The sequence below is a fragment of the Paraconexibacter sp. genome (assembly GCF_059438195.1).
Genome location: NZ_JBLKKY010000011.1, coordinates 1 through 55,089, shown reverse-complemented (window position 1 = coordinate 55,089; position 55,089 = coordinate 1). Strand labels below are relative to the sequence as shown.

Sequence of the window (55,089 nt, the reverse complement as noted above, 5' to 3'; positions counted from 1 at the left end):
ACGCAGGCCGAGGCTCCGCCGGAGGAGGCGCAGGCCGAGGCGACCGAGGCGGTCGCCGAGGACGTCGCGGCCCCCGAGGAGGCGGTCGCGGAGTCGACTGCAGACGAGGCGCCCGCCGCCGAGGCCGATGCGCCGGCCGAGGCGGAGGCCGAGGGCGACGCCCCGGCCGACGAGAAGGCGTGAGGGGCCGGGAGGCGAAGACCCCCGGGGGCTCGCTGGTCGAGACCCTCGTCATCGTCGCGATCGCGATCGGGCTCGCCCTCGCGATCCAGGCCTTCCTCATCAAGCCGTACCGGATCCCGTCGGAGTCGATGGTCCCGACGCTCACCGTCGGCCAGCGCGTCCTCGTCAACCGGATCGGCACCCACTTCGGGGACCCCGGTGTCGGCGACATCGTCGTCTTCCACCCGCCGGCCGGGTCGGAGACCAACACCTGCGGCAACCCGGACCAGCCGGAGGACGCAGCGTGCGACCGCCCGACCAGCGACAAGGCGGACGTCAACTTCATCAAGCGGGTCGTCGCGGTCGGCGGCGACCGCATCGCGATCCGCGACGGGCACGTCATCCGCAACGGCGAGCGCGTGCCGGACGGCTTCACCCGTCCGTGCGACGGCGGCTCCGGCTGCGATCTCCCGCGCGAGATCACCATTCCGGAAGACCACTACTTCATGATGGGCGACAACCGTGGGGAGTCCGACGACAGCCGCTTCTGGGGACCCGTTCCCGACGACTGGATCATCGGCGGAGCCTTCGCGACCTACTGGCCGCCGAAGCGCATCGGCACCCTCTAGGCGCACGGGGCGCAAGCTCTTCCAGCACGACCGCCGTCTCGGCGTCCGGTTCGTCGCCGGGGCCGACGAGGCGGGGCGCGGCTGCCTGGCGGGCCCGCTCGTCGCGGCCGCCGTGCTCATCGACCTCGAGCGGATCGGGCCGCGGGAGGTGCGGGCGCTCGGGTCGCTCAACGACTCCAAGCAGCACACCCACGAGGCGCGGGACGCGCTGTACCCGGTCGTGCTGAGGACCGTCGCGCGGGTCGCCGTCGTCTCCCGGTGCGTGCCGGCGCTCGACGAGCGCGGGCTGCACCGCACGAACCTCCTCGCGCTCCGCGACGCGCTGCTGCGCGTCGCCTGCCCGGGAGCCCTCTGCCTCGTCGACGGCTTCCGCGTCCCTGATCTCGGCCGGGAGCAGCGCGCGATCGTCGACGGCGACGCGCGTTCGGCCGCGATCGCCGCTGCGTCGATCGTCGCGAAGGTGAGCCGCGACCGCTTCATGGCGCGGGCGGACGAGCGCCATCCGGGATGGGCGTTCGCGACGCACATGGGCTACTCGACGCCGGAGCACCGCGACGCGATCGAGCGTAACGGCGTCTCGCCGCTGCACCGGCTGAGCTTCCGCTCCGCCGCCTACCAGCAGCTGACGCTCGGCGAGGAGGGGTCCGAGCCCCTCCCACCGGACGACCCGGGGACCTGAGCGCGCCGGGCCCCGGGGGCCTCGCGGGCGGGGCTCTCAGAAGGCGTCCTGCAGATGGTCGAGGCGGACGAGCCGTCCCCGCCCGTCGATGACGACGCCGATGGCGTCGCAGCGCAGCGCGGCGGCGCGCGGGCGGTCGGCGACGGTCGCCAGCCAGTCGCGCGCCATCCTGCGGACCTGAGCCCGCTTGCGCTCGCCGAGCATCTCCCACGGCCCCCATCCGCCGTCGCGCCGCGTCTTCACCTCGCAGAAGACGAGCGTCGTCCCGTCGAGCGCGACGAGATCGAGCTCGCCGTGGCGGGTGCGGTGGTTGCGCGCGAGGACGCGGTAGCCGAGGCGCTCGAGGTGCGCGGCGGCGAGGTCCTCGCCGAGCGCGCCGAGGCGGTGCCGTGGGTCGTTGCTCGTCACGTGACGCGACGCTAGGCGCCGCCGCGTGACGGATCAGCACCCGATCGCGGAGATCGACCGCAGGATCCGCGGCGGCGCGGCGGCGTGCCGGAGAATCTCCGCCGGGCCTCCGCAGGAGCGTGCTGAGACGTCACACGACGTCTCGTAGCGTCGGCGCCGTGCTCCGCCGCGTCACCACCTTCCACGTCGACGGCCTGCGGCCCCGCCGGGTCACCGTCGAGGCCGACGTCCGCAGCGGCCTGCCCGCGTTCACGATCGTCGGGCTGGGGGACAGGGCGGTCCGCGAGGCGCGGGAGCGGGTCCGCGCCGCCATCCAGAACGCCGGGTTCTCGTTCCCCGCCGCGCGCCTCACCGTCAACCTCGCGCCCGCCGCGCTGCACAAGCACGGACCCGGGTTCGATCTGGCGATCGCGTGCGCGATCCTCGCGGCCTCCGACCAGGTGCCCGGGGACCTCCTCGACCGCGTCGCCGTCTTCGGCGAGCTCTCGCTCGGTGGAGAGGTCCGGCCCGTCGCCGGCGTCCTCGCCGTCGCCGAGGGCTGCGTCGCCCACGGCGTCCCCGCCCTCGCTGTCGCCGCGGCGAACGCGGGCGAGGCCGCGCTCGTGGGAGACCTCGGCGTGCACCCCGTCGGCACGCTGCGCACCCTCGCCGGGGTCCTCGGGGCCGACGTGGGGGAGGCCGTCGAGGCCGGGCTGCCCGACGCCGCTCCCGCGCCGGAGGAGCCCCGGCCGGACCGTCTCCCCGACCTCGCGGACGTGCGCGGGCACGCCGGCGTCATCGAGGCGCTCGTCGTCGCGGCCGCCGGCGGCCACAACGCGCTCCTCTCCGGCCCGCCGGGGACGGGGAAGACGATGCTCGCGCGCCGCCTCCCCTCGATCCTGCCGCCGATGACCCGTCGCGAGGCCGTCGAGGTGACGCGGATCGCGAGCATCGCCGGGCTCGGGACGAGAGGGCTCGCGCGGGAGCGGCCGTTCCGCGCGCCCCACCACACGATCTCGGCGCCCGCGCTCGTCGGCGGCGGGTCGGTCCCGCGCCCCGGCGAGGTGACGCTCGCCCACCGCGGCGTCCTCTTCCTCGACGAGATGCCCGAGTTCCCTCGCTTCGTCCTCGACGCCCTGCGTCAGCCGCTCGAGGACGGTCGCGTCGCGGTCGTGCGGGGGCAGAGCTCCGCCGTGTTCCCCGCGCGCTTCATGCTCGTCGCGGCGATGAACCCCTGCCCGTGCGGCCATCGCGGCGACGGAGATCGCTGCCGCTGCGACGAGTCCGAGCTCGCGCGGCATCGTCGCCGGCTCAGCGGGCCGCTCCTCGACCGCATCGACCTCCTCCTCGGCGTCCCGCGCCCCGACCGGGCCGAGCTGCGCGGGGCAGCCCACACGACGAGCGAGCAGGCGCGCGAGCGGGTCCTCGAGGCACGCGCGCGCCAGGAGGCCCGCCGACCAAGGACGGGCGCGCTCTGCAACGCCGAGCTCGACGCCCGCGCGGTGCGGGACTGCGTGCGCCTCGACGCGGCGGCCGAGCAGCCGATCCGCGTCGCCTACGAGCGGGGGGCGATCAGCCCGCGTGGCGAGCAGCGCCTCCTCCGGCTCGCCCGGACGCTCGCCGATCTCGACGGCCGCGACGGCGTCGGGCGCGACGACGTGCTCGCGGCGCTCGCGCTGCGCCCCGCCGACGCGACGGAGCGGGCGGCGTGAGCGCCTGCCCGGAGTGCCTGCGCCGCGCGTACCTCCTCGGGGCGCTCGCGCTCCACCTCGAGCATGCGGCCCGGGACCGCAGCGCTCTCCGGGAGGTCCTCGCCCTCCCCGACGAGGACCTCATCGCCGCGCTCGCGGGGGCGCGCCGAGCGGAGATCACGCGGCGGCACGCGAGCTTCTCCGCCTCGGCGGCCGGGCGGGAGGTCGCGCGCGCCCGGCTCACGTCGACGTGCCCGCACGGCGAGGGTCATCCGCCGGCGCTCCGCGACGACCCGTCACGGCCGTCGGCGCTCTTCGTGGCCGGCGACGCCGCGCGGGCGCGAGAGCTCCTCGGCACCGGTCCCGCGGTCGCGGTCGTCGGCGCCCGCCGTGCGAGTCCCGAGGGCGTCGAGGCGGCCCGCGGGCTCGGCCGCTCGCTGTCGGCGGCGGGCGTCACCGTCGTGAGCGGGATGGCGCTCGGCATCGACTCGGCCGCCCACGCCGGGGCGCTCGAGGGCGGCGGGAGGACGGTCGCCGTCCTCGCGACCGGCGCGGACCGGGCCTACCCTCGGACGAAGGCCTCCCTGCACACCCGGCTCACCGCGGAGGCGGCCGTGGTCTCGGAGCTCCCGCCGGGAACCCCGCCCTACCGCTGGGCGTTCCCGGCGCGCAACCGTCTCATCGCCGCGCTCGGGGCGATCACCGTCGTCGTGGAGGCCGCCGAGCGCTCCGGCTCGCTCATCACCGCGGACCTCGCCACGCAGCTCGGCCGCGACGTCGCCGCGATGCCCGGCCCGGCGGGCAGCCCGCGGTGCCGGGGGAGCAACCTCCTGCTCCGCGACGGCGCGCTCGTCGTCCTCGCCGCCGGCGACGTCCTCGACGCCGTGGTCGGCGTCGGGACGGTCGACGAGGGCACCGCGTCACCCGCGCCGTCACGGCGCGCGGCCCCGCCGCTGCCAGAGCGTCTCGCCGACGTGCTCCGCGCGGTCGCCTCCGGGGCGACGACGCCCGCCGCCCTCGCGGCGACGATGGGCCCGGGCGGCCTCGCCGACGCGCTCAGCGCCCTCACCGAGCTCGAGCTGCTCGGCCGGGTGCGACGCGACGCCTCCGGCGACTACGTCGCGGTCGGCTCCTGAGGCTCCGGGGACCCTTCGAGGCCGGCGGCGGCGAGTGCGGCGGGATCGGGAGGCGCGGAGCCGTGCGGTCGCAGGAGCTCCGGGTAGATCGCGCGCAGTCCGCGCGCCCGTGCGATCGGCCCGAGCAGGCCGAACACGACGCGCTGGACCGGCGCCGGAGGCTTGGTGAAGCGGATGACGTCGGAGAACTCGGCGCCGATGAGAGCGAGCTGAAGCGCTCCCGGCATGCCCTTGGCGTCGGTGCGGCCCGTGTTCGCCAGGCCGAAGAGCGTGGCGATGAGCTGCTCGAACCTGGGCTCGGGCGGGGTGATCTCGACGATGACCTCCGCCACGTCGTCGCCCGCGTTCCACCAGTCGTGGCGGACGTTCGGTGCCACGGTGGCCTCCTCACCAGGGCCGAGGCGGCGCTCGACGCCGTCGAGCGTCGTGCCGAGGGTGCCCCGCACGACCTGGAAGCGCTCGGTCATCGCCGGGTGCACGTGCTCGCCGACGACCGCCCCGCCGGGCTGGACCGTGAGATGCACGAGGACGGACGCCCCGGCGCCGTCCGCGTCGCCGCGCAGGACGACCGCCCGCTCGCCGGTCACCTCGTTGACGTAGAGATCACCGCGCCGAGCCATGCCGCGAGACTCCCACGTCGGGCGTAAGTCCGCCAGGGGGCACGGCGCCGGGCCGCGCGCGTACCCTCCGCGACGTGACCGACGACGCTGGCATCCCGCCCTCCACGCAAGAGAAGGCGACGGGCGACCGGCCCCCGGTCTGCCTCACCATCGCCGGCTCCGACTCCGGCGGCGGGGCGGGGATCCAGGCCGACCTCAAGGCGTTCGCGCGGTGCGGCGTCCACGGCTGCAGCGCGCTCACCGCGCTCACGGCGCAGAACACGGTCGGGGTGACCGGCGTGCATCCCGTTCCCGGCGCCTTCGTCGTCGAGCAGGTCCGCGCGGTCGTCGAGGACATCGGCGTCGACGCGGTGAAGATCGGGATGCTCGGCAGCGCCGCGACGACGGAGGCCGTCGCCGAGGCGCTGAGCCTCGTCGGTGACGAGGTTCCCGTCGTCGTCGATCCCGTCATGGTCGCGGAGTCGGGGGCGCGGCTCCTCGACGAGGACGCCCATCAGGCGCTCGTCGAGCTCATCCTGCCGCGGGCGACGGTCGCGACGCCGAACCTGCCGGAGGCCCGCGCTCTGGCGCGTGACGCCGGGCTCGACGGCGAGGAGCTGGCGCGCGCGGTGCGGGCGCTCGGTCCCGCGGTCGTCGTCGTCACGGGCGGCCACCGCGACGAGGCGACGGACGTCGTCCTCGACGCCGAGGGCGCGACGTTCCTCCCGGGGGAGCGCCACCCCGACGGCGCCGCGCACGGGTCCGGCTGCACGCACGCATCGGCGCTCGCCGCGCACCTCGCGCACGGCTGGGGACCGGTCGCCGCGGCACGCGCGGCGAAGGCGATCGCCTCGGAGGCGATCGCGAACGGCCTGCGCGGGATCGGGGCGGGCGCCGGACCGGTCGACGTCCTCGACGTCCGCTCGCTCGACCCTGGCGCACCGGCGCGATGACGGCCGTCGACAGCGCCGACCCCCGTCGCCGGCGCTCGGACAGCCCGTCCGGCGTCAGAGCCTCGTTTGTCATAATCGCCGCGTGAAGTTCCTCCGCATGAAGCCGGGGCACGGAGAGGTCCTCCTCGCGGAGGGCGACGTCGACGTCGCCGAGGACGAGGAGCGCCTCGTCGAGGAGTTCCGCGCCCAGCTCGATGCGGGGATGTGGGCCGCCGTCCCGACCGTCGGCAGCGGCGGGCGCCGCGAGGCGCGCATGGTGCGCGACTTCCGCGACGTGCCGCGCGACGCGGACCGCGTCATCTTCTTCCCGCGCGCGGCCGGAGGCTGACCGGCGGCATGCTCCTCGCGATCGCCGCGATCACGATCGTCGTCCTCGCGCTCGCGTGGGAGATCACGCTCCCGCGCATCGACCGCTGGCTCGACGAGCGCCGCGCGCGCCGCGAGCGCACGGCTCTCGACGGCTACGACCCCGGTCGCGAGCGCCGGGCCGAGCAGCGCGCCCGGCAGCTCCTCAAGTCGTGCGTCGACGAGGAGGAGTGGGCGATGTACCGCGACCTCGGCTTCATCCGGGTCTGGGGCCGGCTCACGGACGGTCCCGGCGACGACCAGGTCGGCTCTCCGGCGCCGTACGCCTACCTCGTCTACCCGCACAAGCCGGTCGTCGCCTACCTCCCGCAGACGCGACGGCTCCTCGCCGAGTACTGCGTCGCGTTCCCGGACGAGACGCGGCCGTACGGCTCGCCGCGCCTCCCGGACTCCGACGACGTCCTCGCGAAGTGGATGGCGCTCACCGGCGACGAGCGCCGCCTCGTCGACAGCGCGAACATGCACCTGCCCGGCCGCCAGATCGACCCGAAGCAGGTCCGTCGGGATCTCTGGCGGCTCAGCGAGTGGGAGCGCGCCCGGCTCGCCCGGGCCAAGCGCGACGCCCGCGGCCTCCCGACCCCCTGAGCGCCGGGCCGCGCCCTCGGGCCGGCCGGTCGATGCCGCCCGGGCCGGGCGGCGGGTCGGGATAGGCTCGGGGCGTGACCCCGCTCGACCCCAAGCACCGCAGCCGGACCCTCACGGAGGGGCCGGCCCGCGCCCCCGCGAGGGCCTACCTCAAGGGCATCGGCTTCGACGACGAGGCGCTCGCGAAGCCCATCATCGGCGTCGCCTCCACGTGGATCGAGACGATGCCGTGCAACTTCCATCTCCGCGCCCTCGCCGCGAAGGTGAAGGAGGGGATCCGCGCGGCCGGCGGGACGCCGATGGAGCTCAACACGATCGCGATCAGCGACGGCATCACGATGGGCACGAGCGGCATGAAGACGTCGCTCGTGAGCCGCGAGGTGATCGCGGACTCGATCGAGCTCGTCGGACGCGGCCACTTCTTCGACGGGATGGTCGCCCTCGCCGCGTGCGACAAGACGATCCCCGGGGCGGTCATGGCCCTCGCGCGGCTCGACCTGCCGAGCGTCCTCCTCTACGGGGGCTCGATCCGCAAGGGCCGCTTCCACGGTCGCGACGTCACGATCCAGGACGTCTTCGAGGCGGTCGGCGCCCACGCGCGCGGCGCGATGACCGACGAGGACCTCGCCGAGCTCGAGTCCGTCGCGTCGCCCGGGGCCGGCGCCTGCGGCGGCCAGTTCACCGCGAACACGATGGCGATGGCGTTCGAGACGATGGGCATCAGCCCCATGGGGTCGTCCATGGTGCCCGCCGAGCACCGCAGCAAGGCCGACGTCGCCGTCGACGTCGGGCGCCTCGTCATGGACGTCCTCGCCCGGGGTCAGACCGCCCGCGACCTCATCACCCGACGCTCGATCGAGAACGCGATCGGCGTCGTCGCCGCGTCCGGCGGCTCGACGAACGCCGTCCTCCACCTCCTCGCGGTCGCGCGCGAGGCCGGGGTCGAGCTCGCGATCGACGACTTCGACCGCATCGCGACCGCGACGCCGACGATCTGCGATCTCAAGCCCGGCGGCGCCTACACGGCCGAGGACCTCTTCGACGCGGGCGGGATCTCCCTCGTCGTCCGCCGGCTCGTCGAGGCCGGGCTCCTCGACGGCGCAGCGCCGACGGTGACGGGGCGGACGCTCGGCGACGAGGCCGCCGGAGCGACCGAGACGCCCGGGCAGGAGGTCGTCCTCCCGGTGGAGCGGCCGCTCAAGCCGACCGGCGGCCTCGCGATCCTGCGCGGCAACCTCGCCCCCGACGGGTGCGTCGTCAAGCTCAGCGGTCACGAGCGCCGTCACCACTCGGGACCCGCGCGCGTCTTCGAAGGGGAGGAGGCGGCGATGGCGGCGGTCACCGACGGCACGATCCGCCGGGGCGACGTCGTCGTCATCCGCAACGAGGGCCCGGTGGGCGGCCCCGGGATGCGGGAGATGCTCGCGGTGACCGCGGCGATCAACGGCGCGGGACTCGGGGAGCACGTCGCGCTCCTGACGGACGGCCGCTTCTCGGGCGCGACCTACGGCTTCATGGCCGGGCACATCGCGCCCGAGGCGGTGCGCGGCGGCCCGATCGCCGCGGTCTCCGACGGCGACGAGGTGACGATCGACGTCGAGGCCCGCCGCATCGACGTCGCGCTGCCCGACGCGGAGATCGCCCGGCGCGTCGCGGCCTACGAGCCTCCGCCGAACCCCGACGCCGAGGGCGGGGGGGTGCTCGGCAAGTACGCGCGGCTCGTGGGCAGCGCGGCCGGCGGCGCCGTCACCGGCTGAGCCGCCCGGCGCCCCCACGGGGCGTGAGTGTGGATCTACCCGGCCATGCGCCGGGCAGATCCACACTCACCCGCTGCGGGGGCCTCGGCGGGCTCGCGGAGGAAGCCGCGGAGGTCCGTGAGGAACCGCTCCGGACGCTCGAGCATCGGGACGTGACCGGTGTCGGGGTAGACGACGAGTCGGCTGTCAGGGATGCGCTCCGCGAAGCGGTGGGCGTCGGCGAGCGGCACGAGGCGGTCGTCCTCGCCCCACACGACGAGCGTCGGGGCGGAGATGTCGGGGAGGCGATCGCGGATCGGGTACGTCGTGAGCGCCTCGATCGCGTCGAGGAAGCCGGGAGCGCCGGTGCCCTCGAGCTGCTCGCGGACGAGCGGGCCGGGCAGGCGCTCGGGGTGGGCCATCACCATCCGGAGCATCGCCCGGCGCAGCCGCCGGCGGCGGACGACGGCGTCGGAGCGGGAGGCGACGATGGTCCCGTAGAGCTCGACGAGCGCCTCGAGCCGCCGCAGCAGCGCCAGCCCGCGGTCGTTGCGCAGCTGCTCGACGCTGATGCCCGCGGCCGCGACGAGGACGAGCCGGTCGACGCGCTCGGGGTGCTGGATGGCGAGGTCCGCCGCGATGAACCCGCCCATCGAGTTGCCGACGAAGGTCGCCGGGCCGGCGTCGAGCGCGTCCATGAGGCTGCAGAGCAGCCGGGCGTACCCCGAGATCGAGATCGCCCGCGTCGGCATCGGGCTGCGTCCGAAGCCGGGCAGGTCGACCGCGACGACACGGTGGTCGCGGGCGATGTCGGGCAGCGTCTCGAGCCAGTTCTGCCACACCCCCGAGAGCCCGTGGACGAACACGACGGGCGGCCCCTCGCCGATCTCGACGACGTTGACCGGGGCTCCCTCGACCTCCACCCAGCGTTGATGGGCGCTCCAGTCGACGTCGAGCCACGCGGAGCGCCCCGTGGGTCCGTACGCGCCCGCATCGCGGACCGCGGGGTCGACTTCACCGTCGACGGCCATGGCCGACTACTGTACTGAGAGGTCATTCGACGACCGCAGGGGGCAGGACCCGCATGCGCATCGCCATCGACATCGACTCGACCCTCCACCACTACTGGGACGTCCTCTCGGACGCCGCCCGCCGGCGCTTCGGGATCGAGCTCCCCTACGAGGAGCAGCTCGACTGGGGCATCACGCGGCTGCGGCCCGAGCAGCTGCAGTGCTGCATCGAGGAGACGCACCGCGACGAGGTGATCCTCGCGGCGCGCCCGTACGAGGGCGCGGTCGAAGCGGTCGCGCGCTGGCACTCCGCGGGTCACTTCATCCACGTGACGAGCCACCGCGCGAACTCCTGTCACGGGGCGACCGCACGGTGGCTCGAGGAGATCGGGCTGCCCTACCACGACCTCCACTGCTCCGACGACAAGGTCGCGCGGTGCGTCGAGCTCGGGATCGACCTCCTCATCGACGACAGCCCGGTCAACCTCGAGCAGGCGATCGGGCACGGCATCACGCCCGCGACGATCCTCCACCCGTGGAACGAGGAGGTCGTCGAGGTCGAGCAGGTCATCCACGGCGAGGACTGGCCCACGCTCGCCGCGCGGCTCGAGAACGCGCTCGCGCCGCTGCGCCGCGTCGCCGCCTGAGCGCCCCGGCCACACCGGGGATTCACGCCGCGCCCGGTGCCGTGCGAGAATCGGGGCGTGTCCGAGCCGACGACCAAGACGAAGGATTCAGCGACACACGTCGCCGAAGAGCTCGCACCCGCCCCGGGGAAGGGCGGTGAGCTCGCGACCCGCCCCGCGGAGGAGGTCGACCTCCGCGACCTGCTGCCCGGCGTCGAGCCGGAGCGCACCGTCGACGACTGGGGCCGCTCGGAGCGCGTCGAGCGCGTGTTCGACAAGACGCTCGTCGACTTCTTCTACCACCTGTGGTTCCGCTGCACCGTCGAGGGGGTCGAGAACATCCCGTCCGACGGCGGCGCGCTCCTCGTCTCGAACCACTCGGGGGCCCTGCCTCCCGATGCCGTCATGATCGCGAAGGCGATCAAGGAGGAGCATCCGTCGCCGCGGGACCTCAACATCACCGTCGAGCACTTCTTCAAGGGCTATCCGGGGTTCAGCATGCTGCTCCCCAAGATCGGCGCCGTTCCCGCGCACCCCGCGAACGTCCACCGCCTCCTCCGCGACGAGCGGCGGCTCGTCCTCGTCTTCCCGGAGGGCCGGAAGGGCACCGAGAAGCTCTATCGCGACCGCTACCGGCTGCAGCGCTTCGGTCGCGGCGGCTTCGTCGAGGCGGCGATGCGCGCGAAGGCGCCCATCGTCCCCGTCGCCCTCGTGGGCGCGGAGGAGGCGCAGCCGATCTTCGCCCACCTCGGTCTGCTCCGGCGCCTCACGGGGCTCATCTACGTCCCGGTGACGCCGACCTTCCCGCATCTCGGGCCGCTCGGCATGCTCGGCTACCTGCCCGCGAAGTTCACGATCCGATTCCTCGAGCCGGTCCGCACCGACGAGATGGCGACGGCGTCTGATCCAGCGCCCTGGGAGGACAAGTCGCTCGTCCAGACCGTCGCCTCGGACATCCGCTCGACGATCCAGAAGGAGCTCCTCGACATGGTCGGCAAGCGTCGCTCGGTGTGGTTCGGATGACGAGCCGGCGCGTCCTCATCACCGGCCTCTCGACGTACTGGGGCGGCGCGCTCGCCCAGGCGATCGAGAGCGACCCGGAGGTCGAGACGGTCATCGGCGTCGATCGCAGCCCCCCGAAGGTCGCGCTCGATCGCACCGAGTTCGTCCGCGTCGTCGACCAGCACTCGCTCATCCGGCGCATCGTGCACGCCGCCGAGATCGACACGGTCGTCGACACGCGCCTCGTCGTCGACTCGATCGTCACGTCGCCGAAGCGCGCGCACGAGAACAACGTCATCGGGACGATGAACGTCCTCGCGGCCGCGGGCGGGCCCGGCTCGCCCGTCCGCAAGCTCGTCTTCAAGTCGAGCACCCACTACTACGGCTCCGAGCAGGACGACCCGGCCTTCTTCACGGAGGAGATGCGGCGCCCCCATCCGCCGCGTTCGCCGATCGAGCGCGACATCGTCGAGGCGGAGCGCCAGGTCGCGGACTTCAAGGTCCGCCACCCCGAGACGACGGTCACGTGCCTGCGGTTCGCCAACGGTCTCGGACCTCGCGTGCGCAGCTCGCACGGCGCCTACCTCGGGCTGCCCGTCGTCCCGACGATCCTCGGCTTCGACCCGCGCTGCCAGTTCCTCCACCACGACGACATGGCGGGCGCCCTGGAGCACGCGGTGCGCCACGACCTCGACGGCGTCTACAACTGCGGCGCGGACGGCGTCCTCGCGCTCAGCGAGGTGATCTCGCTCCTCGGGCGCACGAACGCGCCGGTCCTCCCGCCGGTCGGGACCGCGCTCGCCGCCTCCGCGCTGCGGCGAGCGGGGGTCCGCATCCCGCCGGAGATGCTCCAGCTGCTGCGCTTCGGCCGTGCGATCGACAACCGGAAGTTCAAGGCGACGGGCTTCCGCTACCGCTACACGACCCGCGAGGCGGTCATCAAGCTCGCCGAGCACCAGCGGATCGCCCCGCTCCTCGACGAGTCCTCGGACGGCTATCGGTACGAGGAGGAGGTCGAGAAGTTCCTCCGCCGCTCGCCGAGCGTGCGGGCGACGGCGACCGCGCCGCCGGGACCGACGAACGTCGCGCCCCGCGGGGAGCGCGGGGGAGAGGACGCCGCGGCGCCGCGCGTGCCGGTCCCGCCGCGCGCGGCGGCGGAGACCTACGACGCGCTCGGCGCCGACGAGGTCGTCGCGCTCCTCCCGTCGCTGCCCGAGGAGGATCTCGTCGCCCTGCGTGAGCACGAGGCCGCCCACGCGGCGCGCCCCGAGGTGCTCGCGGCGATCGACCGCATCTCCCGGCGCCACCGGGTCTGAGGGGCGGGCGGGGGCACGCCAAGCCGGGCGTCTTGGCGCGCCGGCGCTCCCGCCGGAACGGCATCCGGCGTTGCAGCTCTCGCGATCCGCTGGCGAGATGCCTACTCTGTGCGACAGCCGCGCAGGTCGCGCGGCCGGTTCCCGATGCGTTCTCGCACCGTCGTCATCCTCATCTCGTCGCTCGCCGCGCTCCTCCTCGCGGTCTCCGGCGCCGTCTACGCCTACGACGACAGCCGCCGGACGACGATCGCCGAGGGCGTCACGATCGGCGGCGTTCCCGTCGGAGGGCTCACCGCGAGCGAGGCGGTCGCGCGCGTCGAGCGCGACCTCGTCGCGATCTACCGCGAGCCGCTCCGCGTCGATCACGGCAGCAAGTACTGGACGCTCGGACCGCGTGAGGCGAGGCTCACGGTGGACGTCGCCGGCAGCGTCCGTGAGGCGCTCGACCGCAGCCGCGAGGGGAGCATCGTCACCCGCACGGTCCGCGCGCTCACCGGCGGTGAGATCGACCACTCGATCGAGCCGGAGATCGACTACTCGAAGGACGCGGTCGTCCGGCTCCTCGACAAGGTGCGCAAGGGCGTCGACCGGCCTGCGAAGGACGCGGAGATCGAGTACTCCGCGAGCGGCCTGAAGAAGGTCTCCGGACGCGAGGGCCTCGAGGTCCGCGCGAGCGAGCTCCACGAGCGGCTCCGCGCGGCGATCGTCTCCCCGACGGCCGACCGGCGGCTCGTCGCCGAGACCGACAAGGTCGAGCCGAAGGTGACGAAGGACGACCTCGCCGAGAAGCACCCGCTCATCCTCATCGCCGACCGGGCGAGCTTCAAGCTGCGCGTCTACAAGAACCTCGAGCATCACAAGACCTACGGGATCGCCGTCGGCAAGGTCGGCAACGAGACGCCGGCCGGGCTCTATGAGATCGCGAACAAGGCGGTGAACCCCGCCTGGCACGTTCCGAACTCCGACTGGGCGGGCGACCTCGCCGGCCAGGTCATCCCCGGCGGCGCGCCGAACAACCCGCTGAAGAGCCGCTGGCTCGGGATCTACAACGGGGTGGGGATCCACGGGACCTCCGAGCGCGGGTCGATCGGCACGAACGCGAGTCACGGCTGCCTGCGCATGCTCGTCGAGGACGTCGAGGAGCTCTACCCGCAGGTCCCCGTCGGCGCCCCGGTCTACATCGCCTGACCAGGCGCCGCGAGGACGCCCGGCCGCCTCGCCCTCAGAGCCCGCCGAGATCCGGGCGCGGCGTCTTCGTCGTCGTCGCCCCGTCGACCCCGATCGCGTCGACGGGAACTTCCTCCCAGCCGCGCTCGAGAAGCAGGGCATGGTGCGGGGTGTGGCGAAACACCAGCGTGCCGATGAAGATCCCCTTCTCCCTCCGCCGCATCGCCGCGTACCACATCGTCGTCGCGTCGATCGGAGCGTTGATCGGCCACCACGGACGCGGGGGATCCTCCTCCGGCGTCGCGATCCCCGCCTCGGTGAGCTGGCGCCCCGTGGCGATCTGACCGGAGTCCGTGTCGATGAAGAATCGTCCCATCGCATCCGAGGATAGAACCCCGCCGGCCCCGGACCCGCTCTGCGGCCCCGCCGACGCGCTCACGCCCGCATGGGAGGCGGCGCTGCTCCTCCTCGATCGGGACCTCCGGCGCCGAGGGTCCGCGGAGCGGACGCGGCGTGCCTACGCGATCGACGCCGCGCAGCTCGCGCGGTGGGCGCAGGCGCGCGGGGACTCCCCCGGCGACATCGACCACCGGTCGCTGCGGCACTTCGCGGCGGCGCTGAGCGAGAGCGGCGCGGCCGCGAGCACGGTCGCGCGCAAGCTCGCCGCTGTCCGCGCCCTCTATCGCTGCCTCCGCGAGCACGGCGAGGTCGCGTCGAACCCCGCGGACCTCGTGGCGAGCCCGAAGCGGCCCCGGACGCTGCCGCACGTCCTCAAGCCCGAGGAGATCGCGGCGCTCCTCGACCGCATCCCGGCCTCGACGCCTCTGGAGCTGCGCGACCGCGCGATGTTCGAGCTCGCCTACGCCAGCGGGCTGCGCGCCGAGGAGATCGTGGGGCTCGACGTCGCGAGCATCGACCACGACGCCGAGACCGTGCGGATCGAGGGCAAGGGCGGCAAGACGCGGTTCGTCCCCGCCGGCGAGCACGCGCTCGCCGCGGTCCGGCGGTACCTGGAGCGGGGGCGGCGCGCCCTCGTCGGGGCCGATCCGGCCGCCGAGGCGCTCTTCCTCTCGAAGTCGGGGCGTCGGCTGTCGACGAGCGACGTGCGACGGCGCCTGAGGGTCTGGGCGCGGCACGCCGCGGTGCAAGGCGGGGTGCATCCGCACGCGCTCCGACACTCCTTCGCGACGCACCTCCTGGACGGCGGAGCGGACCTCCGCGCGATCCAGGAGCTGCTCGGTCACGAGAGCATCAGCACGACGCAGATCTACACTCGGGTAGAGTCGGCACGGCTCAGGACGGCGTACGCCAACGCCCACCCGCGAGCCTGAGGGAATCCGTGGAGACGAACGTCAAGGCCATCGAGCTCAAGGATCTGTGGCGCCGCTACAAGCAGACGGGCGACGAGCGCGCCCGTGAGCGCCTCGTGGTCGCCTATTCGCCGCTCGTGAAGTACGTGAGCGGCCGCATGGCGTCCGGGCTGCCCGCGCACGTCGACGAGGCGGATCTCATCTCCTACGGCCTCGTCGGGCTCATCAGCGCGATCGAGCGCTTCCAGCCCGAGCGGGAGATCAAGTTCGAGACCTACGCGATCACGCGGATCAAGGGCGCGATCATCGACGAGCTCCGGACCCTCGACTGGGTCCCGCGGTCCGTCCGGGCGCGGGCACGCGAGATCGAGCGCGCGAACATGAAGCTCGAGAACCGGCTCCAGCGCGCCCCCACCGACGAGGAGATGGCCCAGGAGCTCGGGGTCTCGGTGAAGGAGTTCCAGGAGCACCTCCTCCAGATCTCGAACTCGACGATCGCCGCTCTCGACGAGCTGTGGACGGTGTCGGACGCGAGCGGCGACCAGGTCTCGCTCCTCGACACGCTGCAGGACCCCGACGCTCCCGACCCCGCGGCGGCGATGGACGCGACGGATCTCAAGGACCGCGTCGCCGACGCGATCGCGCGGCTCCCCGAGAGGGAGAAGCTCGTCATCGCGCTGTACTACTACGAGAACCTCACGCTCCGCGAGATCGGCGAGGTCCTCGGCGTCACCGAGTCGCGCGTGAGCCAGCTCCACACGAAGGCGGTCCTCCGCCTGCGGTCGCGCCTCACCGGCGAGCAGGTCGACTGACGCCGCGGCGCCGCGAGGCGTCGCCCTCCTCTCCAGCTGGACCCATGTGCGGTTTGCGACCGGGTCCGCCCTCGCATTAGTGTCGGCGGACAGTCCCGTCGAGGAGAGGAGCAGGCCATGCACCACGCTGCGGACCGCATCCGCAACGTCGCCCTTGTCGGCCACCGCGGGAGCGGCAAGACGTCGCTCACCGAGGCGCTGCTGTACGAGGCCGGCGTGACGAACCGCCTCGGCACCGTGACGGACGGGACGACGCTCTCCGACACCGACCCCGACGAGCAGGCGCGCGGGATGTCGATCAGCGCGTCCCTGCAGTCGTTCACCTGGCGGGACCGCAAGATCAACCTGCTCGACACCCCCGGCGAGCCGAGCTTCGTCGCCGACGCCCTCGGCGCGCTCCGCGTCTGCGAGTCCGCGATCTTCTGCGTCAACGGCGTCCTCGGGCCCGAGGTCTCGACCCGCCGGCTCTGGGAGCGTGCCGCCGAGCTCGATCTCGCGCGCATGCTGTGCGTGACGATGCTCGACCGCGAGCGCGCCGACTTCCTGCGCGTCCTCGAGCAGCTCAAGGAGTCCTTCGGCCCGCACGTCGTCGCGACCGAGATCCCGATCGGCGCCGAGCACGACGTCCGCGGCGTCATCGACCTCGTCGACATGAAGGCCTACGTCTACGAGGAGACCCAGCCCGGGGCGGCCTCCGAGATCCCGATCCCCGACGAGCTCGCCGATCTCGCGCAGGAGTACCGCGAGAAGCTCATGGACGAGGTCGCCGAGGTCTCCGACGTCCTCATGGAGCGCTACCTCGAGGGTGAGGAGATCGGACACGAGGAGATCGTCGCCGCCCTCAAGGAGGGGACGAACCACGGCGGCATCTTCCCCGTCGTCTGCTCGGTCGCGACCCGCAACCTCGGCTCGGACCGCCTCCTCGAGGCGATCGTCGAGGACCTCCCGTCGCCGATGAAGCACGGCGGCCTCGAGATCGACGCCGACGGCGAGCCGCTCGTCCTGCAGGCCGACGAGGAGGCCGAGCTCTTCGCGTACGTCTTCAAGACGAAGGCCGACCCGTTCGCCGGCCGCATGAACTTCCTCCGCGTCTACCAGGGGGTCCTCTCCCCGGACTCCCACGTCCTCAACACCCGCTCCCACCAGCGTGAGCGGGTCGGCCAGCTCCTCGTCTCCCGCGGCAAGGAGACCGATCACGTCGGGGAGTTCGGCCCGGGGGACATCGGCGCCGTCGCGAAGCTGAAGGACACGCGCGCGGGCGACTGGCTCGCGAGCCGCGACGAGCCGCTGCGGATGCCGAGCATCGCCCTTCCCTCGCCGGTGATGGCGTTCGCGATCTCCCCCTGCAGCAAGGGGGACGAGGAGAAGATGGCGAGCGCGATCCGCCGCCTGCAGGAGGAGGACCCGACCATCGACCTCCATCGCGACCCGCAGACGGGCGAGGAGATCGTCGCGGGCCTCACGCAGATCCACGTCGAGGTCATCGTCGACCGCCTCAAGGAGCGCTTCGGCGTCGAGGTCGCGCTCCAGCCTCCGCGCGTCCCGTACCAGGAGACGATCCGGCGGCCCGCGGCCGCGCACGGGCGCCACAAGAAGCAGACCGGCGGACGCGGGCAGTTCGGTGACTGCCACATCAAGGTCGAGCCGCTCGCCGAGAGCGAGCCCGGCTACCCGTTCGAGTTCGTCGACGAGATCAAGGGCGGCGTCATCCCCTCGGGATTCATCCCGGCGGTCGAGAAGGGGTGCCGCGACGCCCTCGCGCACGGCCCGGTCGCCGGCTTCCCCGTGAAGGGCGTGCGCGTCCGCCTCCACGACGGCAGCTACCACACGGTCGACTCCTCCGAGCAGGCGTTCCGGACCGCGGGCTCGATCGCGATGAAGGAGGCGCTCGCCGAGGCGAAGGCCGTCCTCCTCGAGCCTGTGATGGATGTCACGCTGTCCGTCCCCGACGACTCCGTCGGCGACGTCATCGGCGATCTCAACAGCCGGCGCGGCCGTCCCCAGGGGATGGAGCCGAAGGGCGGCATGACCGAGATCAAGGCCGAGGTGCCGATGGCCGAGATGCTCACGTACGCCCCGGATCTGCGGTCCCTCACCGGCGGGCAGGGCGAGTTCTCGATGGACTTCCTGCGCTACGAGGAGCTGCCGGCCCAGCTCGCCGGGCGAGTCATCGCGGGCCTCGAGGCCGAGGACGCGGCGATCCGCACCTAGTCGCCCGAGCGGCCGAGGACGGCGCTGCGCGGTGCTACCCTCGGTCGCCGCGTGACCAGGAAGTCGATCTCCACATCTCACGTCCCGGTCGCCTGCACGATCTGCGGGAGGACCCTGCTGCGCGGTGAGACCGCCGACGTGTTCCTCCACGGAGGGTCCCGCCGGTCCGTCTGCGAGCTGTGCGTCGGCCGCGCCGTCCACGAGGGCTGGATCCGCGAGGGGATCGACGGCGAGCTGAGCCGGCCCCCGCGGGAGGGCTCCGCCCGCGGGCTCCTCACGCGCCTGCGGACGCGGCGCGAGGGCCTCAACACGCGCCGGCCGCGCGAGGATCCGCCCATGGCTCCGCCGCCCGAGGTGGTCTTCCCCGAGGACGAGTGGGAGTACGAGCCCGCTCAGCCCGAGCCGGCCCCCGAGCCCGTCGCCGAACACGAGCCTGTCGCCGGGCACGAGCCGCCCCCGGCGCCGGAGCCCGTCGAGATCGTCCCTCCGCAGGCCGTCGTCGCCGCAGGCCCCGTCGCGGAGCCGGCCGACGCGTTCGCCGAGGCCTTCCAGCAGCAGACGCCCCGCAACGTCCACGCCGTCCCCACGAACGCGGGCCTCAAGGTGTCCCGCGCTCTCGAGGTCTTCAACGCCTCCCAGCATCCGCGCACGGTCGCGGGCGTCGCGCGCTCGCTCGGCGCCCCGATGGTGAGCGCGCTGCCGTCGCTCACCGAGGGCAGCATCGTGACGATCGTCGTCGCCTGGGAGCTGAGCTGGTACCGGTACGAGATCGACCTCGGCGACGAGGCCGCCGGTGTGCGCCTCATCGGCCAGGGCGCCGAGCTCGAGGAGCTCGAGGAACGAGAGCGCGAGGCCAACGCCGTCGCGGACGAGGCGGGGCGGTTGCATCCCGCCGCCGACGTCGCGTAGGGTCGCGTCGAAGATGGAGACCGCCGGATGATCTACTGCGTCGTTCCCGAGGCTCTGGCCGGGGAGCTGCTCGACAAGCTCGAGGCCTACTACGCCGACGATCCCGACGTCAAGGTGATCGTCGACCGGCGCAAGAGCGAGCGGCGTGCCCCGGGCAGCGAGCCGCCGGAGGGCGAGCAGAGGACGGTCCGCGACCGCCGACGCCCGCGCGTCCCCGGCGAGTTCCCGTCGGTCTGATCCTCTGAGCGCCGCCCGCAACCTCGTCAACCTCAAGGCCGTCGCGAAGTCCTACGGGGCCCGCTCGGTCCTCGACGACGTCACGCTCGGCATCGCGGCGGGCGATCGCATCGGCGTCGTCGGCCGCAACGGCGACGGCAAGTCGACGCTCGTGCGGCTCATCGCCGGCGCCGAGGAGCCCGACGCGGGCCAGGTGACGCGGACCGGCGGGGTCGAGCTCGCGCTCCTCGGCCAGTCGGACGACCTCGGCGAGGCGCGGTCGATCCGTGAGGTCCTCGTCGGCGGCCGGGCGGAGCACGAGTGGGCGGGGGACGCGCGGTTCCGCAGCGTCCTCGACGGGCTCCTCGGCGGCGTGACGCTCAGTCGCTTCCCCTCGGGGCTCGACACCCCCGTCGGACCCCTCTCGGGCGGTGAGCGGCGGCGCATCGCGCTCGCCCGCGCGCTCATCGACGACCCCGAGCTGCTCCTCCTCGACGAGCCGACGAACCACCTCGACGTCGAGGGCGTCGACTGGCTCGCGCGCTTCCTCGCCGGTCGCCGGGGGACGCTCGTCGTCATCACGCACGATCGCTGGTTCCTCGACGCGGTCTGCACCCACACGTGGGAGGTCGAGGCGGGCGGCGTCCACCAGTACGAGGGCGGGTACGCCGCGTACGTCCTCGCGCGCGCCGAGCGCGACCGTCAGGAGGCGGCCCGCGAGACGAGACGGCAGCAGCTCCTGCGCAAGGAGCTCGCGTGGCTGCGGCGCGGACCGCCTGCGCGGACGTCGAAGCCGAAGTTCCGCATCGAGGCCGCGACCGCGCTCATCGAGGGTGAGCCGGAGCCGCGCGATCGCGCCGAGCTCCTGCGGTTCTCCGCCGCGAGGCTCGGGAAGAAGGTCGTCGAGGCCGTCGACGTCTCCGTCGCCTACGGCCGCGAGGTCGTGCTCCGCGACGTCACATGGCGTCTCGGCCCCGGCGACCGGGTCGCGCTCGTCGGCGTCAACGGCGCGGGGAAGACGACGCTCGTGAAGCTCCTCGCGGGCGAGCTCGAGCCGACCGCGGGCCACGTCGAGCGCGGCGAGACCGTGAAGATCGCCCACCTCTCGCAGGACACGGCGGAGGTGCCCGCCCATCTCCGCGTGCTCGAGTCGCTCGAGGCCGTCGGCGGCCGCCAGACGCTCGCCGACGGCTCGGAGCTCACGCCGGGCGTCCTCTGCGAGCGGTTCGGCTTCCGCGGCGAGCGCGCGCGCACGCTCGTCGGCGACCTCTCGGGCGGCGAGCGCCGTCGCCTGCAGCTCATGCGCCTCCTCATGGAGGGGCCGAACGTCCTCTTCCTCGACGAGCCGACCAACGACCTCGACACGGACACGCTCACGGCGCTCGAGGATCTCCTCGACGCCTGGCCCGGAACGCTCGTCGTCGTCAGCCACGACCGCTACTTCGTCGAGCGCGTGTGCGACGACGTGTGGGCGGTGCTCGGCACGGGCGGCATCCGCCATCTCCCCGGTGGGATCGAGGAGTACGTCCGGCGGCGCCGCGAGGCGGCCGACGCCGCTCCGAGCACCCGGGGCACGTCGAGCGGCCGCTCCGAGCCGGCTGCCGGCCCTCCGCCTGGTGCCGTCCTCAAGGCGGCGCGCAAGGAGGTGCAGCGGACCGAGCGGGAGCTCGCGAAGCTGGAGGACAGGGAGGCCGCGCTGCACGAGGCGATGGCCGCCGCCGCGACGGACCACGAGCGCCTGCGCGAGCTCGAGGGCGAGCTCGGAGCCCTGCGGTCGCTCCGCGAGGACCTCGAGGCGGCCTGGCTCGAGGCCTCCGAGGCCCTGGAGGGGTGATCCGCGGCCCCCGACTCCTCCTTCGGGGGGGCCGTACCCCTCCGAAGCGGGACGCGCCCGCCCGCCCGCCTCGATACAACTCCGGCCCGTGAGCGCCACCACGATCGAGACGACGACGCCGGCGGGAGACGCTCCGAGCGCGTCCTGGACGCCCGTCCGCTTCTTCCTCAGCACCGAGCGCGACCATGCGGAGCGCTTCGCCGACCGCCTGCGCGCCAAGGAGGACGCCTGCGTGCGCGTCGTGCCGTGCGCCGGTCGCGGGCTCCGGGTCGAGGTCGGCGAGGACGAGCGCCGGGCCTCCCGCCCCGTCGAGCGCGAGCGGCGTCAGGCCGCCTGAGGCGGGCTGGGCCGCGTCGGGCGCGAGGATCGCGCCCCACGTCTGGACGAGTGGCCGATCGCCGTCGGCCACCCGTCATCGACCCGTGGCGGGACGCCGATGCGGAGAACGTGCCCTTCCGGCCGGTCCGCTTCTTCCGACCCACCGAGCGCGACTACGCGGAGCGCTTCGCGCAGCGCCTGCGGTCGGCCGGCTCCTCGCCGGTCCGCATCATCCGCTGCGCGGGCCGCGGGCTGCGCATCGACGTCGGCGAGGACGAGCGTCGCGCCGACGTCCCGGTCCCGCGCGACCGCCGGGCCTCCCGGCCGGGCCCCTCGCGGGACACGCATCCCGACGGCCCGGCCTGAGCGGCGGCGGCCGCGTCCGCCGGCCGGCGTGCGTTCGCCGGGCCGTCGGCGCCGGCGGTGAGGCTGCGGGTCAGCCGCAGGCGGCTGCGGTCCGATCCCGACGACGCCGCGTCGCCGGAAGGCCAAAGTGCGGCCCGTGCATCGGATCAGCGCCGCCACGGTCATCACCGGGGCGATCATCGCCGCGTTCGCCGGCTGCTCGGACGGCCCCGGTGGGACGGCCGGCGCCTCGTCGTCGGACCGGATCGCCTTCACCCGCCTCGCGAGCTCGAGCAGCGCGGTCGCGACGATCGATCCTGCGACGGGCCGCGTGCGGACCCTCGCCGGCGGCGCCGGCCGCTTCGACGGCGAGCCCGCGTGGTCGCCCGACGCCCGGCGGATCGCGTTCGCGCGGTCGACGGACGGACGCCGGCACCTGCGGATCCACGTCATGCGCTCCGACGGAAGCGGCGTGCGCCGCATCACCGCCGGCCGCTTCGACGACCGACCGGCGTGGTCGCCCGACGGCCGCTGGATCGCCTTCCAGTCCACGGCGGGCATCCGGCTCGTGCGCCCCGACGGGACGGGAGGCCGCCGGCTCCCCGGCAGCGGGGAGGGGGACGCCCGCCCCGCGTGGGCCCCCGACGGCCGGATCTCGTACACGACGGGCGGCGAGACCACCCAGCGCGTCGTCGTGCAGCGGGTCGACGGCAGCGCCCGCCGGATCCTCGCGCGGGGGTGGTCCTCCGACTGGTCCCCCGACGGGCGCACGATCGCGTTGACCGGACCCGATGGCGGCGTCTTCACGGTGCCCGCGAGCGGAGGCACGCCGCGTCGGCTCGCACGTGGCTACGAGCCGTCCTGGTCGCCCGACGGAGGTCGGCTCGCGTACACCCGCTGGGGCTCCGGCGACCGCATGGAGCTCTGGACCATCCGCCGCGACGGCACCGGAGCGCGGCGCCTGCGCCGCGACGCGGAAGCGCCGGACTGGCGGCCGCGCTGAGGCGGAGCGTCGCCGCCCGAGCGTCTCGCCCCGGCGGGCGCCCCGTCGCTCCTCGCGAGCGGCTGGGCGTCGGTCAGCTCGGGGTGACGGCGACCTCGAGACGGTCGTCGAGATCGACCTCGACGACGGCGCTCCCGTCGGCGTCGGCGACGACGTCGCCGACGGTCGCGCCCCGCACCGCGTAGCTGCCGCGCGGACGGAGGCCTTCGAGCCCGAGACGCCTTCGTCCCGGCTCCTCGCCGGGGCGCAGGACGAGGCGCAGGTCCCGCCCGTCGCTCGTGGCCTGCGCGACGAGGACGTCCGGGTAGGGAGCGTCGGCGAGGACCGGCGTCGCCGCGGGCGCCGCCTCCGAGCGGACGAGATCGTGGAAGGCGCCGGGGGCGGAGAACCGCGCCATCGCCATGGTGAGGTTGTGCTTCACCGAGCAGGCATGGGCGACCTCGCCGCCCTCCCGCCGGAGCGGGACGCGCGCCTCCATCGATGCCAGCGCCGCACGGGCGACCTCGAGGTCGCCCATCTCCGTCGCGGCGAGCATGACGCCCGCGAGGCCGCCGGCCGGCGAGCGCGTGTAGTTGCCGTCGTCGATGCCGTCGTAGGGTCCGCCCGAGAGCTCGAGGAGCCCGTCGCGGACGTCGATGACCTCGTGGCGGAGGATCGCCCACGAGCGCTCCGCGACGTCCGGAGCGACGCCGTGGGCGAAGTAGGCGGTGGCGGCGTCGAGGAACGTGAGCATGAGCGTGGGGATGCGGAACCCGGCGAGGCCGTTGCGGATCGGCACGAGCCGCCCGTCCGGCGCCGTGAACTCCTCGTCGAGCGTGCGCAGCCAGCGCTCCCGGTGGGCCTCCTCCAGCTCGGTGCCGTGGACGCGATCGGCGAGCGTGAGGGTGGTCATCCCCATCGTGTTGCAGACGCTGAAGTTCCAGTGCGGCTCGCACGGGAAGAACCCGAGGCGCTGCGAGGAGAAGTTGCGCGCGACCGTCTCGGCGAGCGAACGGTGGTCGTAGACGTACTCGCGTCGCTCGTCCCACCGGAAGCGCAGCGAGCCGGGCTGGTCGTGCACGAGGTCCCCCGAGACGCGTGCGTACATCCCGAGCATGACGCCGAGGAACCCCGAGAACATGATGTTGTCGCGGCGGACGGGGTCGGGGCACGAGTCGAGGTTGCCGAGCAGGTTCTCGAGCCTCCAGTACTCCCAGACGCGCCGGTCCTGCATCTTCGCGATGGCGAGGCGCTGCCCCTCGGAGACGTAGCCGCGGAACGCCGGCGTCCGCGTCCTCTGCGGATGTGGTCCTCGCGCAGGAGGAGCACCTCGATCGCGAGGTTCGGATGGGTCACGAGCGCCGGGAACGCGACGAGCTCGTGGAACACCTCGACGACCGTGCCGCGCTTCGGGGAGCGCCGGGCGCCGATCACCTCGCCGTGACCGTCGACGCGGACGATGCGCCGCTCGGCCGCGACCGGGTGCACGACGCGGACGCGGTGCTCGTCGAGCAGCGCGTCGAGCTTGGGGCCGAGAGCGCCGAACCCGCGCGTCTGGATCTCGAGGAGCTCGCCGTCGGCGCGGACGAGGTCGACGACGAACCTCCCGACGGGCACCTCGAGACGGTCGCCCGGCCTCGCGAGCGTCGTCTTGAGCGCGGCGTGGAGCGGGCCCTCCCGCAGGACGCCGATCGGGCTCAGCGACCCTCCTGCAAGCGGACGAGGAGGAGCACGGCGGGAGGGCGGCTGTCCACGTCCGGGATCCTGCCAGGCCGCGGGGTCGGGTCGCCGTCGGAGCGCCCCGCCGCGCGTCGGGCGGCACCGATTCCCGCTCGGCGCGCCCTCCACCCTCGCTGCTGCGCCGACCTTCGGCGACGGGGCTCGCACCTGTCGGCGCCGTGGCGCGCGTGCATTCGCGCCTCCGGCCGCGCGCGGGCGGACGGTACGATCACCGCATGACCACGCCGCACGCGACCGTCGCCGAGGAGGAGTACCTCCAGACCCTGTTCTGGCTCCACGAGGTCGGGCTCCCGATGACCGGCGCCAACGTCGCCCGGGCGATGCAGCTCTCCGCCCCGACCGTGCACGAGATGGTCGGCCGCCTCGAGCGCGACGGGTACATCGAGCGCGGCCCCGACAAGGTGATCCACTTCACCGACACCGGTCGCGAGCACGCCGAGGGCATCGTCTCGCGCCACCGCCTCATCGAGCGCTACCTCACGGACGTCGTCGGCGTGCCGTGGGACGACGTCCACGAGGAGGCCGAGCGCCTCGAGCACGCGATGAGCCCGCGGTTCGAGGCGTACATGCGACGGGCCATCGGTGACGCGACGACGTGTCCCCACGGGCACCCGATCGAGGTCGGCTCGCGCGTCGACGCCGTCCCGCTCTCCGACGTCGAGATCGGCGCGATCGTCGAGGTCGTCCGCTTCGAGAACGAGGCCGAGGACCTCCTCCACTACCTCAAGGGCTCGGGGCTCGAGCCCGGCCTCAAGGGCGTCCTCGCCGACCGCGACGACGAGATGGTCCTCGTCGAGGCCGAGGACGGGAAGCGCTGCGTCGTCACCCCGTCCGTCGCCGAGACGGTGAGCGTCGTCGCGAAGCCGAGCCCGCCGCCGCGCACCGCCCTCCCCGACCAGCTCGTCCTCGCGAAGGACCGCTGGGGGATGTGACGCCGCCCCACGCCCGCGGCCGAACCGGATTCCTGCGGCGCCATGGCGCCGCAGGAATCCGGTTCGGCGCAGCGGTGCGGGGTCAGAGGCTGCGGTAGGCCTCGGCGAGGCGGCGGATGCCCTCGTCGATCTGGTCCGCCGTCACGCCCGAGTAGGCGAGCCGCAGGGTGTTCTCGCCGCCCTCCATGAGGAAGTCCGTCCCGCGGACGAAGGTCACCCCGCGATCCTGCGCGGCGGCGAAGAGCGCGGCGACGTCGGTGCCGTCGGGCAGCTCGACCCACATGAAGTACCCGCCGTCCGGGGGCACGTAGGAGGCCTCGGGAAGCTCCCGCTTGAGCGCCGCGTCGAGGAGGTCGACCCGCTCGGCGAGCGCCTTCTTCACGGTCTCGATCGAGCGGTCGAGCCCGCCGTTGACGCAGAACTTGTGGACGATCGACTGCGCGACCTGGTTCGGCGCGATGTACGTGTTCGTCGCGCGCTTCGCGATCCGGGCGATGATCTCCGCGGGACCGACGAGGTAGCCCGTGCGGATCCCGGGGCAGACGGTCTTCGAGAACGACGAGGCGTAGACGACGTGCGTCGCCTCGGCGTTGCCGTCGAGCTCGAGCATCGTCGGGAGCTGCTCGCCGCGGAACCGGATCGCGACGTACGGGTCGTCCTCGAAGACCGTGAACGAGTGCTCGTCGGCGAGCTCGAGCAGCCGGCGGCGCTTGTCGAGCGAGAGCGTGTACCCGGCGGGGTTCTGGAAGTTCGGGATGATGTGGGCGAGCGTCGGTCGCACGCCCGAGCCGAGCAGCTCGGCGAGCTCCTCCGTGTCGATCCCGTCGGCCTGCAGCGACACCATCTGCACGTCGGCGCCGCGGCCCTGCAGGGAGAGGAGCGTGCGGTCGTACGTCGGCTTCTCGACGACGACCGGCTTGCCGGACTCGACGAGCTCGTCGAAGAGGAACGCGTCGGCCTGCATCGACCCGTTCGTCACGAGGACGTTCTCGGGCTGCACGCCGTGACGCTCGGCGATCCACTCGCGGAGCGGGACGTAGCCGACCGACGTGCCGTACGCGGTCGTCCCGGCGGGGTCGTCGGTGAAGGCCTGCGCCGCGGCCTCCTTGAGGCCGTCGACGTCGACGATGTCGAGCGACGGGGCGCCGCGGGCGAACGAGATCATGTCGGCGGGAGGCATCCCGGGAAATCTACGCGGCCCGGCGCGCGGGCGGACGTCAGGTCCGCGTCGCCCTCACGCGGTCGCCGGAGGCGGGGCGGCCATGAGCTCGACCACGTGCCCGCAGGGCGACGTCGTCTTCGCGCGGCGCGCCCCCCAGAGGGCGCGTCGCTCGTCCACCGGCGCCCCGGCCGACTCCAGGGCGGCGCACGTCCCGGCGAAGTCCTCGACGACCACCGCGACGTGCCCCCGCGCCGGCGGCAGCGACGGGTCGTCCTCGGCGAGGAGGTGGATCTGCGTGCCGGAGCGCTCGACCCAGCGCGTCCGTGTCGCACCGACCGCCTCGGGGGGCGCGACCTCGGTGAACCCGAGGCGGCCCCAGAACGCGACCTCCGCGTCGAGCACCGCCGGTGAGACCTCGAGCGCGACGTGCTGGATCATGCGGCCTCCCCCTCGACGAGCGCCGCGTTGCGCGCGTGGATCTCCTTCTGCGCGGCGCCGCGCCGGGCGAGCGGGAGCGGCGCGTCGGCGCCGCGCTCGGCGAGCGCGGCGAGATAGGCGTCGTCCTCGCGGAGGATCGCGGCGGCCCGGCCGGGATCGAGGACCGCGCCGTGTCCGGGCACGACGTGCGCCGCGCGCTCGACGAGCGGGGCGAGCCGGGCGAGCGTCGCCCGGTACGCCGCGATGCCGCCGGCCCCCTCCCCGAGCATGGGGATCTCACAGGGCGAGAGGAAGTCCCCGCAGACGAGGACGCCGGTCCACGGCGCCCAGATCGCCATGCCGTCGACGACGTGCCCCTCGGTCGGGTGCAGCTCGGCCTCGTGGCCTCCGACGCCGAGGTGACCGGGCACGGGAAGCGCCTGGACGTCGCCGAGCTGGAGCGGCCGCGCGCGCTCGACGTAGTGCTCGTCGTCGAACTCGCGCAGCTCACGGGCCGCGGCGCCCGGCTCGGCGCGCAGCCGGGCCGCCGTCGTCTCGGCGCAGCCGACGGGGGCGCCGGGGAAGGCGAGCCGCCCGAGCAGGTGGTCCCAGTCCCCGTGGGTGACGAGGAGGCCCGTGAACGGGAAGCGCGCCTGCTCGAGGAGCGTCGGGAGCAGGTCGAGCTCCTGCGGGAAGACCGGGGAGTCGATGACGAACGCCTCGACGGGGCCGTCCGGGTCGGCGTCGTCGGCCGGCCCTCCGCGTAGGACGACGCAGTTCGTCTGCCACGCCGCCGAGGTCGCGACGAGGACGTCCTCGTGGAGGCTGACGACGCGCACGACGGGACGGCGGGGACGGCGCGGCGGACGCTCAGGCGCCGAGGAGCTTCGCGGCCTCGAGGAGCGTCTTCACCTCGGCCGTCGGCTTCTTCTGCCCGCTCTCGAGCTCCTCCTTGCTGCGGTTGACCCAGATGACCGGGATCTTCGCCTTCACGCAGGGCTCGACGTCGTGGTAGTGGCTCGAGGTGACGTGGACCCAGCCCTTCTTGCCCCCGATCCGGCGCGCGAACTCGGTGAAGTGCGCGGCGTCCGGCTTGTAGGAGCGGACCTGCTGGGCGGTGACGACGAGGTCGAAGTCGCCGGGGATGTGTCGGCGGGTCTGACCCAGGAGCTTGTCGTCGACGTTCGCGATGAGACCGGTCTGGAAGGTCTTGCGGAACTTGTTGATCTGCGCCGGGGTCTCCTTGAACGGCTTCCAGCGCTCGACGCTGTCCGGGAGGAAGCCCGCGCGGGAGGGCTCGAGCGGCCACCCGATGCGCTTCGCGATCTCGACGGCGGTCCGGCGCAGGACCTCCGCGTACAGCTCGTAGGAGCCGCCCTCGACCTCGCGCGAGACCTCGTGGAAGAGCGAGACGATCTCCTCCTGGGAGTCGATCGTGAAGCCGTCCCTCGCCGCTTCCTTGCGGAACGCGTCGTAGATCCCCTTCTCCCAGTCGATGAGGGTCCCGTAGACGTCGAAGGTGACCCACTGGACTTTGGAAGGCAGAGGCATAGGGGCGGCATTCTGCCATTTCAGGCCGTCATCACGCCGTCCCGCGGCGCCCCGCCCGACCGGTGGGACGTCACCCGCGCGGGCGGAGGTCCCCGCGCGAAGGCGGGTGGTAGCGTCCCCGCCCGCTATGGACCTCCTCGAATATCAGGGCAAGCAGCTCTTCGGTCGCCACGGGCTCGTCGTCTCGGACGGCAAGGCCGTGACGACCGTCGATGACGCTGTCGCCGCCGCGAACGAGATCGGCTATCCGGTCGTCGTGAAGGCGCAGGTGCTCATCGGCGGCCGCGGCAAGGCGGGCGGCGTGAAGCTCGCCGCCGACGAGGCCGAGGCGCGTGAGCACGCGACGAACATCCTCGGGCTCGACATCAAGGGCCACATCGTCCGCACGCTGTGGATCGAGCACGCCTCGGACATCGCCGACGAGTACTACGCGTCGGTCCTCCTCGACCGCTCGGCCAAGAAGCCGCTCGTGATGTTCAGCGTCGAGGGCGGCGTCGACATCGAGCAGGTCGCGGAGGAGACGCCCGAGAAGCTCGTCAAGCGCAACGTCGACCCCCTCGTCGGGCTCACGCGGGAGGAGGCGCTCGACATCGCGAAGGCCGGCGGGGCCGCCGACGACGTCGTCGAGGGCGTCGCCGACGCGCTCGTCGCCCTCTACGAGGTCTGGATCGAGGAGGACGCGAGCCTCACCGAGATCAACCCGCTCATCGTCACGCCCGACCGCGAGGTGAAGGCGCTCGACGCGAAGGTGACCCTCGACGGCAACGCGCTCTTCCGCCACCCGGAGAACGCCGACCTCGGCGACAGCGCGAACGCCGACCCGATCGAGCTGAAGGCGAAGGAGCAGGACGTCACCTACGTCAAGCTCGACGGCGACATCGGGATCATGGGCAACGGCGCCGGTCTCGTCATGTCGACGCTCGACGTCGTGAAGGGCGCCGGCGGCGAGCCCGCGAACTTCCTCGACGCGGGCGGCGGCTCGGACGCCGAGAAGGTGAAGCAGGCGATCGAGCTCATCCTCTCCAACGAGAACGTGAAGGCCGTCCTGCTCAACATCTTCGGCGGCATCACGCGCTGCGACGAGGTCGCGAAGGGCCTCGTCGCCGCGTTCGGCGACCTCCAGCCGAAAGTCCCGTTCGTCGTCCGCCTCGACGGCACGAACGACGTCGAGGGACGCAAGATCGTGGAGGAGGCGGCGCTGCCCAACGTGCACGCCGCGAAGACGATGGACGGGGCGGCCGAGCAGGTCGTCGCGCTCGCGAAGGAGAACGCCTGATGTCCATCCTGGTCGGGAACGACACGAAGCTCGCGGTCGCGGGCATCACGGGCCGCGAGGGCTCGTTCCACACGCTCAACAACCGCAACTACGGGACGAACGTCGTCGGCGGCGTCAACCCGAAGAAGGCGGGTGAGAACGTCGAGGGCATCCCGGTGTTCGCGAACTGGGAGGACACCGTCAAGGAGTCCGGGGCGAACACGGCGATGATCTTCGTCCCGCCGCCGTTCGCCGCCCAGTCGGCGCTCGAGGCGGCGCAGGCGGGCGTCGAGCTCGTCGTCATCATCACCGAGGGCATCCCCGCCCACGACGAGCTCAAGCTCTACAACACGGTCAAGCGCGACCACCCGAGCACCCGGGTCGTCGGCCCGAACTGCCCGGGCATCCTCTCGCCGGGCAAGGCCAACGTGGGCATCATCCCGGCCGCCTTCTTCAAGGAGGGCAACGTCGGCGTCGTCTCGCGCTCCGGCACGCTCACCTACCAGATCGGCAACGAGCTGGCCCAGGCCGGCTTCGGCAACTCCTCGATCGTCGGCATCGGCGGGGACCCCGTCCCCGGCTCCTCGTTCGTCGACATCATCGAGCTGTTCGAGAAGGACGACCAGACCGACCTCATCGTCATGTCCGGCGAGATCGGCGGGTCCGCCGAGGAGGAGGCCGCCGAGTACGTGAAGGAGAACGTCTCGAAGCCGGTCGTCGGCTACATCGCCGGCTTCACGGCGCCCCCGGGCAAGCAGATGGGCCACGCCGGCGCGATCGTGTCCGGCTCGGCCGGCACGGCGCAGGCGAAGGCCGAGGCGATGGAGGCCGTCGGCATCCGCGTCGGCCGCACGCCGACCCAGGTCGCGGAGATCGCGATCGAGATCCTGCGCGGCTAGCCGCCGTCGCCACGCCGCCTTCCGAGGGGCCGTCCCGCGTCGCGGGGCGGCCCTTCGTCGTGTCGGCGCCCGTGGCCACCCGGGACGGATGACGCAGACGCGGGTCGGCCGAACGGCCGACCGGAGGACTGCGACCGCTCTCGTTCGGCGAGCGCCCCTCCTTCCCCCGACCGGTCGGACATCGTGCGAACGGGATCCTCCGATCGCACGATGATCGGAATGCGCCTCCGCTCGCAGAATCGTCGCCGTGACTGCGCCAGGCCGGAAGGACGACGAGATGCACGGAGCCGACATCAGCGCGGCGCTCGCCGATCTCGAGCGCAAGCTCGACGAGCTCGAGCGCGAGATCGCGACGGCCGGCGACGAGCGGAGCCCCAGCGAGCCGCAGGAGACGGAGATCCCGGAGGCGGTGGCGCCGGCGCGGGCGCAGACGGCGCCCGACGCGCGGCACGAGGCGGATCCCGGCGCCCCCGTGGACCTCGGGGAGCTCGAGGCGTTCCGCGACCGCATCGAGGACACGATGCTCGGCCTGCTCGCCGGCTACGACCGGATGCTGCGCGCGGTCCGCGCGACGGGCATCGCCCCGGCCGGGACGACCCCATCGTCGCGCCCGCCGGTCGCGGTCGACGTGGCGGCGGGCGGATCGCCGCTGCTCCGCGGATCCTCGCTCCCGCTCCCCCTCGGCGCCGGCGAGGACCCGGCGGTGCAGGGGACCGTCACGCTCGACGCGGGGCCGTTCCTCGACATCGCGTCCCTCGGCCGCTTCGAGCAGGCCCTCCGGAGCCTGCCCGACGTCAGCGACGTCGACGTGAAGGGGTTCGAGGGACACCGCGCCATCCTTGGCGTCGACCTCGCGGGTCCCGTCGCGATCGCCGGAGAGATGCGGCGCGTCGCCGGCCTCCCCGTCGCGGTGCGCCGCGAGGGTGCCGTCCTCGTCGTCGACGTCGAGGGGATCCCCGCTCATGTCGCCTGAGACGAGAACCCGCTCGCAGCCGCTCGCGGTCCTCGGGATCATCCTCATCGCGCTCGCCGGGTTCGCGGTGTTCTTCCTCTCGTTCCTCGTCGCGCCGCTCGCGGTCCTCGCGATCTTCACGATCGCCTTCGCGCTCTCCGACAAGTCGAAGGACCAGGGCGCGCCGCAGGCGCCGGGGTCGGTCGGCGACGCCCGTCCGCCGCACGAGGCGACGGGCATGAGCCGCGCGCGCCTCGACCGCGAGGCCGAGCACCGCCGCGCGGAGATCGCGCGCCAGGACGAGGATCGGGCCGCCGCGGTGCGTGCGGCCGCCAGGAGGGAGCAGTGATGCACCCCGCGGTCGGCATCGCGCTCGCGCACGACCTCCCGTACACCGGGCTGCGCGACTTCACCGTGGACCCGCGCCTCTGGCACTACGTGCCGGTCGGCCTCGCGCTGCGCGAGCGCATCGTCCCGCTCACGCTCATCGGGGACGAGCTGAAGATCGCGTGCGGGCGCCCGGACCCCGACCTCTCCGCCCTCGCGACCCACTTCCCGCGGCTGCGGATCGGGCTCGTCATCGCGCCTCAGGAGGAGGTCGAGGGTCTCCTCGCGGAGCTCGGCGACCGAGAGGAGACGTCATGAGCGCCCCTCAGCCCCCGAGCGGCGCGGGCCGCCGCTTCTACCGGCAGCTCGCGGCCCACGCCGGGCTCGGCTTCGTCACGCTCGACCCCGCCGACGCCGACTCGCCGGATCACCAGACCGTCAACCCGCTCGCCGCGAGGATGCTCTCCGAGCAGATCTGCCGGCACTTCACGATCCTGCCGGTGAGCTACACGTCGGGCGTCGTGACGCTCGCGACGGCGACGCCCGCCGACGACGTCGCCCGCGACGTCGCCCGATCGCTCACCGGGCGCGAGGTCCGCTTCGTCGTCGCCCCGGAGGAGGAGCTGCTCGACGCGATCGACGAGGTGTTCGCCGACTGGCCGGCGGGGTTCGGGCCCAGCACGGCGGAGACGGCCGGCTGGGCGGACCGAGGCAACGGCGGGCCGGAGGGCGAGACGACGAACGGCCGCGTCACCGACCCCGCGTTCCCGACCCGGCTCGGAGACTTCCTCGTCGCCCGCGGCATCGCGGAGGACGAGGAGATCGCGGCGGCGCTCGAGGAGCAGCGCCGGACCGGGAGCCGTCTCGGCGAGGTGCTCGTCCACAACGGGGTCGTGAGCGAGCAGGAGCTCGTCGCGCTCCTCTCGGAGCTCTTCCAGCTCCCGCTCGTCGACCTCTCCGACTACGAGCCCGACCCCGCCGCGCTCGAGATCATCCCCGAGCCCCTCGCGCGACATCTGCGCGCGGTGCCGATCGCCGTCGACGAGACGACGCTCTACCTCGCGATCTCCGACGTGCTCGACGACGACACCGTCGCGGCGCTGAGGGAGCACACGAACCTCCGGCTTCGCGGCTTCCTCGCCACGAGGAACTCGATCGACGAGCTGCTCCAGCGCATCAACGGCGAGGAGTACGTGACCGTCGCGCGGTCCGACCTCCAGGAGCGGTTCCCCGAGGAGTCCGCGGACCGGGTGTTCTCGGGCGGCCAGAAGGGCGTTCTCGCGCTCCTCGCCCTCGTCATCGTCGGCTTCCTGCTCGTCGACGCGGTGACGACGCTCATCGTCCTCATCGGCCTCGCGTCCCTGTTCTACCTCGCGACGTCGCTCTACAAGTTCGTCCTCACGTACAACGCGCTCGGTCACACCTACGAGATCGAGGTGACGCCCGAGGAGATCGCGGGTCTCGACGAGCGCGAGCTGCCGATCTACACGCTCCTCGTCCCCCTCTACCGCGAGGCGAACGTCCTCCCGCGCCTCGTCGCCGGCATCGAGGGGCTCGACTACCCGAAGACGAAGCTCGACGTCCGGCTCCTCTGCGAGGAGGACGACGAGGAGACGGTGGCGGCGATCCGCGAGATGCACCTCCCGCCGCACTACAAGCTCGTCGTGGTCCCGGACGCGCAGCCGAAGACGAAGCCGAAGGCGTGCAACTACGGCCTTCTCCAGGCCGACGGCGAGTACGTCGTCATCTACGACGCCGAGGACCGGCCGGACCCCGACCAGCTCAAGAAGATCGTCGTCGCGTTCTCGAAGGCCGACGCGAAGGTCACCTGCATCCAGGCGAAGCTCAACTACTTCAACGCGGACCAGAACATCCTCACGCGCTGGTTCACCACCGAGTACTCGATGTGGTTCGACCTCCTCCTCCCGGGACTCGACGCCCAGGACGTGCCGATCCCCCTCGGAGGCACCTCGAACCACTTCGTCACCGACCGGCTGATCGCGCTCGCCGCCTGGGACCCGTTCAACGTCACCGAGGACGCCGACCTCGGCATCCGGCTGCACAAGGCGGGCTACAAGACCGCGATCATCGACTCGACGACGTACGAGGAGGCGAACTCCGACCTCGCCAACTGGATCCGCCAGCGGTCCCGCTGGATCAAGGGCTACATCCAGACCTACCTCGTCCACATGCGGCATCCGGCCACGCTGATGCGCCAGGTCGGCCTCAAGAGCTTCATCAGCTTCCAGCTCGTCGTCGGCGGGACGTTCATCTTCCTGCTCAACCCGATCTTCTGGCTCCTCACGACCCTCTTCTTCTTCACCGAGGCGGGCTTCATCCAGGAGCTGTTCCCGAGCTTCGTCTTCTACGGCGCGGCGTTCATGCTCTTCGTCGGGAACTTCATCTTCATGTACCTGAACGTCGCCGGCTCGGTGCAGCGCGGGTACTTCGACCTCGCGAAGTGGGCGCTCCTCTCGCCGCTCTACTGGGGTCTCATGTCGATCGCCGGGTGGAAGGGATTCCTCCAGCTCTTCTACCGGCCCTTCTACTGGGAGAAGACCGTGCACGGCCTCGACAACGGGCATCCGGGGGCTCACGAGCTCCCGCGCGCCGCGGCGCCCTCGACCACCACCACGTCGGCCGCCGTCGCGCCGCCCGCGGAGACCGCGCCACCCACGGAACCCGCGCCGCCCGCGGGAGGAGTCCGCCGATGAGCACGGTCGTCGAACCGCCCCCTCCCCGGTCGACCGAGGCCGGCGGCCACCGCGTCGGCACCCGGCTCGACACCAACGGCGTCGGCGCCCACACGCCGATGCCGAGCCGGTTCGCCGCCGCCGCCCTGTTCGTCGTCCTCGCCGTCACGTACTTCGCGATCGGCTACCAGACCGTCATCGAGCAGCACGTCGTCGTCTTCGACGCGCTCGACCGGCTGACGCGGGCCTACCTCGTCTGGCACAACGATCCGCCGAAGCTCGCGGCGATCGGGTTCCTCTTCCCGCCGCTGACGACGATGGTCTACCTGCCGCTCGCGCTCGTGAAGCCGGTGGCGACATCGCTCGTGGCGCTGCCGCTCATGAGCGCGGCCTTCGCCGCCGCGACCGTCGTCGTCCTCGACCGCACGCTCGCGCGCTGCGAGATGAACGTCGGCCTGCGGCTCCCGCTCCTCGCCCTCTTCGCCTTCAACCCGTTCTGGGTCTTCTACGCGGGCAACGGGATGAGCGAGGCGGTCTACGCGTTCTTCCTCGCCCTCACCCTCTACTCCGTCGTCTCCTGGTACGTGACGACCGAGCCGCGATTCCTCATCGGGGCGGGCTTCGGGCTCGCCTTCCTCGTCCTCTCCCGGTACGCGTTCATCGGCTGGGCGCTGCTCATCGCGATCCTCGTCGGCGTCGCGCTCGCCCGCCGCCGCGCCTCCGGCGCGGAGATCGAGGGCTCGATCATCGCCTACGCCGCGCCGATCGTCTACGTGCTCTCCCTCTGGATCCTCTTCAACTGGCTCATCGTCGGCGAGCCGCTGGAGTGGCTCACCGACACGGCGACGTCGCAGCAGGCGGCGAACGCCAGCGGCGTCGAGACGGCGAGCGACCTCTCCTTCGGCGACGTGACGAGCCGGCTCCTCGAGCTCACCCTCGCGATCGCGCCGCTCGCGTTCGTCGTCGTGCCCGCGCTGGTGTTCGCCGCCGCGGCCCGCCGCAACGACATGGCGGTCTGGCTCGCGCTGTTCACCCTGCTCGGCGCCGCCACCCTCGGCGCCCATGCCCTCATCGAGGACGAGCCGGCGTTCCTCACCCTCCGCGACGGCATGCCGATCGTCATCACGGCCTTCGTCGGTGCGGCCTGGGTCTACCGCATGTTCGAGACGGGGCGGACGCTCATCTGGGCCGGGACGGCGCTCGTCCTGCTCATCGGCCTCTTCACGGCCTGGAACGGGATGAAGGACTACCCGTACCAGTCGCTCGAGCAGGCGTGGACCCGGGCGATCGAGAGCGGCGACGACCAGGAGGGGACGTCCTCGCGGGGCGGCTACACGGTCGGCATCGAGTCCGAGCTGCAGATGGCGAACTTCATCGACGAGAACGTCACCGAGCCGGGGAGCATCCTCACCGACAACGCGCAGACCTTCGCGGTCATCCTCCTCAACGGCAAGCCCGAGCTCTTCTTCGACCGCGTCGACGAGGGCGACTCGGCGTTCCTCGACGTCCGCGACGACCCGTGGGGCGAGGTCCGCTACTTCCTCACGACGGCGGGCGACAACCAGTCCGACCTCATCCGCGACGAGTACCCCGCCCTCGCGAGCGGGACGGTCCCCGGCTTCACGGTCGTCTCGCGGACCGACCGCTACGTCCTCTCGCGGGTCGCACCGCGAGAGCCCGCCGCAGCCGCCCCGACGCAGGAGGACGAGACGCCATGACGATGCCCGGCGACACCGGCGGGACGCGCGAAGACGGAGGCGAGATCGTGCTCGTCGTCCAGGAGCGCGTCGACGCGATCCTCCGCGAGGCCGAGGATCGCGCCTCGGCCCGCGCGGCCGAGATCGAGGACGACGCCGCGCGGCGGGCGACCGAGGTCGTCGCCGACGCGGAGGAGGAGGCCGCGAGGCTGCGCGCGGAGGCGACCGCGGAGGTCGAGGCCTATCTCGCGAAGAGCCGGGACCGCGTCGACGCGTTCGCACGCGCGAGGGTCGAGCGGCTCGAGCAGATCGCCGCGGCGATCACCGAGCACGCGGCGGACCTCGACGAGCGGCTCGCGCGCGCGATCTCGGTGAAGGACCAGCTCGACGAGCTCGTCGCGGCGCTCGGCGCCGCGGCCGAGGCGGCCGCCTCGGAAGGGGCCGCCCCGGCGATCGACATGCCGCGCCTCGGGCCGGCGCCCGAGGTGACCGGCGAGGAGTCGGCAGGCGACCGGGAGGAGGACCCGCTCGGCGTCCCCCCTTCGCTGCGGGGGCACGTCGCCGAGCCGCTGTCGCTGGAGCGGGACGCGGAGGGCGACGGATGAGGGCCCTGCGCATCGTCGCCGTCCTCGCGGCGCTCGGGCTGGCGCTGTTCGCCTGGGGCTGCGACGACGACTCCTCGGAGGAGACGGCCACGACGACCACGACGGAGACGGCGTCGGCGTCCGCGTCGGCGACGACGAGGACGCGGACGACGTCCCCTCACGACGCGGGAGGCCAGAAGCTCGCCTCCGGGCCGGGCTCGCCCACGGTCGCGTCGGGCCGGACCGCGGAGGACGGCGAGACCGTCGAGGGCGCGCCGGCCGGCGGAGCCGCCGCCGCGGGCGTCTCGTCCTCGGACGGCGTCTTCCGCCCCTTCGCGGCCGACTCTCCGTGGAACACGCTCGTGAGCGGCGACCCGGTCGACCGGCGGTCGGACCGCTGGATCGAGGAGGCGCAGATCCGGCGCGGCGTCGTCGAGGAGGCGGGCCGGGAGCCGCGCGTCGAGCCGCGGCGCATCACGGCCGGCCTCTACATCAACACCCGGAGCTGGACGGTCCCCGTCGTCGACGGGCGCGGCGGCGTGCGCACGCGCGTCGTCTGCCGGCAGCTCGCCCCGTACTGCGGCGACGGCGCGCGCGTCGACGAGCTCGTCGTCCCGCCGGATGCCCAGCCGGATCCCGGCTACGACGGCTGGCTCACCGTGCTCGACCGCGACGAGCGCGTCGCCTACGACCTCTGGCGCGCGCGCCGCGGGGGCGACCGCAACGTCATCAGCTACCAGTTCATGCGCCGCTGGTATCTCGACGGCCCCGGCTTCCAGGAGCCCGACAGCGTGTCCGCCCGCGGTTCCGGCCTCCCGCTCTTCGCCGGCCTCATCGGCCCCGAGGAGATCCGCGCGGGCCGCATCGAGCACGCGCTCGCGCTCTCGCTCCCGGGCCCGTCGCAGCGCAACTACGTCCAGCCCGCGTCCTCGACCGACGGCGTCGGCCGGCTCGTCTCCATCCCGGAGGGGGCGCGGGTCCGGCTCAAGGACTCGGTGACGTTCGACTCGCTGCAGCGCCGGCGCGACCCTCGCTGCGAGGACCCGGCCTACGGCGTCGTCTTCCTCGACGACGGCGAGATCGACCGCTCACGGCGCGACGACCTCTGCAAGACCTACCGCTACCCGCAGAGGACGAACGAGCGCGCGACGCGCGCGATCATCACCGCGCTGAAGCGCTACGGCGCGATCGTCGTCGACCGCGCGAGGGTCCCGACGCTCTACGCGCAGCAGAACGTCGACTGGTCGGCGCCGCTGCGCGGGGACGACGGCGAGCTCCTCGGCGCCGACAGCGAGCCGCTCACCCGCCAGGAGCGCGAAGCGACGGGCTTCGTCGCGACGCCGCTGCTGCGCGGCAACGAGGTCGAGGGCCTGCGGGTGTCCGACTTCGAGGTCGTGCAGGTTCGCGGCGAGATCCTCAAGTTCCCGTCGCTCGAGACCGTCGAGACCCGCCGGGCCGTCGTGGCCCGCAGCGCCTCGCCGACGACCGGAGGCGCCCGATGAAGCTCCGACCTCCCGCGGCCGCCGCCGCGCCCCTGGCCCTCCTCGTCGCCCTGCTGGCGACGGGGTGCGGGGTCGAGAAGAGCGAGGCCCCGCCTCCGAGCAGGACACCCGTTCCCGCCTCGAGCACAGCGGCCTCCGAGGACCCCGAGGCCGTCGCCGAGCGCATGGAGCTCCTCCAGGCGAGGCTCCCGACGCGGCCGGCCGACACGGTCGCGATCGACACGATCGGCGACGGCTCGCTCGTCCGCGGGAACACCGCGGGCCTTCGGACGGACGCCCGCGTGGAGCTCGTCTCCTCGACCGAGGAGCGGGCGTACGAGCGGCTCTGCCGCGGCCAGGTCGACGCGATCGAGGTGACGACCGTGCCCTCGCAGGAGGTCGTCGAGGCGTGCCGCAGCCGCGGTCTCGTCATCGTCGAGCCGCTTCAGCTCGCCTCGGACGCGATCGTCCTCGCGACGAAGAACGCCAGCGACGTCGGCGGGGACTGCATCACCGTCGCGCAGGCGAACGCCCTGTACCGGGCGGGCTCGAGCTTCACGAACTGGTCCCAGCTCGGCTTCGACGACCTGCCGATCCGGCCCGCCGGCCGCGAGGAGGGATCGGCGACCTTCGAGGCCTTCGGGCGGATCGTCCTCAACCGCGCGAACCCCACGCTCGCGGACGTCCGGTCCGACTACATCGCGCGGACGAGCGACCCGCGCCTGCGGCGCGAGGTGACGAACCGGACGCGCCGGGAAGAGGCCCTCGCCCGCGTGCGGCGGTACCGCGAGCGGCTCGTCGAGCGCACGCTCGCCGCACGCCGGCGCGCGATCAACGCCGCCGAGGCGCGTGCGGACCGGCGGGTGCTCGCGCTCATCGCGAAGGAGAACGCGCGCAACCGCAAGCTGCAGATCACCGTGGACGCCGCGGCGCTCGCCGAGCGCAACCGCCTTCGGGTCGAGCGCGCGAAGCGCCGCGCGCGCGACCGTGCGAACGCCGCGTACGACCGCCGGATCGACGCGCTCGTCCGGCGCTACCGCGCGGAGCAGCTCGAGAAGGCCGATCGGCCCGGAGCGGTCGGGACGTTCCGCTTCAGCTACTACGAGCTGTTCGAGGAGCAGCTCCGCCCGCTCGAGATCGACTTCGGCGTCCCGGCGACGCGCAGCGGGCAGCCCGTCCGCTTCGGCGATCTGCGGCCGGCCGACCAGCGGCGACTCGCCCGCGAGGTCCTCGCGAACAGCGAGCAGACACGGGAGGGCGAGGCGAGGGGAGCCGAGGCGGGGACGGTCTCCGGCATCGACCCGGAGACGCCGCTCACCGGCATCGAGAGCCTCCCGGCGACCGACGCCGAGGGCAACCGCATCTACTCCGGTCCGGGCTGCGTCTTCCCGGCGCAGACGACGATCACGACCGGCGTCTACCCGCTGACGCGGCGGTTCTTCGTCATCACGACCGATCGCGCGCTGCGTCGCGCCGCCGTCGTCGACGTCCTCGACCAGCTCCTCCAGGAGTCGCGGACGATCGCGACGGAGGGCCGGCTCGTCCCGATCACCGACCAGCAGCTGTCGGATGCGCTCACGACCATCCGCGGCGAGCGGCCCGAGGCCGACGAGGTCGTCGGCACCGAGCAGGAGAGCCTGCCGCCGACGACGACCGCCGAGGACGGGTCGGTCGAGGCCGAGATCGAGGCCGAGGAGCGCGAGGCGGAGGCGGACAGCGGAGTGCGCGAGACGCCGACGACGCCCACGACCCCGCCGCGCGTCGGCGAGGACTCCGGCATCCCGGGCGTGTCGGCGCGTGGCGACGGCTGAGCGCGGACCCGCGCGGGCTCAGTCGGCGCTGCGCATCGTGCGCTTGAGGCGCTCGATCCGCGCGACGAGCTCGTCGAGGGACGCCTCGACCTCGGGCGGCGCGGAAGCGTCCGCGGGCGGGGCCTCGGCGCTCGCGGCGGGCCCGGACGCGGTCGCGCGCGCGACGTCGGCGAGCGTGTCCCCGAGCCGCTCCTCGAGGGCGGCGATGCGCAGCGACGAGCGCTCGAGGTCGGCGGACAGGGCGTCGACGCGCGCCTCGAGCGTCCGCACGGCCCCGTCCCGCTCGGCCCGCTCCCTGTCCGCCTCGTCCCGCAGCCGCTCGAGAGCGGCGCGAGCCGCCGCGACCTCGTCGGCGAGGCGGGCGGGAGGGGCGCCGGCGTCCTCGGCGGAGGGAGCACGGCGCGCGAGCTCGTCGGCCCGCTCCTGGAGCGAGGCGAGACGCGCGAGCGACTCCTCGAGTGGCGGGACCTCGCCTGTGTCGTGCGGGCCGGACATCCGCGCCCGGAGATTATCGAGCCGGTCGCCGCGCCCCAAGCGCCTGAGGTCAGGCGTCGGGCCCGGCGTCGAGGTGGAGCCGGAGGTAGAGGTCCCGGCCTCCGGAGGAGTTGTCGGTCTCGCTGAACCCGAGCGAGTGGTAGAGGGCGAGCGCCGCGGCGTTGCGCTCGTTCGCGTCGAGCTCGACGCGGCGCGCCCCGCGTTCGCGCGCCCGCGCGATCGCCGCCTCCGTGAGGGCACGGCCGAGGCCCCGTCCGCGAGCCTCCTCGCGGACGAAGAGGTCCTCGAGGAGGCAGTCCGTCCCCGCCCGCCAGATCCCGTGCCGGTAGCGCAGGACGGCGACGGCCGCCGGAGGCCCGTCGGGGCCGGGGGAGGCGAGGAGGACGTCGGTGTCGCGCTCGCCGAGGAGCCGCTCGACGCCCGCGAGGAACGCGTTGTCCGACGGCCAGGAGAGGCCGAGGTGGTCGCGGAAGGCGACGAGGAGCGCCGCTGCGGACTCGGCGTCCCGCTCGTCCGCGAGGCGGATGCGGGGGTCGGTCACGCGGACGGCAGGCTCCTCGTCGGCGGGCGCTACTCCGCCGCGTCGGCGATCGTCGCGATCGGGGCGCCGGTGCTGATCGGGTCGCCCTCGTTGATGTGGAGCTCGGCGAGGATGCCCGACTTGTGGGCCACGATCTCGTTCTCCATCTTCATCGCCTCGATGATGCAGATGAGCTGGCCCTCCTCGACCGCCGCGCCCTTCTCGACGACGATCTTCCACATGTTCCCCTGCATCGGGGAGTCGAGACGGTCGCCGCCGCCTCCGCCGCCCGAGGACGCGCGGGCCTCGCGCTTCTTCTTCGGGGCGGCGCCGCCGGCCGCGCCGGCCGCGACGACGCCGGCGACCGGGGGCGGGCCGATGACGGTGACGTCGAAGCGCTTGCCGCTCACCTCGACGGCGTAGGAGTGCTCGACCTTCTCCTCGTCGTCGTCGGCGGGCGGGAGCGGCCCCGCGAGGCCGAGCTGGGTCTCCTGCGCGGTCGACTTCAGCCACTCCTTGTCTTCCATGAGCTCCTTGCAGGTGGAGCCCTTCGCCCACTCCTCGGTCTTGAGGAGGGCCTTGTGGAAGGGGATGAGGGTCGTGAGGCCCTCGATGAGGTACTCGTCGAGCGCGCGGAGCATGCGCGTCGTCGCCTGCTCGCGGTCGGCGTCCCACACGATGAGCTTCGCGACCATCGGGTCGTAGGTCGGGGACACCTCGCCGTAGGCGCCGACGCCCGAGTCGACGCGGACGCCCGGACCCGCCGGCTCCTTGTAGTCGCCGATCTTGCCCGGCGCCGGGGCGAAGTTCATCGCCGCGTTCTCGGCGTTGATGCGGCACTCGATCGCGTGGCCGCGGATCTCGACGTCCTCCTGCGCGTAGGAGAGCTTCTCGCCGGCGGCGGCGCGGATGCCCTCCTTCACGATGTCGATGCCGGTCACCATCTCGGTGACGCAGTGCTCGACCTGGACGCGGGTGTTCATCTCGAGGAAGAAGTACTCGTTCGTGTCCGACGAGAAGAGGCCCTCGACGGTCCCCGCGCCGACGTAGTCGACCGCCTTCGCGGCGTCGACGCCGATCTTGCCGATGCGCTCGCGGGTCTCCTCGTCGACGATCCACTCGGGGGCCGGGGCCTCCTCGATGACCTTCTGGTGCCGGCGCTGGATCGAGCAGTCGCGCTCGCCGAGGTGGATGACGTTGCCGTGGCGGTCGGCGATGATCTGGACCTCGACGTGCCGCGGGTTCGGCAGGTAGCGCTCGAGGTAGACGGTGGGGTCGCTGAAGAACTTCTCGCCCTCGCGGCTCGCGCCCTCGAAGGCGCCCTGGAGCTCGTCCTCGGTGAGGGCGACGCGGAAGCCCTTGCCGCCACCGCCGCCGGCGGCCTTGACGGCGACCGGGAAGCCGATCTGGTCCTTCGCGATCTTCATCGCGTCGTCGACGGTGTCGACCGGGTCGGTCGTGCCGGGGACGATCGGCACGCCCGCGTTCTGCATGAGCTCGCGGGCCTTCGTCTTCGAGCCCATCGCGTCGATCGCCGAGGCGGGCGGGCCGATGAAGACGATGTCGTTCTCGTCGCACGCGCGGGCGAACGGGGCGTTCTCGGCGAGGAAGCCGTAGCCGGGATGGACGGCCTCGGCGCCCGACTCCTTGCACACCTCGATGATCTTCTCGACCTTGAGGTAGCTCTCGGAGGCGACCGCGGGCCCGAGGAGGTACGCCTCGTCGGCGGCCTTCACGTGGAGGGCGTCCCGGTCGGCCTCGGAGTACACGGCGACGGACGCGATGCCCATCTCCTTGCAGGCGCGGATGACACGGAGGGCGATCTCGCCCCTGTTGGCGACCAGGATCTTGCTGAACATGAGGCGCGAAAGGCTACTCAACCCCCCGCGCGCGCGGCGGCCCGCCGAGGCATCGAACCGCACGAAAGCGGGGATGGGAAGAGGTGATGACGACGAGAGCCCGACGAGCAGTCCCCATCGCCCTCGCATCGGTCGCGCTCGCGGCCGGCCTCGCGGCGTGTGACGACGACGATCTCGCGTCGGTCCCCACGGTGTCCGGGCCGACCGTCGAGGACACCGTCGGGCCCGACGGGCCGACGGTCGACACGGGCGTGCGCGTGGGCGAGGAGGTCCGCCTCGCTCCCGAAGGTGAGCGGGAACGTGCCGTGGAGCGCGCGGTCCGCGAGGCGGGCGGCGGGCGCGTCGTCGCGATCGACTTCGACATGGACGACGACGGGCGCGTCGACGACGACGACGACGGCCTCACGAACGACCGCTGGACGATCATCGTCGAGGAGGACGGCGACCGCACCCGCGTCGTGCTCGATCGCAACCTCCAGGTCGTGTTCCTCGACGTCGTCTGAGCCCCGCCGCCGCCCCAGAGCCGCGGGCGGCCGCCACGAACGTCGATCTGCACCCCTGGCCGCAACGAACGTCGATCTGCGCGCCCTCCACGGGGTGGGGATCGACGTGCGACGGCTCAGGGGGTGCTGATCGACGTTCCAGGCGCTCGGGCGGCGCCGATCGGCGCCCGCCCGTGCACTCGGCGGACCACGTATCGAAGCGCGCCGGATGAGGCGGTAGGGTCGCGCCCGACCCCACTTCTACGGAGGACCCATGGACCTTCAGCAGCTCAGCACGCCGATGAAGATCGCAGGTGGTGCAGGCATCGTCCTGCTCATCTCGCTCTTCCTCCCGTGGTACTCGGTCTCGGCCGAGGGCCTCGGCATCGAGGTCTCCGAGAGCGCGAGCGCCTGGGAGGCGTTCGGCTTCATCGACATCCTCCTCTTCCTCGCCGCGGCGATCGCGATCGGCGTCACCGTCGCGACGGCGCAGAACCGCGCCGCCGCGCTGCCCGTGCCCGCGTGGCAGCTCCTCCTCGGCGCGGGCGGGCTCGCGACGCTCCTCGTCCTCTACCGACTGATCGACACGCCGGTGCCCGACCTCTCGGGAACCGGCGTCGACAGCGGCCGCTCGATCGGCGTCTTCATCGGGCTCATCGCCTCCGCGGGCATCGCCTACGCGGGCAAGACGCTCATGGACGAGACGACGACGACCGTGTCGACGGAGCCGCCGATCCGCTGAGCATAGGCGCCGCCTGAGCACCCGAGAACTCCGATCGTGCCCTCTTGGGTCACGATTTGAGTTCTCGCCGGTGCTGTGAGGGGACTCCGAGGCTGCTCACACCACCGGCCTCTCTGGAGGATTCTTCCCGAGGTCCTGGATGTAGGCGCCGATCGCGCTCCTCCAGCTGCTCATCACTGGCCCGAATCGCTCGGTGATCGAGTCGCTGATCTCCTGGAAGGTGTCGTACTCCGTCAGCTCGAATCCGCTCGTCTCGTAGTCACCGAGATCGCGCAGCAGAGAGATCGAGTCGGCGAGGTCGATCGCCGTCTCGATCGCGGTGAGCGCCTCGTCGAGGAGGGCGACGAGGTCCTGGTGCTCGGAGCGCACGCGTCGAGGCGCGATCGTTGAGAGCGCGACGAGTCGGCCGCGGATGTCCGCGCGCTCCGCGCGGCTGGCCTCCATCTCGGCGGCGAAGTCCACGATTCTCTCGTTGTTGTCCTTCGCCGCATCGATGTAGCGCTGCATGTCGTCGCGTGTCCCGTCATAACGGGTCAGCAGCGCCTCCACCTGGTCCCGGTACGACGCTGCCGCGTTCCGCGCCTCCGTCGTCTCGCGGCGGTAGCGCCGCCGGTCGGCGCGCCAGTCCTCGAGCGCCTCGTGCGCGTCACGGAGGTACCGCGCCGCTCCCAGCGTCGCTTCTCGAACCGCTTCGTGCGGGATGTCGACCGGCGCACGTTCGCTCGTCCGCGCGAGGGTGTCTACCTCGGCGGCCGCACCGTCACGCAGCGCGTTGCTCGCGGTGAGAATGCCGTCGGCCTCCTGAGTCCACGGCATGAGGTCCTTCTCGTCGAGCGTGGTGAGCTCCTTCCACCCCGTGACGATCCTCGTGATGTGGGTGTTCGCGCTGACGGCGATGCGCTGGACCCGCTCCTCCTCGAGGCCTTCGAGCTCCCGTCGGGACTCCCGGAGCGCCGGAAGCACCTCCGCGGCGGCCTCGCCGATGTCGACGAGGTCGTCGACACGCTCGGCGTCGCCGAACTCGTCGACGAGCCGCGACAGGGCGCGCGTGTCGGCCTCCGCATGGTTGAGCGCGACCGTGGTGTCGCTCGGTCCGCGGTCGACGAGTGTCACGATCGCCGCAGCCGAGCCGCCGGCGACCAGCAGAGCGACGAGGGTGAGGAGTGCGAGGCGGACACCGCGCCCCGACGCCGCCGCGTGTTCGTCCTCGACGTCGGTGGACGGGCCTTGGGCGGGCGGCGTGTCCGGGGTGCTCGCGGTCGAGGGCGCTGCCCGCGGCTTCTCGCGTTCCCCGAAGGTCGACGCGATCCCAGGAGAAGGATGCTCGCGGGTGGCGCCGTCTGCGACGTCGTCCGAGGAGGAAGGGACTGCGGCGCCGCAGCCTCCACAGAACCGAGCTCCCTCGGGGAGCTGCTGGCCGCACTTCTCGCAGTTCGTGCTACTCACGTCCTGCCTCCCGCTGTTCACCTCTCACGCCGTCGGCGTGCTGGACCCTTCATGACAGATAGTGCCTGAAAGCACGATTCGCCGCGCACATTCGACGGCTGCATCACTAGCGGTGGTCGCGTGCAGCCTCTGTATCTGACGCTCCTGCCCCTTCGGGACGCGGGTGGGCGCCGATCGCGACGAGGACGAAGCCGGCGATGCACAGGGGTCCGAGCACCAGAACGCCGACGAACGCCGGAGCGCTGCTGTCGCGTGCGAGCCCGTCGATGGATTCCATCAGCGCGTACATGCCGATGACGGCACCGAGCGCAGATGCGGGCATGCACAGCGGCGCAGGGTGCCGTCGCAGGAGCGCGACGAGCGCGACGGCGACGAGGGTCACGCCGGTCACCGTCACGAGGATGTCCGCGACCACCTGCGTCTCCCATTGACTGAAGTCGTTGCTGGGGATGAAGAGCCAGACCGGCGCGAGAGCCCCGCCGACGGCGAGCAGGATCAGGCCGATCCGGGTGATGAGGACACGGTCCGGCCGGTACGCGTGTCGATCGAGGAGGTCGCCGAGGCAGATGACGGTGCATGCGGCAACGGCCACGGCGCCTGCCCCGACGCCGAGGCCCGCGCCGACGCGTGGTTCGACCTCCGCGAAGGAGACTAGGTCGTTGGCTCCGATGACGAGGAACTCGATGGCACTCACGAGTCCGAGCGCGACGAACGCAGCCGCTCCGCCGAGAAGCCCTGCGGAGAAGGCCGCTCGCCGGCCGACGATGGCCGCGGCGATGACCAGGCCGACGACGGCCGCGGCCACGATCGCGGAGAGGATGTCGTCCGCGGACGCGAGCTGCCAGTAGTTCTCGGTGTCGTCGTTGCCGTCGACACCGAGCCACGGCAGGAACGAGGCGACGAGGAAGAGGGCGGCCGCGATCGGGGCCGTGATGAGCCCCGCGAGGGCGAGGCCGCCGAACCCGCGTCGGGTCCGGGGGACAGCCTCGGAGGGCGGTGTGGCCATGGGAGGCGTGGGCCCGCGCTCCGGCGCTGCCGCTCCCTGGCTCTCTTGCCGCTGCTCCCATTCCCAGCGGCGCGGGAGCTGGTACTGGCTGGCGAGATCCAGGCCGCACTCGGTGCAGAAGCGGTCGCCGCCTGCGGTGGAGCCGCAGCGCGGGCAGACGAACTCGTCACGTTGCATGCTTTCCTCGTGGGTCTGGGGGAAACGATTCAGGGCGCGGGTATGCGCCCACGGCGATGAGGGTCACCGCGGCCGCGCCCGCTGGGCTCGCCACCGCGAGGGCGACGAGGGCGTCGGCTGTGACATTGGTCGACAGCTTCTCCAGGGACCAGCTGAGCGTGACGCCGGTGAGTGCCGCGCCGAAGAGGCAGGCGGCGGCTGCGAGCGCGCGCAGGTGTGGCGCGATGAGGCCTGCAACCGCGCAGGCCAGCGCGCCGGCGACGATCGCGAGCGCTACGGCTCCCGTCGCGTCTGATGTCTCCCAGTCGCGACCCTCGCCCTCGATGAGGAGCGACGCGAGCGGTGCGAGGATGACGGTGACCAGGAGAGAGGCGTAGCCGATGCGTGCGGTGGTCACCCGCACGCGGGACGACCGCGGAACCCGGGCGTCACCCGCAACGACGTACGCTCCCGCGATCGCCGCGGCGAGGCACCCGGCGAGCGCGAGGACCGGTCCGACGAGGCTCTCGACCGAGGCCGACCCGTCGAAACGCCGTTCGTGGAGCTCCTCCGCGACGAATGCCTGGAACGAGTCGTTCGAGCCGATCAGGATGCTTTCGAGTGCCGCGGGTGCGACGCTGACGAGGATCCCTGTCGCCACGAGGAGGAGGACGCTGAGCGTCACCCGTCGTCCGAGCGCCGCGATGAGCGGGACGAGGACGATGACCGTGGCGGCCGCGATGGTGAGGAGGATGTCGACCGCGCTCGATGTTTCCCAGAGCGAGAACTTCGCCTCGTCGGTCTCGAACTCGTCCTCGTGTGTGATCCGGATCCAGGGTGCGAAGGTGGAGGCGAGGAGGAGCGCGGTCGCGACTGGAGCGATGAGGAGCGCGGCGGAATGAAGGGGCCCGAGTCGTCGGCGAGGTCGCGTCTGTCCCTCGGGCCGAGGCGGAGCGGCGAGACCGGGAGCGGGGGCGATCGGACTCGAGAGCGGCTGCCCGCACCGCCCGCAGTACCTGCCCCGCGCCCGTGGCGACCCGCAGCTGGGGCACGACATGCCGTGACTGCTCTGCATCGGTCAGCCGCCGAGGCTGATGTCCATGGTCCGGGCGATGTGCTTCGCGGCGGAGCGGGCCGCGGGGGTCGGGCCTCCGAGGACGGCGACGCCGCCGCCCCCCTCGTGTCGTTGAACGAGCGTGCACGAACCGGGTGCGCAGAAGTCTGGCCGAGCTGCGGTGAAGCGCAGCGTGCGGAAGCCCGTGCTCAGATCGTCCTCCCACACCGTCACGGAGGACGTGTCGAACGCGGGTGGCTCGAACGGCGTGGCATCGACCCAGATCGTCTCGCGGCCGTCCCCGCGCAGCACGACGCGGTGGAGGCCCGCGTTGAGGTGAGTGCTCGCCGTCTCCGTCCATCCCGCGGGCACCGTCGAGTTCCAGTAATCCGCCCCTGCGAGAGCGCTGGGTGACGACGCTGGGGTCGGCGCGTCATCCGATCCCCCCGCCGTCGCCGTCGCCGCCGAGGGGGATGAGGTTGTGACGGTCTGCGTTCTGGTGAGGGTGACGGATGTCGGGCCGTCCGCGAGGACCGGCTCCTCGTCGTCGCTCCCGAGCACCAAGACGGCTGTGACGACTCCGCCGACGAGTGCGATCGCGGCGATGACAGCGACGACCGCGGTCGCTCGCGAGCGACCGCGAGGGGGCGGCGGCTCGTTGTCGGGAGCAGGAGGAGCAGCGGAAGGGTGGGCCGCCGAGGGGGGTGACTCGAGCGCGAGGTTCACCCCGCACCCGGGACAGAACTGCCGCCCTTGCGTCGCGGCTCCGCACCGCGGGCACGTCTGCGGTCTCACATGGCGACACTACACCCGGCCCGCGCAGGGTGAGGCGCGACATCCGGTGAGACCGCGACGCCCGTGTGCTCCCGCCGCTCCGAGTTCTCGCCGGCTCCGGCCGCGCTACCGCACCATCCCCGCGCCGACCGTGTCGTTCGTCGCCTCGTCGATGAGGATGAACGCGCCGGTCGCGCGGTTCGCGGCGTAGGCGTCGACGACGAGCTCGCGGCTCACGCGCAGCCGCACCCGGCCGATGTCGTTGAGGCCGAGCTCCGCCGGCGGGCCGTCGCCGCCCGTCGGCCGCGAGTCGAGCGTCTCGACGTCGAGGACCGCATCGACGGCGTCGACGATCGCGCGGACGCTCGCGGTCGTGTGCTTGAGCGCGTAGCGCCCGCCCGGGCGCAGCGGCGTCTCGGCCATCCAGCACACCTCCGCCTCGATCTCGCGCGTGACGCGCACATCGCCCTCGCCCTCGGCGTGGACGATGACGTCGCCGCGCGAGACGTCGCGCTCGTCGGCGAGCCGGAGCGTCACGCTCATGGGCGCGACCGCCTCGTCGAGCGGGCCGTCGAACGTCTCGACCGCGGCGACGGTCGAGCGCTGGCGGCTCGGGAGGACGACGACCTCGTCGCCGGCGCGGAAGACGCCGCCGGCGACCTGCCCCGCGTAGCCGCGGTAGTCCTGGCTGCCGTCCCGGATGACCCACTGGACGGGGAAGCGGCCCGCCTCGACGGGCGGCACGCCGCCGACCTCCACCGTCTCGAGGTGCTCGAGGAGCGGGACGCCGCCGTACCACGGCGTGTTCGCGGAGCGGTCGACGACGTTGTCGCCGTGGAGGGCGCTCATCGGGATGAACGCCGTCTCCTCGACGCCGCGCAGCCGTGCGGTCAGCTCGGTGAACTCGCGGCAGATCGCGTCGAACCGCGCCTCGTCCCAGTCGACGAGGTCCATCTTGTTCACCGCGACGACGAGGTGCGGGATGCCGAGCAGCGCCGCGACCGAGGCGTGGCGCTTCGTCTGCTCGAGGACGCCCTTGCGCGCGTCGATGAGGACGATCGCGAGGTCGGCCGTCGAGGCGCCGGTCACCATGTTGCGCGTGTACTGCACGTGACCCGGCGTGTCGGCGAGGATGAACGTCCGGCGCGCGGTCGCGAAGTAGCGGTAGGCGACGTCGATCGTGATGCCCTGCTCGCGCTCGGCGCGCAGGCCGTCGGTGAGGAGCGAGAGGTCGGGGACGTCGGAGCCGCGCTTGCGCGAGACCTCCTCGACGTGCTCGAGCTGGTCGGCGAGGACGGCCTTCGAGTCCACGAGGAGCCGCCCGATGAGGGTCGACTTGCCGTCGTCGACCGAGCCGGCGGTCGCGAGTCGCAGGAGGCCGGCGGACGCGAGGTCGGTCGCGTCGTGCGGCGTCGGCGAGGTCATCGTCACGTCGTTTCCTCCGTCTGGGTCCTAGAAGTAGCCGGCGATCTTGCGGTCTTCCATCGCCGCCTCCGACGCGCGGTCGTCGGCGCGCGTCTCGCCGCGCTCGGTGATCCGCGTCGAGGCGATCTCGGCGACGACGTCGTCGAGGGCGGTCGCGGTCGACTCGACCGCGCCCGTGCAGCTCATGTCGCCGACCGTCCGGTAGCGGACGGAGGCCCTGAACGGCTCCTCGCCGTCCATGAGCTCGACGAAATCGCTCGTCGCGTAGAGCATCCCGTCGCGGCGGAACACCTCGCGCTCGTGCGCGAAGTAGATCGACGGGACCTCGAGGCGCTCGCGCGCGATGTACTCCCACACGTCGAGCTCGGTCCAGTTCGAGAGCGGGAAGACGCGCACGTTCTCGCCCTTGCGGATGCGGCCGTTGTAGAGGTTCCACAGCTCGGGCCGCTGGCGCTTCGGGTCCCAGCCGCCGAAGTCGTCGCGGAAGCTGAAGATGCGCTCCTTCGCGCGGGCGCGCTCCTCGTCGCGGCGGGCGCCGCCGAACGCGGCGTCGAAGCCGTGCTCCTCGATCGCGTCGAGCAGCGTCACCGTCTGGAGCTGGTTGCGCGACGCGCGGGGGCCGGTCTGCTCGTGTGCCCGCCCCTTGTCGATCGACTCCTGCACGCTCGCGACGATGAGACGCTCGCCGAGCTCCTCGACGCGCCGGTCGCGGAAGTCGATGACCTCGGGGAAGTTGTGCCCCGTGTCGACGTGCATGAGCGGGAAGGGGAAGCGGCCGGGCCGGAACGCCTTCTCGGCGAGGCGCAGGAGGACGATCGAGTCCTTGCCCCCGCTGAAGAGGAGCACGGGGTTCTCGAGCTCCGCCGCGACCTCGCGCATGACGTGGATCGCCTCGGCCTCGAGGGCCTCGATGTGGGTGAGTGCACGGGACTGCGTCGGGATGCTCATGCGGGTGCGGCCTCCGAGGCGGGCTGGGGGGCGGGGACGAGGCCGCGCGCGACGCGCGACCGGTGGAGGAGGAAGGCGAACGCGCCGACGGCGAGCGGCGGGACGAGGATGGCCCACGCCGGCAGCTCGAGGCCGGCCTTCGTCGAGACCCCGAGCGCGCTCGCGAGGAGGACGCAGCCGAGGACCGGGCGCAGGCCGTGGGCCGGGACGCGCGTGAGGAGCGCCGTCCCGATCCAGACCCCGGGCAGGGAGCCGATGAGGATGTTCGTCATCAGGAGGAGGTCGACGTTGCCGCCGATCCCGTGGGCGATCGCGGCGACCCAGAGGAGGATCGCCGCGTGGAAGACGTCCGTGCCGACGACGCGGTGTGGCGTGAGGCGGAAGATGAGGATGAGGGCGAGCCCGATGAGGGCGCCGGAGCCGACCGACGTGAGGCCGACGACCGCGCCGAGCGAGAAGCCGATCGCGATCGCTCCGGACTTCGTGCGCTGCGTGAGGGCGACGGACTCGCGCTCACGCTCGGCGAGCTTCGGCATGAAGAGCGCCCGCGTGAGCACCGTCACCGCGACGATGACGAGCGCGATCGCGATCGCGATGAGGAGCACGTCGTCGATGCCGTCGCCGTACCGCGCGTGGAGCCGGTCGACCGCGTAGACGCCGAGGAGCGACCCGGGGATCGAGCCGACCGCGAGCCACTTGGAGACGCCGAGGTCGACGAGCCCCGAGCGCAGGTGCTTCCAGCCGCCGACGGTCTTCGTCACCGCGCCGTAGGCGAGGTCGGTGCCGATGGCGACGACGGGGCTGATCCCGCCGAAGAGGACGAGCAGCGGCGTCATGAGTGCGCCGCCGCCGATGCCCGTGAGGCCGACGAGCACGCCGACCCCGAGGCCGAACGCGACGATGAGGATGTCGATGCCGAGCACGGTCAGCGACTCACACGTGGAGGCCGCACTCCGTCTTGTCGGTCCCCGCCCAGCGGCCTTCGCGACCGCTGCCCGGGTTCGTGCAGGGAGCGCAGCCGATCGACGAGTAGTCGCGGTCGTGGAGGGGGTGGTACGGGATCGAGCGCTCGTGGATCCGTCGCCACAGGTCCTTCTCGGTCCACGCTGCGAGCGGGTTGAACTTCGGGATCCCGCCGCGCTTCTCGTCGGCCTCGACGAGCTGGGCGCTCGCCCGTGTCGGCGCCTGCTCGCGCCGGATGCCGGTGATCCACGCCTTCGCGCCGCCGAGGGCCCGCTCGAGCGCAGCGACCTTCTCCGGGCCGCAGCAGTGCTGCGGCCCGCTCCACGGCACGCCGGCGCGGTTCGACGCGTCCTCGACCTCGACCTTCAGGTCCCAGCGCTCCTCGAAGGCGCGCCAGGTCGCGAGCGTCTCCGGGAAGAGGACGCCGGTGTCGATCGTCACGACGCGGACGCGGTGCAGCGCGCCGAGCCGGTCGAGCTCGTCGACGATGACCGACTCCTCCTTCTGGAACGAGCAGAGGAGGACGAGGCCGTCGCCGCCGTGGGCGCCGACGGCCTCGCTGAGCGTCTCCGTCAGACCGCGCACTCGCCCTCGCCCCGGACGACCTGGAACGGCTGGTTCTTCGTCCAGTCCATGAACATGCTCATGGTCTCCAGGCCGAACTCGACCGGCATGGCGAGGTCCTTCACCTCGTCCTCGAAGCGCTTCGTGCCGACGCGCTCGGCGTAGGCGTTGAAGGGCTCACCGTCGGTGCGCTCGGCCTCGTACATCGTCAGCCAGCGCTCGACCGCGTCGGGCACGCGCTTGGCGGGGAGCCGCACCTTGAGCCGCGTGCCGTAGCTCACGTCGCCCTTCTCGAAGCTGCCGGCGATGTGCGCGACGTAGGCGGGGATCGTGTGCTCACCGACCTTGATGGACGCGCCGTAGAACCCGATGTTCGCGATGTGGTGCTGGCTGCAGCCGTTCGGGCAGCCCGACATCTTGATCTTGATGTCGCGGGTCAGCGGGTCCGCGATCTTGAGGTCGAGGACCTTCGCCTGGACGGCGCGGTTGAGGCCCATCGAGCTCGTGATGCCGAGCTTGCAGGAGTCGGTCCCCGGGCAGCTCACGACGTCGTCGATCGTGCGCACGCCGGGGTCGCCGAGGCCGAGGGCCTTCAGCTCCTGCCACACGTCGTACACCGACTCGTCGCGGACCCAGCGCAGCACGAGGTTCTGCTGGACGGTCGTGCGGGCGAGGCCGCCGGTGTAGCGGCGCATGATGTCCGCGAGACCGCGGAACTGGGCCGGCTCGAGGTCCCCGCGAGTGATCTTCACCTCGACGGTGCTGAAGCCGGCCTGCTTCTGGGCCTGGACGTTGTACTCGCGGAAGCGGTCGAAGTCCGCGCTGTCGCCAAGGTCGCTCACACTTCCGTTTCCGCGACCTCCTACCTGGTTCGGCGAGGCGGAGGACCGGGGGGCCTCCGGCGCGAGCTCCTCCTCGTCGACGAGGAACAGCTTCTCGTCGATCGAGAAGTCGCGCTCGGCGACCCAGTCGCCCTGCAGCTCCTCCTCGATGAGCGCGCGGATCGCCTCGGGGCCGTCGCGGTCGACGAGGACCTTGAGGCGCGCCCGGGCGCGGTTGACGCGCAGCCAGTCCTGGCGGTCGTAGATGCGGAAGATCGCCTCGGCGACCCGCAGGTACTCGCCGTCGTCGGCCGACGCGAACTCCCAGACCGTCGGGGCGACCCGGGGCATGATCGACGTGCCGCCGCCGACGCGGACCTCGAAGCCCTTGACCCCGTCCCTGATGCGCGCGAGGAACGCGATGTCGTGGATCCCGGTGATCGAGCGGTCCTCGTCCGGAGTGCCCTCGAAGGCCGTCTTCACCTTGCGCGGCATGAGCTGCGTCGTGGGGTGGCGCACGAAGTAGCGGACGTAGGCGCCGGCGTACGGCGTCGTGTCGAAGACCTCCCCGACGGCGACGCCGGCCCAGGGGTCGCCCGTCACGTTGCGGACGGTGTTCCCGCAGCCCTCGCGCGACGAGAGCCCGACGGCGCTCGCCTCGCGGATGAGCTCGGCCATCTGCTTGAGCGGGATGTGATGGATCTGGACGTTCTGCCGCGTCGTGATGTGGCCCTTGTCCAGGGGCGCGTACTTCTCGACGACATGGGCGAACATGTCCATCTGCTCGGGGTTGACGCCGCCCCACGGCAGCTTGATCCGGCACATCTGGACATCGGGCTGGCGCTGCCCGTAGACGCCCTGCTTGAGGCGGAAGCCGATGAACTGGTCCTCGGGGGTCTGCCCCTCGAGGAACTTCGTCGCCTCGGTGTCGAAGTCGTCGAACTCGCGCTCGATGATCGGGATGACGTGCCCGGGCACGTCGTGGCGCTCCGGGCTCGCGAGCGATCCGCGGCCGCCGGTCTTCGTCGGCGCGTCTGTCGGGGCGGAACTGGGCTCCATGGGAGCGAATGTAGCAAAAGCCGATCGGGGTTACGGCATTAAGGTCCGGGGCGGCCCCGCATCGCCATGTCGTCGCCCACCGGCGCCGAGCGTCGCGCGGGCGCCGCGGGGTACGAATCGAACGCGCGTTGATTTCGCCCCCTATGTGGGGGTCGATCGAACGCGCGTTGATCTCGCCCGCCGAGGCGCGGGGTGGCGAATCGAACGCGCGTTGGATTCGCCCCCTATGTGGGGGTCAATCGAACGCGCGTTGATCTCGCCCGCCGAGGCGCGGGGTGGCGAATCGAACGCGC

At 72.8% G+C, this 55,089-nt stretch carries 56 protein-coding genes and 3 pseudogenes (1 of these 59 only partly in view); 36 read left to right on the top strand and 23 right to left on the bottom strand.

Going from position 1 to position 55,089, the window contains the following annotated elements:
- The 3 genes in view from rplS to rnhB are tightly spaced (each overlapping or abutting the next) and all read left to right on the top strand, a layout consistent with a single transcriptional unit that may run on beyond the window.
- Positions 1-183 carry the 3' portion of a 50S ribosomal protein L19 gene (gene rplS / locus ACME2J_RS06085; RefSeq protein WP_495543989.1) on the top strand. 393 nt of this gene lie to the left of the window's left edge, so 183 of the gene's 576 nt are visible here — the last part of the coding sequence; its start codon lies off the left edge, out of view; it ends in the stop codon at positions 181-183.
- Positions 180-791 carry a signal peptidase I gene (gene lepB, locus ACME2J_RS06080; protein WP_495543988.1) on the top strand — a complete coding sequence of 204 codons (612 nt, stop codon included), beginning with the start codon at positions 180-182 and terminating at the stop codon, positions 789-791. The genes rplS and lepB overlap by 4 nt, the downstream gene beginning before the upstream one ends.
- Positions 685-1,470 (top strand): ribonuclease HII, encoded by a 786-nt coding sequence (rnhB, locus tag ACME2J_RS06075; RefSeq protein ID WP_495543987.1) that lies wholly within the window; start codon positions 685-687, stop codon positions 1,468-1,470. The genes lepB and rnhB overlap by 107 nt, the downstream gene beginning before the upstream one ends.
- A gap of 36 nt (positions 1,471-1,506) precedes the next feature.
- Here the strand turns inward: rnhB and ACME2J_RS06070 are convergent, their stop codons facing one another.
- Entirely contained in the window at positions 1,507-1,878 is a 372-nt protein-coding gene (locus tag ACME2J_RS06070) for a YraN family protein (protein WP_495543986.1), read from the bottom strand.
- Between the two features lie 158 nt (positions 1,879-2,036).
- On the opposite strand from ACME2J_RS06070, the gene ACME2J_RS06065 reads away from it, so the two are divergent.
- Together ACME2J_RS06065 and dprA are read left to right on the top strand one after the other, a co-directional pair.
- Positions 2,037-3,569 carry a YifB family Mg chelatase-like AAA ATPase gene (locus tag ACME2J_RS06065; RefSeq protein WP_495543985.1) on the top strand — a complete coding sequence of 511 codons (1,533 nt, stop codon included), beginning with the start codon at positions 2,037-2,039 and terminating at the stop codon, positions 3,567-3,569.
- Positions 3,566-4,684, top strand: coding sequence for a DNA-processing protein DprA (dprA, locus tag ACME2J_RS06060; RefSeq protein ID WP_495543984.1), 1,119 nt, complete (start codon positions 3,566-3,568; stop codon positions 4,682-4,684). Before ACME2J_RS06065 ends, dprA begins: the two co-directional genes overlap by 4 nt.
- Here the strand turns inward: dprA and ACME2J_RS06055 are convergent.
- Positions 4,663-5,304: a cupin domain-containing protein gene (locus tag ACME2J_RS06055; RefSeq protein WP_495543983.1), complete on the bottom strand. Its 642-nt coding sequence runs from the start codon at positions 5,302-5,304 to the stop codon at positions 4,663-4,665. The genes dprA and ACME2J_RS06055 overlap by 22 nt on opposite strands.
- Positions 5,305-5,378: 74 nt before the next feature.
- Between ACME2J_RS06055 and thiD the strand changes: the two genes are divergently transcribed.
- From thiD to ilvD, 4 genes are all read left to right on the top strand, one after another.
- Positions 5,379-6,236, top strand: coding sequence for a bifunctional hydroxymethylpyrimidine kinase/phosphomethylpyrimidine kinase (gene thiD, locus ACME2J_RS06050; protein WP_495543982.1), 858 nt, complete (start codon positions 5,379-5,381; stop codon positions 6,234-6,236).
- Between the two features lie 82 nt (positions 6,237-6,318).
- Positions 6,319-6,564 carry a hypothetical protein gene (locus ACME2J_RS06045; protein ID WP_495543981.1) on the top strand — a complete coding sequence of 82 codons (246 nt, stop codon included), beginning with the start codon at positions 6,319-6,321 and terminating at the stop codon, positions 6,562-6,564.
- A gap of 8 nt (positions 6,565-6,572) precedes the next feature.
- Complete coding sequence (locus ACME2J_RS06040; RefSeq protein WP_495543980.1) at positions 6,573-7,187, top strand: hypothetical protein; 615 nt, start codon at positions 6,573-6,575, stop codon at positions 7,185-7,187.
- 74 nt (positions 7,188-7,261) lie between these two features.
- Positions 7,262-8,944, top strand: coding sequence for a dihydroxy-acid dehydratase (gene ilvD / locus ACME2J_RS06035; protein WP_495543979.1), 1,683 nt, complete (start codon positions 7,262-7,264; stop codon positions 8,942-8,944).
- Between the two features lie 35 nt (positions 8,945-8,979).
- Here the strand turns inward: ilvD and ACME2J_RS06030 are convergent, their stop codons facing one another.
- Positions 8,980-9,954 carry an alpha/beta fold hydrolase gene (locus ACME2J_RS06030; protein ID WP_495543978.1) on the bottom strand — a complete coding sequence of 325 codons (975 nt, stop codon included), beginning with the start codon at positions 9,952-9,954 and terminating at the stop codon, positions 8,980-8,982.
- Between the two features lie 53 nt (positions 9,955-10,007).
- Between ACME2J_RS06030 and ACME2J_RS06025 the strand changes: the two genes are divergently transcribed.
- From ACME2J_RS06025 to ACME2J_RS06010, 4 genes are all read left to right on the top strand, one after another.
- Positions 10,008-10,580 (top strand): 5' nucleotidase, NT5C type, encoded by a 573-nt coding sequence (locus tag ACME2J_RS06025; protein WP_495543977.1) that lies wholly within the window; start codon positions 10,008-10,010, stop codon positions 10,578-10,580.
- Positions 10,581-10,637: 57 nt separating this feature from the next.
- A complete protein-coding gene (locus ACME2J_RS06020; protein ID WP_495543976.1) occupies positions 10,638-11,582 on the top strand; it encodes a lysophospholipid acyltransferase family protein in 945 nt (314 codons plus the stop codon).
- Entirely contained in the window at positions 11,579-12,877 is a 1,299-nt protein-coding gene (locus ACME2J_RS06015; protein WP_495543975.1) for an NAD-dependent epimerase/dehydratase family protein, read from the top strand. Before ACME2J_RS06020 ends, ACME2J_RS06015 begins: the two co-directional genes overlap by 4 nt.
- Before the next feature lie 144 nt (positions 12,878-13,021).
- Positions 13,022-14,065, top strand: a complete 1,044-nt coding sequence (locus tag ACME2J_RS06010) for a L,D-transpeptidase family protein (protein WP_495543974.1) — start codon at positions 13,022-13,024, stop codon at positions 14,063-14,065.
- A gap of 34 nt (positions 14,066-14,099) precedes the next feature.
- Here the strand turns inward: ACME2J_RS06010 and ACME2J_RS06005 are convergent, their stop codons facing one another.
- Positions 14,100-14,420, bottom strand: a complete 321-nt coding sequence (locus ACME2J_RS06005) for a hypothetical protein (protein ID WP_495543973.1) — start codon at positions 14,418-14,420, stop codon at positions 14,100-14,102.
- On the opposite strand from ACME2J_RS06005, the gene ACME2J_RS06000 reads away from it, so the two are divergent.
- The 9 genes from ACME2J_RS06000 (at position 14,404) to ACME2J_RS05960 (ending at position 23,002) form a co-directional block, all read left to right on the top strand.
- Complete coding sequence (locus ACME2J_RS06000) at positions 14,404-15,375, top strand: tyrosine recombinase XerC (RefSeq protein ID WP_495543972.1); 972 nt, start codon at positions 14,404-14,406, stop codon at positions 15,373-15,375. The two genes, ACME2J_RS06005 and ACME2J_RS06000, sit on opposite strands and share 17 nt — an antisense overlap.
- An 8-nt stretch (positions 15,376-15,383) precedes the next feature.
- On the top strand, positions 15,384-16,166 hold the full coding sequence (gene whiG, locus ACME2J_RS05995) for an RNA polymerase sigma factor WhiG (protein ID WP_495543971.1): 783 nt from the start codon (positions 15,384-15,386) through the stop codon (positions 16,164-16,166).
- 117 nt (positions 16,167-16,283) lie between these two features.
- Positions 16,284-18,377: an elongation factor G gene (fusA, locus tag ACME2J_RS05990; RefSeq protein WP_495543970.1), complete on the top strand. Its 2,094-nt coding sequence runs from the start codon at positions 16,284-16,286 to the stop codon at positions 18,375-18,377.
- Positions 18,378-18,428: 51 nt separating this feature from the next.
- On the top strand, positions 18,429-19,286 hold the full coding sequence (locus ACME2J_RS05985) for a hypothetical protein (RefSeq protein WP_495543969.1): 858 nt from the start codon (positions 18,429-18,431) through the stop codon (positions 19,284-19,286).
- Positions 19,287-19,313: 27 nt separating this feature from the next.
- On the top strand, positions 19,314-19,523 hold the full coding sequence (locus ACME2J_RS05980) for a hypothetical protein (protein WP_495543968.1): 210 nt from the start codon (positions 19,314-19,316) through the stop codon (positions 19,521-19,523).
- A gap of 4 nt (positions 19,524-19,527) precedes the next feature.
- Positions 19,528-21,336, top strand: a complete 1,809-nt coding sequence (locus tag ACME2J_RS05975; protein WP_495544011.1) for an ABC-F family ATP-binding cassette domain-containing protein — start codon at positions 19,528-19,530, stop codon at positions 21,334-21,336.
- An 88-nt stretch (positions 21,337-21,424) separates the two neighbouring features.
- The gene (locus tag ACME2J_RS05970) at positions 21,425-21,673 is read left to right on the top strand and encodes a hypothetical protein (RefSeq protein WP_495543967.1); all 249 of its coding nucleotides are present in this window, start codon (positions 21,425-21,427) and stop codon (positions 21,671-21,673) included.
- Between the two features lie 50 nt (positions 21,674-21,723).
- Positions 21,724-22,020: a hypothetical protein gene (locus ACME2J_RS05965; RefSeq protein WP_495543966.1), complete on the top strand. Its 297-nt coding sequence runs from the start codon at positions 21,724-21,726 to the stop codon at positions 22,018-22,020.
- A gap of 136 nt (positions 22,021-22,156) precedes the next feature.
- Positions 22,157-23,002, top strand: a complete 846-nt coding sequence (locus ACME2J_RS05960) for a hypothetical protein (protein WP_495543965.1) — start codon at positions 22,157-22,159, stop codon at positions 23,000-23,002.
- Between the two features lie 73 nt (positions 23,003-23,075).
- Here the strand turns inward: ACME2J_RS05960 and ACME2J_RS05955 are convergent.
- Positions 23,076-24,269, bottom strand: a pseudogene (locus ACME2J_RS05955) (linalool dehydratase/isomerase domain-containing protein); the annotation flags it as partial.
- Positions 24,266-24,829: pseudogene (locus ACME2J_RS05950) on the bottom strand (DUF8091 domain-containing protein); the annotation flags it as partial. The pseudogenes ACME2J_RS05950 and ACME2J_RS05955, both read right to left, overlap by 4 nt.
- A gap of 107 nt (positions 24,830-24,936) precedes the next feature.
- Here ACME2J_RS05950 and ACME2J_RS05945 point away from each other — a divergent pair.
- Positions 24,937-25,653: a metal-dependent transcriptional regulator gene (locus tag ACME2J_RS05945; protein ID WP_495543964.1), complete on the top strand. Its 717-nt coding sequence runs from the start codon at positions 24,937-24,939 to the stop codon at positions 25,651-25,653.
- Positions 25,654-25,735: 82 nt separating this feature from the next.
- Here ACME2J_RS05945 and ACME2J_RS05940 read toward each other — a convergent pair whose 3' ends face one another.
- Genes ACME2J_RS05940 through ACME2J_RS05925 form a run of 4 tightly spaced genes read right to left on the bottom strand, consistent with a single transcriptional unit; the run spans position 25,736 to position 28,783 of the window.
- Complete coding sequence (locus ACME2J_RS05940) at positions 25,736-26,833, bottom strand: aminotransferase-like domain-containing protein (RefSeq protein ID WP_495543963.1); 1,098 nt, start codon at positions 26,831-26,833, stop codon at positions 25,736-25,738.
- A 54-nt stretch (positions 26,834-26,887) separates the two neighbouring features.
- The gene (locus tag ACME2J_RS05935) at positions 26,888-27,253 is read right to left on the bottom strand and encodes a VOC family protein (protein WP_495543962.1); all 366 of its coding nucleotides are present in this window, start codon (positions 27,251-27,253) and stop codon (positions 26,888-26,890) included.
- Positions 27,250-28,071, bottom strand: coding sequence for an MBL fold metallo-hydrolase (locus tag ACME2J_RS05930; RefSeq protein ID WP_495543961.1), 822 nt, complete (start codon positions 28,069-28,071; stop codon positions 27,250-27,252). The genes ACME2J_RS05935 and ACME2J_RS05930 overlap by 4 nt, the downstream gene beginning before the upstream one ends.
- Before the next feature lie 31 nt (positions 28,072-28,102).
- Positions 28,103-28,783: an HAD family hydrolase gene (locus ACME2J_RS05925; protein ID WP_495543960.1), complete on the bottom strand. Its 681-nt coding sequence runs from the start codon at positions 28,781-28,783 to the stop codon at positions 28,103-28,105.
- 127 nt (positions 28,784-28,910) lie between these two features.
- Here ACME2J_RS05925 and sucC point away from each other — a divergent pair, with 127 nt between their 5' ends.
- The 10 genes from sucC (at position 28,911) to ACME2J_RS05875 (ending at position 40,482) form a co-directional block, all read left to right on the top strand.
- Entirely contained in the window at positions 28,911-30,059 is a 1,149-nt protein-coding gene (gene sucC, locus ACME2J_RS05920; protein ID WP_495543959.1) for an ADP-forming succinate--CoA ligase subunit beta, read from the top strand.
- Positions 30,059-30,937: a succinate--CoA ligase subunit alpha gene (gene sucD / locus ACME2J_RS05915; protein WP_495543958.1), complete on the top strand. Its 879-nt coding sequence runs from the start codon at positions 30,059-30,061 to the stop codon at positions 30,935-30,937. The genes sucC and sucD overlap by 1 nt, the downstream gene beginning before the upstream one ends.
- Before the next feature lie 247 nt (positions 30,938-31,184).
- On the top strand, positions 31,185-31,910 hold the full coding sequence (locus tag ACME2J_RS05910; protein WP_495543957.1) for a serine/threonine-protein kinase: 726 nt from the start codon (positions 31,185-31,187) through the stop codon (positions 31,908-31,910).
- Entirely contained in the window at positions 31,900-32,238 is a 339-nt protein-coding gene (locus ACME2J_RS05905) for a hypothetical protein (protein ID WP_495543956.1), read from the top strand. Before ACME2J_RS05910 ends, ACME2J_RS05905 begins: the two co-directional genes overlap by 11 nt.
- Positions 32,238-32,534, top strand: coding sequence for a GspE/PulE/PilB domain-containing protein (locus ACME2J_RS05900; protein WP_495543955.1), 297 nt, complete (start codon positions 32,238-32,240; stop codon positions 32,532-32,534). Before ACME2J_RS05905 ends, ACME2J_RS05900 begins: the two co-directional genes overlap by 1 nt.
- Positions 32,531-34,930, top strand: a complete 2,400-nt coding sequence (locus ACME2J_RS05895; RefSeq protein WP_495543954.1) for a GspE/PulE/PilB domain-containing protein — start codon at positions 32,531-32,533, stop codon at positions 34,928-34,930. The genes ACME2J_RS05900 and ACME2J_RS05895 overlap by 4 nt, the downstream gene beginning before the upstream one ends.
- A complete protein-coding gene (locus ACME2J_RS05890) occupies positions 34,927-36,627 on the top strand; it encodes a glycosyltransferase family protein (protein ID WP_495543953.1) in 1,701 nt (566 codons plus the stop codon). The genes ACME2J_RS05895 and ACME2J_RS05890 overlap by 4 nt, the downstream gene beginning before the upstream one ends.
- A complete protein-coding gene (locus ACME2J_RS05885) occupies positions 36,624-37,211 on the top strand; it encodes a hypothetical protein (RefSeq protein ID WP_495543952.1) in 588 nt (195 codons plus the stop codon). The genes ACME2J_RS05890 and ACME2J_RS05885 overlap by 4 nt, the downstream gene beginning before the upstream one ends.
- Entirely contained in the window at positions 37,208-38,692 is a 1,485-nt protein-coding gene (locus ACME2J_RS05880) for a hypothetical protein (RefSeq protein WP_495543951.1), read from the top strand. Before ACME2J_RS05885 ends, ACME2J_RS05880 begins: the two co-directional genes overlap by 4 nt.
- Positions 38,689-40,482, top strand: a complete 1,794-nt coding sequence (locus ACME2J_RS05875) for a substrate-binding domain-containing protein (protein ID WP_495543950.1) — start codon at positions 38,689-38,691, stop codon at positions 40,480-40,482. The genes ACME2J_RS05880 and ACME2J_RS05875 overlap by 4 nt, the downstream gene beginning before the upstream one ends.
- An 18-nt stretch (positions 40,483-40,500) precedes the next feature.
- Here the strand turns inward: ACME2J_RS05875 and ACME2J_RS05870 are convergent, their stop codons facing one another.
- The 3 genes from ACME2J_RS05870 to ACME2J_RS05860 are packed head-to-tail and all read right to left on the bottom strand — an operon-like array spanning position 40,501 to position 43,356.
- Positions 40,501-40,977: a hypothetical protein gene (locus ACME2J_RS05870; RefSeq protein ID WP_495543949.1), complete on the bottom strand. Its 477-nt coding sequence runs from the start codon at positions 40,975-40,977 to the stop codon at positions 40,501-40,503.
- Positions 40,978-41,026: 49 nt separating this feature from the next.
- Positions 41,027-41,518 (bottom strand): GNAT family N-acetyltransferase, encoded by a 492-nt coding sequence (locus tag ACME2J_RS05865; RefSeq protein WP_495543948.1) that lies wholly within the window; start codon positions 41,516-41,518, stop codon positions 41,027-41,029.
- A gap of 29 nt (positions 41,519-41,547) precedes the next feature.
- Entirely contained in the window at positions 41,548-43,356 is a 1,809-nt protein-coding gene (locus tag ACME2J_RS05860; RefSeq protein ID WP_495543947.1) for an acetyl/propionyl/methylcrotonyl-CoA carboxylase subunit alpha, read from the bottom strand.
- Between the two features lie 86 nt (positions 43,357-43,442).
- Between ACME2J_RS05860 and ACME2J_RS05855 the strand changes: the two genes are divergently transcribed.
- On the top strand, positions 43,443-43,859 hold the full coding sequence (locus ACME2J_RS05855; protein ID WP_495543946.1) for a hypothetical protein: 417 nt from the start codon (positions 43,443-43,445) through the stop codon (positions 43,857-43,859).
- A gap of 253 nt (positions 43,860-44,112) precedes the next feature.
- A complete protein-coding gene (locus tag ACME2J_RS05850) occupies positions 44,113-44,580 on the top strand; it encodes a hypothetical protein (protein ID WP_495543945.1) in 468 nt (155 codons plus the stop codon).
- A 96-nt stretch (positions 44,581-44,676) separates the two neighbouring features.
- On the opposite strand, the gene ACME2J_RS05845 is transcribed toward ACME2J_RS05850, so the two are convergent.
- The 4 genes and pseudogenes from ACME2J_RS05845 to ACME2J_RS05830 form a co-directional block, all read right to left on the bottom strand.
- On the bottom strand, positions 44,677-45,693 hold the full coding sequence (locus ACME2J_RS05845) for a hypothetical protein (protein WP_495544013.1): 1,017 nt from the start codon (positions 45,691-45,693) through the stop codon (positions 44,677-44,679).
- Between the two features lie 258 nt (positions 45,694-45,951).
- Positions 45,952-46,026 (bottom strand): annotated as a pseudogene (locus ACME2J_RS05840) (zinc-ribbon domain-containing protein); the annotation flags it as partial.
- 106 nt (positions 46,027-46,132) lie between these two features.
- Positions 46,133-47,209 carry a TFIIB-type zinc ribbon-containing protein gene (locus ACME2J_RS05835; protein ID WP_495543944.1) on the bottom strand — a complete coding sequence of 359 codons (1,077 nt, stop codon included), beginning with the start codon at positions 47,207-47,209 and terminating at the stop codon, positions 46,133-46,135.
- On the bottom strand, positions 47,199-47,873 hold the full coding sequence (locus tag ACME2J_RS05830; protein ID WP_495543943.1) for a hypothetical protein: 675 nt from the start codon (positions 47,871-47,873) through the stop codon (positions 47,199-47,201). Before ACME2J_RS05830 ends, ACME2J_RS05835 begins: the two co-directional genes overlap by 11 nt.
- 37 nt (positions 47,874-47,910) lie before the next feature.
- Between ACME2J_RS05830 and ACME2J_RS05825 the strand changes: the two genes are divergently transcribed.
- On the top strand, positions 47,911-48,090 hold the full coding sequence (locus tag ACME2J_RS05825; RefSeq protein WP_495543942.1) for a hypothetical protein: 180 nt from the start codon (positions 47,911-47,913) through the stop codon (positions 48,088-48,090).
- A gap of 176 nt (positions 48,091-48,266) precedes the next feature.
- Here the strand turns inward: ACME2J_RS05825 and ACME2J_RS05820 are convergent, their stop codons facing one another.
- From ACME2J_RS05820 to ACME2J_RS05795, 6 genes are all read right to left on the bottom strand, one after another.
- On the bottom strand, positions 48,267-48,614 hold the full coding sequence (locus ACME2J_RS05820; RefSeq protein WP_495543941.1) for a hypothetical protein: 348 nt from the start codon (positions 48,612-48,614) through the stop codon (positions 48,267-48,269).
- A 528-nt stretch (positions 48,615-49,142) separates the two neighbouring features.
- Complete coding sequence (locus ACME2J_RS05815) at positions 49,143-50,441, bottom strand: sulfate adenylyltransferase subunit 1 (RefSeq protein WP_495543940.1); 1,299 nt, start codon at positions 50,439-50,441, stop codon at positions 49,143-49,145.
- Between the two features lie 27 nt (positions 50,442-50,468).
- Positions 50,469-51,389, bottom strand: coding sequence for a sulfate adenylyltransferase subunit CysD (gene cysD, locus ACME2J_RS05810; RefSeq protein WP_495543939.1), 921 nt, complete (start codon positions 51,387-51,389; stop codon positions 50,469-50,471).
- Positions 51,386-52,312 (bottom strand): sulfite exporter TauE/SafE family protein, encoded by a 927-nt coding sequence (locus ACME2J_RS05805; RefSeq protein WP_495543938.1) that lies wholly within the window; start codon positions 52,310-52,312, stop codon positions 51,386-51,388. Before ACME2J_RS05805 ends, cysD begins: the two co-directional genes overlap by 4 nt.
- Before the next feature lie 10 nt (positions 52,313-52,322).
- The gene (locus tag ACME2J_RS05800; RefSeq protein ID WP_495543937.1) at positions 52,323-52,937 is read right to left on the bottom strand and encodes a phosphoadenylyl-sulfate reductase; all 615 of its coding nucleotides are present in this window, start codon (positions 52,935-52,937) and stop codon (positions 52,323-52,325) included.
- On the bottom strand, positions 52,925-54,796 hold the full coding sequence (locus ACME2J_RS05795) for a nitrite/sulfite reductase (RefSeq protein ID WP_495543936.1): 1,872 nt from the start codon (positions 54,794-54,796) through the stop codon (positions 52,925-52,927). Before ACME2J_RS05795 ends, ACME2J_RS05800 begins: the two co-directional genes overlap by 13 nt.
- Positions 54,797-55,089 lie beyond the last annotated feature (293 nt).

Coding starts and splice junctions, on each gene's coding strand:
- ACME2J_RS06055 (WP_495543983.1), bottom strand. CDS start 5,304: ATGGCTCGGCGCGGTGATCTCTACGTCAACGAGGTGACCGGCGAGCGG.
- ACME2J_RS05940 (WP_495543963.1), bottom strand. CDS start 26,833: ATGCCTCCCGCCGACATGATCTCGTTCGCCCGCGGCGCCCCGTCGCTC.
- ACME2J_RS06015 (WP_495543975.1), top strand. CDS start 11,579: ATGACGAGCCGGCGCGTCCTCATCACCGGCCTCTCGACGTACTGGGGC.
- fusA (WP_495543970.1), top strand. CDS start 16,284: ATGCACCACGCTGCGGACCGCATCCGCAACGTCGCCCTTGTCGGCCAC.
- ACME2J_RS05875 (WP_495543950.1), top strand. CDS start 38,689: ATGAAGCTCCGACCTCCCGCGGCCGCCGCCGCGCCCCTGGCCCTCCTC.
- ACME2J_RS05815 (WP_495543940.1), bottom strand. CDS start 50,441: ATGACCTCGCCGACGCCGCACGACGCGACCGACCTCGCGTCCGCCGGC.
- ACME2J_RS05905 (WP_495543956.1), top strand. CDS start 31,900: ATGTCGCCTGAGACGAGAACCCGCTCGCAGCCGCTCGCGGTCCTCGGG.
- ACME2J_RS05935 (WP_495543962.1), bottom strand. CDS start 27,253: ATGATCCAGCACGTCGCGCTCGAGGTCTCACCGGCGGTGCTCGACGCG.
- ACME2J_RS05925 (WP_495543960.1), bottom strand. CDS start 28,783: ATGCCTCTGCCTTCCAAAGTCCAGTGGGTCACCTTCGACGTCTACGGG.
- ACME2J_RS05825 (WP_495543942.1), top strand. CDS start 47,911: ATGACCGTGGCGGCCGCGATGGTGAGGAGGATGTCGACCGCGCTCGAT.
- ACME2J_RS05945 (WP_495543964.1), top strand. CDS start 24,937: ATGACCACGCCGCACGCGACCGTCGCCGAGGAGGAGTACCTCCAGACC.
- ACME2J_RS05835 (WP_495543944.1), bottom strand. CDS start 47,209: ATGCAACGTGACGAGTTCGTCTGCCCGCGCTGCGGCTCCACCGCAGGC.
- cysD (WP_495543939.1), bottom strand. CDS start 51,389: ATGAGCATCCCGACGCAGTCCCGTGCACTCACCCACATCGAGGCCCTC.
- sucD (WP_495543958.1), top strand. CDS start 30,059: ATGTCCATCCTGGTCGGGAACGACACGAAGCTCGCGGTCGCGGGCATC.
- ACME2J_RS06010 (WP_495543974.1), top strand. CDS start 13,022: ATGCGTTCTCGCACCGTCGTCATCCTCATCTCGTCGCTCGCCGCGCTC.
- ACME2J_RS06025 (WP_495543977.1), top strand. CDS start 10,008: ATGCGCATCGCCATCGACATCGACTCGACCCTCCACCACTACTGGGAC.
- ACME2J_RS05860 (WP_495543947.1), bottom strand. CDS start 43,356: ATGTTCAGCAAGATCCTGGTCGCCAACAGGGGCGAGATCGCCCTCCGT.
- ACME2J_RS05885 (WP_495543952.1), top strand. CDS start 36,624: ATGACGATGCCCGGCGACACCGGCGGGACGCGCGAAGACGGAGGCGAG.
- ACME2J_RS05795 (WP_495543936.1), bottom strand. CDS start 54,796: ATGGAGCCCAGTTCCGCCCCGACAGACGCGCCGACGAAGACCGGCGGC.
- ACME2J_RS06005 (WP_495543973.1), bottom strand. CDS start 14,420: ATGGGACGATTCTTCATCGACACGGACTCCGGTCAGATCGCCACGGGG.
- ACME2J_RS05850 (WP_495543945.1), top strand. CDS start 44,113: ATGGACCTTCAGCAGCTCAGCACGCCGATGAAGATCGCAGGTGGTGCA.
- sucC (WP_495543959.1), top strand. CDS start 28,911: ATGGACCTCCTCGAATATCAGGGCAAGCAGCTCTTCGGTCGCCACGGG.
- ACME2J_RS05895 (WP_495543954.1), top strand. CDS start 32,531: ATGAGCGCCCCTCAGCCCCCGAGCGGCGCGGGCCGCCGCTTCTACCGG.
- ACME2J_RS05900 (WP_495543955.1), top strand. CDS start 32,238: ATGCACCCCGCGGTCGGCATCGCGCTCGCGCACGACCTCCCGTACACC.
- ACME2J_RS05880 (WP_495543951.1), top strand. CDS start 37,208: ATGAGGGCCCTGCGCATCGTCGCCGTCCTCGCGGCGCTCGGGCTGGCG.
- ACME2J_RS05980 (WP_495543968.1), top strand. CDS start 19,314: ATGATCTACTGCGTCGTTCCCGAGGCTCTGGCCGGGGAGCTGCTCGAC.
- ACME2J_RS05855 (WP_495543946.1), top strand. CDS start 43,443: ATGACGACGAGAGCCCGACGAGCAGTCCCCATCGCCCTCGCATCGGTC.
- ACME2J_RS06030 (WP_495543978.1), bottom strand. CDS start 9,954: ATGGCCGTCGACGGTGAAGTCGACCCCGCGGTCCGCGATGCGGGCGCG.
- ACME2J_RS06000 (WP_495543972.1), top strand. CDS start 14,404: ATGAAGAATCGTCCCATCGCATCCGAGGATAGAACCCCGCCGGCCCCG.
- ACME2J_RS05890 (WP_495543953.1), top strand. CDS start 34,927: ATGAGCACGGTCGTCGAACCGCCCCCTCCCCGGTCGACCGAGGCCGGC.
- ACME2J_RS06040 (WP_495543980.1), top strand. CDS start 6,573: ATGCTCCTCGCGATCGCCGCGATCACGATCGTCGTCCTCGCGCTCGCG.
- ACME2J_RS05870 (WP_495543949.1), bottom strand. CDS start 40,977: ATGTCCGGCCCGCACGACACAGGCGAGGTCCCGCCACTCGAGGAGTCG.